General features: G+C 68.7%; 48 protein-coding genes, 1 rRNA gene and 1 pseudogene. 30 read left to right on the top strand and 20 right to left on the bottom strand.

Features of this window, described 5'->3' with window-relative positions; translation table 11 throughout:
• Nucleotides 1–692: 692 nt before the first annotated feature.
• The 3 genes from ACFLIM_RS46550 (at nucleotide 693) to ACFLIM_RS46540 (ending at nucleotide 5,852) form a co-directional block, all read left to right on the top strand.
• Nucleotides 693–2,222 (top strand): trypsin-like serine peptidase, encoded by a 1,530-nt coding sequence (locus tag ACFLIM_RS46550; protein ID WP_393176629.1) that lies wholly within the window; start codon nucleotides 693–695, stop codon nucleotides 2,220–2,222.
• Between the two features lie 431 nt (nucleotides 2,223–2,653).
• Nucleotides 2,654–4,183, top strand: coding sequence for a trypsin-like serine peptidase (locus tag ACFLIM_RS46545; RefSeq protein ID WP_393176627.1), 1,530 nt, complete (start codon nucleotides 2,654–2,656; stop codon nucleotides 4,181–4,183).
• A gap of 175 nt (nucleotides 4,184–4,358) precedes the next feature.
• On the top strand, nucleotides 4,359–5,852 hold the full coding sequence (locus ACFLIM_RS46540) for a hypothetical protein (RefSeq protein ID WP_393176625.1): 1,494 nt from the start codon (nucleotides 4,359–4,361) through the stop codon (nucleotides 5,850–5,852).
• 54 nt (nucleotides 5,853–5,906) lie between these two features.
• Here ACFLIM_RS46540 and ACFLIM_RS46535 read toward each other — a convergent pair whose 3' ends face one another.
• Nucleotides 5,907–7,259, bottom strand: coding sequence for a hypothetical protein (locus ACFLIM_RS46535; RefSeq protein ID WP_393176623.1), 1,353 nt, complete (start codon nucleotides 7,257–7,259; stop codon nucleotides 5,907–5,909).
• 265 nt (nucleotides 7,260–7,524) lie between these two features.
• Nucleotides 7,525–8,733 carry an NAD(P)-dependent malic enzyme gene (locus ACFLIM_RS46530; RefSeq protein ID WP_393176621.1) on the bottom strand — a complete coding sequence of 403 codons (1,209 nt, stop codon included), beginning with the start codon at nucleotides 8,731–8,733 and terminating at the stop codon, nucleotides 7,525–7,527.
• A 263-nt stretch (nucleotides 8,734–8,996) separates the two neighbouring features.
• Between ACFLIM_RS46530 and ACFLIM_RS46525 the strand changes: the two genes are divergently transcribed.
• The 4 genes from ACFLIM_RS46525 to ACFLIM_RS46510 are packed head-to-tail and all read left to right on the top strand — an operon-like array spanning nucleotide 8,997 to nucleotide 11,905.
• Entirely contained in the window at nucleotides 8,997–9,851 is an 855-nt protein-coding gene (locus ACFLIM_RS46525) for an ABC transporter substrate-binding protein (protein WP_393176619.1), read from the top strand.
• Between the two features lie 3 nt (nucleotides 9,852–9,854).
• Nucleotides 9,855–10,682, top strand: a complete 828-nt coding sequence (locus ACFLIM_RS46520) for an amino acid ABC transporter permease (protein ID WP_393176617.1) — start codon at nucleotides 9,855–9,857, stop codon at nucleotides 10,680–10,682.
• Nucleotides 10,679–11,422 (top strand): amino acid ABC transporter ATP-binding protein, encoded by a 744-nt coding sequence (locus ACFLIM_RS46515; RefSeq protein WP_393176615.1) that lies wholly within the window; start codon nucleotides 10,679–10,681, stop codon nucleotides 11,420–11,422. Before ACFLIM_RS46520 ends, ACFLIM_RS46515 begins: the two co-directional genes overlap by 4 nt.
• A gap of 57 nt (nucleotides 11,423–11,479) precedes the next feature.
• Complete coding sequence (locus ACFLIM_RS46510; protein ID WP_393176613.1) at nucleotides 11,480–11,905, top strand: CGNR zinc finger domain-containing protein; 426 nt, start codon at nucleotides 11,480–11,482, stop codon at nucleotides 11,903–11,905.
• On the opposite strand, the gene ACFLIM_RS46505 is transcribed toward ACFLIM_RS46510, so the two are convergent.
• Nucleotides 11,902–12,270 (bottom strand): S24 family peptidase, encoded by a 369-nt coding sequence (locus ACFLIM_RS46505; RefSeq protein WP_393176633.1) that lies wholly within the window; start codon nucleotides 12,268–12,270, stop codon nucleotides 11,902–11,904. The two genes, ACFLIM_RS46510 and ACFLIM_RS46505, sit on opposite strands and share 4 nt — an antisense overlap.
• 17 nt (nucleotides 12,271–12,287) lie before the next feature.
• On the opposite strand from ACFLIM_RS46505, the gene sodN reads away from it, so the two are divergent.
• The 3 genes from sodN to ACFLIM_RS46490 all read left to right on the top strand — a co-directional run bounded on the left by sodN (nucleotide 12,288) and on the right by ACFLIM_RS46490 (nucleotide 14,040).
• Nucleotides 12,288–12,689, top strand: coding sequence for a superoxide dismutase, Ni (gene sodN, locus ACFLIM_RS46500; RefSeq protein WP_393176611.1), 402 nt, complete (start codon nucleotides 12,288–12,290; stop codon nucleotides 12,687–12,689).
• Between the two features lie 128 nt (nucleotides 12,690–12,817).
• Nucleotides 12,818–13,243 carry an anti-sigma factor gene (locus ACFLIM_RS46495; protein WP_393176609.1) on the top strand — a complete coding sequence of 142 codons (426 nt, stop codon included), beginning with the start codon at nucleotides 12,818–12,820 and terminating at the stop codon, nucleotides 13,241–13,243.
• A gap of 17 nt (nucleotides 13,244–13,260) precedes the next feature.
• Entirely contained in the window at nucleotides 13,261–14,040 is a 780-nt protein-coding gene (locus ACFLIM_RS46490) for an RNA polymerase sigma factor SigF (protein WP_171074665.1), read from the top strand.
• On the opposite strand, the gene ACFLIM_RS46485 is transcribed toward ACFLIM_RS46490, so the two are convergent.
• Nucleotides 14,037–14,432, bottom strand: coding sequence for a hypothetical protein (locus tag ACFLIM_RS46485; RefSeq protein WP_393176607.1), 396 nt, complete (start codon nucleotides 14,430–14,432; stop codon nucleotides 14,037–14,039). The two genes, ACFLIM_RS46490 and ACFLIM_RS46485, sit on opposite strands and share 4 nt — an antisense overlap.
• Nucleotides 14,433–14,564: 132 nt before the next feature.
• Here ACFLIM_RS46485 and ACFLIM_RS46480 point away from each other — a divergent pair, with 132 nt between their 5' ends.
• Together ACFLIM_RS46480 and ACFLIM_RS46475 are read left to right on the top strand one after the other, a co-directional pair.
• Nucleotides 14,565–15,530 (top strand): diacylglycerol/lipid kinase family protein, encoded by a 966-nt coding sequence (locus ACFLIM_RS46480; protein WP_393176605.1) that lies wholly within the window; start codon nucleotides 14,565–14,567, stop codon nucleotides 15,528–15,530.
• A 274-nt stretch (nucleotides 15,531–15,804) separates the two neighbouring features.
• Nucleotides 15,805–16,059: a WhiB family transcriptional regulator gene (locus tag ACFLIM_RS46475; RefSeq protein WP_393176603.1), complete on the top strand. Its 255-nt coding sequence runs from the start codon at nucleotides 15,805–15,807 to the stop codon at nucleotides 16,057–16,059.
• Nucleotides 16,060–16,089: 30 nt separating this feature from the next.
• On the opposite strand, the gene ACFLIM_RS46470 is transcribed toward ACFLIM_RS46475, so the two are convergent.
• Nucleotides 16,090–17,559: a histidine kinase N-terminal domain-containing protein gene (locus tag ACFLIM_RS46470; protein WP_393176601.1), complete on the bottom strand. Its 1,470-nt coding sequence runs from the start codon at nucleotides 17,557–17,559 to the stop codon at nucleotides 16,090–16,092.
• A gap of 478 nt (nucleotides 17,560–18,037) precedes the next feature.
• Between ACFLIM_RS46470 and ACFLIM_RS46465 the strand changes: the two genes are divergently transcribed.
• The 6 genes from ACFLIM_RS46465 to ACFLIM_RS46440 all read left to right on the top strand — a co-directional run bounded on the left by ACFLIM_RS46465 (nucleotide 18,038) and on the right by ACFLIM_RS46440 (nucleotide 23,845).
• Nucleotides 18,038–18,757: a GntR family transcriptional regulator gene (locus tag ACFLIM_RS46465; RefSeq protein ID WP_393176599.1), complete on the top strand. Its 720-nt coding sequence runs from the start codon at nucleotides 18,038–18,040 to the stop codon at nucleotides 18,755–18,757.
• 25 nt (nucleotides 18,758–18,782) lie between these two features.
• Nucleotides 18,783–19,493: a dethiobiotin synthase gene (gene bioD, locus ACFLIM_RS46460; RefSeq protein ID WP_393176597.1), complete on the top strand. Its 711-nt coding sequence runs from the start codon at nucleotides 18,783–18,785 to the stop codon at nucleotides 19,491–19,493.
• Nucleotides 19,494–19,571: 78 nt separating this feature from the next.
• Nucleotides 19,572–20,732: a sensor histidine kinase gene (locus ACFLIM_RS46455; protein ID WP_393176595.1), complete on the top strand. Its 1,161-nt coding sequence runs from the start codon at nucleotides 19,572–19,574 to the stop codon at nucleotides 20,730–20,732.
• The gene (locus ACFLIM_RS46450) at nucleotides 20,723–21,379 is read left to right on the top strand and encodes a response regulator transcription factor (protein ID WP_393176593.1); all 657 of its coding nucleotides are present in this window, start codon (nucleotides 20,723–20,725) and stop codon (nucleotides 21,377–21,379) included. Before ACFLIM_RS46455 ends, ACFLIM_RS46450 begins: the two co-directional genes overlap by 10 nt.
• On the top strand, nucleotides 21,376–22,152 hold the full coding sequence (locus tag ACFLIM_RS46445) for a DUF4097 family beta strand repeat-containing protein (RefSeq protein WP_393176591.1): 777 nt from the start codon (nucleotides 21,376–21,378) through the stop codon (nucleotides 22,150–22,152). Before ACFLIM_RS46450 ends, ACFLIM_RS46445 begins: the two co-directional genes overlap by 4 nt.
• Before the next feature lie 46 nt (nucleotides 22,153–22,198).
• Nucleotides 22,199–23,845, top strand: coding sequence for an acetolactate synthase (locus tag ACFLIM_RS46440; protein WP_393176589.1), 1,647 nt, complete (start codon nucleotides 22,199–22,201; stop codon nucleotides 23,843–23,845).
• A gap of 5 nt (nucleotides 23,846–23,850) precedes the next feature.
• On the opposite strand, the gene ACFLIM_RS46435 is transcribed toward ACFLIM_RS46440, so the two are convergent.
• Nucleotides 23,851–25,407, bottom strand: a complete 1,557-nt coding sequence (locus tag ACFLIM_RS46435) for a protein kinase domain-containing protein (RefSeq protein WP_393176587.1) — start codon at nucleotides 25,405–25,407, stop codon at nucleotides 23,851–23,853.
• A gap of 257 nt (nucleotides 25,408–25,664) precedes the next feature.
• Between ACFLIM_RS46435 and ACFLIM_RS46430 the strand changes: the two genes are divergently transcribed.
• Nucleotides 25,665–26,045 (top strand): thioesterase family protein, encoded by a 381-nt coding sequence (locus ACFLIM_RS46430; RefSeq protein WP_393176585.1) that lies wholly within the window; start codon nucleotides 25,665–25,667, stop codon nucleotides 26,043–26,045.
• Here the strand turns inward: ACFLIM_RS46430 and ACFLIM_RS46425 are convergent.
• The 7 genes from ACFLIM_RS46425 to ACFLIM_RS46395 form a co-directional block, all read right to left on the bottom strand.
• Entirely contained in the window at nucleotides 26,035–26,247 is a 213-nt protein-coding gene (locus tag ACFLIM_RS46425) for a biotin/lipoyl-binding carrier protein (RefSeq protein ID WP_393176583.1), read from the bottom strand. The two genes, ACFLIM_RS46430 and ACFLIM_RS46425, sit on opposite strands and share 11 nt — an antisense overlap.
• Before the next feature lie 32 nt (nucleotides 26,248–26,279).
• The gene (locus tag ACFLIM_RS46420; RefSeq protein WP_393176581.1) at nucleotides 26,280–27,635 is read right to left on the bottom strand and encodes an acetyl-CoA carboxylase biotin carboxylase subunit; all 1,356 of its coding nucleotides are present in this window, start codon (nucleotides 27,633–27,635) and stop codon (nucleotides 26,280–26,282) included.
• A 123-nt stretch (nucleotides 27,636–27,758) separates the two neighbouring features.
• Complete coding sequence (locus ACFLIM_RS46415) at nucleotides 27,759–29,051, bottom strand: HD-GYP domain-containing protein (RefSeq protein WP_393176579.1); 1,293 nt, start codon at nucleotides 29,049–29,051, stop codon at nucleotides 27,759–27,761.
• On the bottom strand, nucleotides 29,048–30,403 hold the full coding sequence (locus ACFLIM_RS46410; protein WP_393176577.1) for an HD-GYP domain-containing protein: 1,356 nt from the start codon (nucleotides 30,401–30,403) through the stop codon (nucleotides 29,048–29,050). Before ACFLIM_RS46410 ends, ACFLIM_RS46415 begins: the two co-directional genes overlap by 4 nt.
• 221 nt (nucleotides 30,404–30,624) lie before the next feature.
• Complete coding sequence (locus tag ACFLIM_RS46405) at nucleotides 30,625–31,566, bottom strand: NAD-dependent epimerase/dehydratase family protein (RefSeq protein WP_393176575.1); 942 nt, start codon at nucleotides 31,564–31,566, stop codon at nucleotides 30,625–30,627.
• Nucleotides 31,567–31,576: 10 nt separating this feature from the next.
• Nucleotides 31,577–31,843, bottom strand: coding sequence for a mycothiol system anti-sigma-R factor (gene rsrA, locus ACFLIM_RS46400; RefSeq protein ID WP_393176573.1), 267 nt, complete (start codon nucleotides 31,841–31,843; stop codon nucleotides 31,577–31,579).
• Nucleotides 31,840–32,445, bottom strand: a complete 606-nt coding sequence (locus ACFLIM_RS46395; RefSeq protein WP_379522374.1) for a sigma-70 family RNA polymerase sigma factor — start codon at nucleotides 32,443–32,445, stop codon at nucleotides 31,840–31,842. Before ACFLIM_RS46395 ends, rsrA begins: the two co-directional genes overlap by 4 nt.
• Before the next feature lie 234 nt (nucleotides 32,446–32,679).
• On the opposite strand from ACFLIM_RS46395, the gene ACFLIM_RS46390 reads away from it, so the two are divergent.
• The gene (locus ACFLIM_RS46390; RefSeq protein WP_393176571.1) at nucleotides 32,680–33,420 is read left to right on the top strand and encodes a class I SAM-dependent methyltransferase; all 741 of its coding nucleotides are present in this window, start codon (nucleotides 32,680–32,682) and stop codon (nucleotides 33,418–33,420) included.
• Nucleotides 33,421–33,456: 36 nt separating this feature from the next.
• Here the strand turns inward: ACFLIM_RS46390 and ACFLIM_RS46385 are convergent, their stop codons facing one another.
• Nucleotides 33,457–33,789 (bottom strand): TraR/DksA family transcriptional regulator, encoded by a 333-nt coding sequence (locus tag ACFLIM_RS46385; protein WP_393176569.1) that lies wholly within the window; start codon nucleotides 33,787–33,789, stop codon nucleotides 33,457–33,459.
• A 153-nt stretch (nucleotides 33,790–33,942) separates the two neighbouring features.
• Nucleotides 33,943–34,689, bottom strand: coding sequence for an SOS response-associated peptidase (locus tag ACFLIM_RS46380; protein ID WP_393176567.1), 747 nt, complete (start codon nucleotides 34,687–34,689; stop codon nucleotides 33,943–33,945).
• Nucleotides 34,690–34,890: 201 nt separating this feature from the next.
• On the opposite strand from ACFLIM_RS46380, the gene aroA reads away from it, so the two are divergent.
• From aroA to ACFLIM_RS46360, 4 genes and pseudogenes are all read left to right on the top strand, one after another.
• Nucleotides 34,891–36,168 carry a 3-phosphoshikimate 1-carboxyvinyltransferase gene (gene aroA / locus ACFLIM_RS46375; protein WP_393176565.1) on the top strand — a complete coding sequence of 426 codons (1,278 nt, stop codon included), beginning with the start codon at nucleotides 34,891–34,893 and terminating at the stop codon, nucleotides 36,166–36,168.
• 364 nt (nucleotides 36,169–36,532) lie between these two features.
• Complete coding sequence (gene rsgA, locus ACFLIM_RS46370; protein WP_393176631.1) at nucleotides 36,533–37,606, top strand: ribosome small subunit-dependent GTPase A; 1,074 nt, start codon at nucleotides 36,533–36,535, stop codon at nucleotides 37,604–37,606.
• A gap of 322 nt (nucleotides 37,607–37,928) precedes the next feature.
• Nucleotides 37,929–38,723: a histidinol-phosphatase gene (gene hisN, locus ACFLIM_RS46365; RefSeq protein WP_393176563.1), complete on the top strand. Its 795-nt coding sequence runs from the start codon at nucleotides 37,929–37,931 to the stop codon at nucleotides 38,721–38,723.
• A 107-nt stretch (nucleotides 38,724–38,830) separates the two neighbouring features.
• Nucleotides 38,831–39,121, top strand: a pseudogene (locus ACFLIM_RS46360) (hypothetical protein); the annotation flags it as partial.
• A 196-nt stretch (nucleotides 39,122–39,317) separates the two neighbouring features.
• Here ACFLIM_RS46360 and ACFLIM_RS46355 read toward each other — a convergent pair.
• Nucleotides 39,318–40,106, bottom strand: a complete 789-nt coding sequence (locus tag ACFLIM_RS46355) for a fructosamine kinase family protein (protein WP_393176561.1) — start codon at nucleotides 40,104–40,106, stop codon at nucleotides 39,318–39,320.
• A complete protein-coding gene (locus ACFLIM_RS46350) occupies nucleotides 40,093–40,566 on the bottom strand; it encodes a low molecular weight protein-tyrosine-phosphatase (RefSeq protein ID WP_393176559.1) in 474 nt (157 codons plus the stop codon). The genes ACFLIM_RS46355 and ACFLIM_RS46350 overlap by 14 nt, the downstream gene beginning before the upstream one ends.
• A 120-nt stretch (nucleotides 40,567–40,686) precedes the next feature.
• On the opposite strand from ACFLIM_RS46350, the gene pstS reads away from it, so the two are divergent.
• From pstS to ACFLIM_RS46325, 5 genes are read left to right on the top strand one after another with little or no spacing between them, the layout of a single operon-like run.
• Entirely contained in the window at nucleotides 40,687–41,793 is a 1,107-nt protein-coding gene (gene pstS / locus ACFLIM_RS46345; RefSeq protein WP_393176557.1) for a phosphate ABC transporter substrate-binding protein PstS, read from the top strand.
• A 6-nt stretch (nucleotides 41,794–41,799) separates the two neighbouring features.
• Nucleotides 41,800–42,780 carry a phosphate ABC transporter permease subunit PstC gene (pstC, locus tag ACFLIM_RS46340; protein WP_393176555.1) on the top strand — a complete coding sequence of 327 codons (981 nt, stop codon included), beginning with the start codon at nucleotides 41,800–41,802 and terminating at the stop codon, nucleotides 42,778–42,780.
• Nucleotides 42,777–43,652: a phosphate ABC transporter permease PstA gene (gene pstA / locus ACFLIM_RS46335; protein ID WP_393176553.1), complete on the top strand. Its 876-nt coding sequence runs from the start codon at nucleotides 42,777–42,779 to the stop codon at nucleotides 43,650–43,652. Before pstC ends, pstA begins: the two co-directional genes overlap by 4 nt.
• Before the next feature lie 15 nt (nucleotides 43,653–43,667).
• Nucleotides 43,668–44,444 carry a phosphate ABC transporter ATP-binding protein PstB gene (gene pstB / locus ACFLIM_RS46330; protein ID WP_393176551.1) on the top strand — a complete coding sequence of 259 codons (777 nt, stop codon included), beginning with the start codon at nucleotides 43,668–43,670 and terminating at the stop codon, nucleotides 44,442–44,444.
• Nucleotides 44,444–45,169 carry a response regulator transcription factor gene (locus tag ACFLIM_RS46325; RefSeq protein ID WP_393176549.1) on the top strand — a complete coding sequence of 242 codons (726 nt, stop codon included), beginning with the start codon at nucleotides 44,444–44,446 and terminating at the stop codon, nucleotides 45,167–45,169. The genes pstB and ACFLIM_RS46325 overlap by 1 nt, the downstream gene beginning before the upstream one ends.
• On the opposite strand, the gene ACFLIM_RS46320 is transcribed toward ACFLIM_RS46325, so the two are convergent.
• A complete protein-coding gene (locus ACFLIM_RS46320; protein WP_393176547.1) occupies nucleotides 45,138–46,091 on the bottom strand; it encodes a serine hydrolase in 954 nt (317 codons plus the stop codon). The genes ACFLIM_RS46325 and ACFLIM_RS46320 overlap by 32 nt on opposite strands.
• A gap of 33 nt (nucleotides 46,092–46,124) precedes the next feature.
• On the bottom strand, nucleotides 46,125–47,012 hold the full coding sequence (locus ACFLIM_RS46315) for a phenylalanine 4-monooxygenase (protein WP_393176545.1): 888 nt from the start codon (nucleotides 47,010–47,012) through the stop codon (nucleotides 46,125–46,127).
• A 128-nt stretch (nucleotides 47,013–47,140) separates the two neighbouring features.
• Between ACFLIM_RS46315 and ACFLIM_RS46310 the strand changes: the two genes are divergently transcribed.
• Nucleotides 47,141–47,593 (top strand): Lrp/AsnC family transcriptional regulator, encoded by a 453-nt coding sequence (locus ACFLIM_RS46310; protein ID WP_393176543.1) that lies wholly within the window; start codon nucleotides 47,141–47,143, stop codon nucleotides 47,591–47,593.
• A 78-nt stretch (nucleotides 47,594–47,671) separates the two neighbouring features.
• Here ACFLIM_RS46310 and rrf read toward each other — a convergent pair.
• Nucleotides 47,672–47,738, bottom strand: a 5S ribosomal RNA gene (rrf, locus tag ACFLIM_RS50400); the annotation flags it as partial.

Below are 47,738 nucleotides of genomic sequence, written 5' to 3'. Positions count from 1 at the left end.
GCGAGTCCTTCCGGATGAAACAGGCACGAACCAGGACACCAGCACGCCTGATCAAGAAGTAGTCAACTACGAAGAGGCGGGGACTTCTACATGGCCACCAGCGGCGACACGCACTTGGCCGTTGACATGTTTGGTGCGCGATCCCGCCGCCATCAGGAGGGAACCGCACGCCTTATATATGCGGGACCACACGACGCTCATATGTAGCGCCCCCCGGCCTGCCGCTCCCGCAGCCACATCGCTCCTCAAGAATCCGCCCGATTCTCACCTTCCGACGGGACAAAGCGGGGCCCGATGGAGGTCTCAAACCGGGCCAAGCTGTGAAACCTGAACGTCACAGGCTCGAACCTGAAGATCTCCTGTGAGAAATGGACCGATTTAGACGCGACAGGTTCCAATCTGGTTCCTGTGATCTGAGTCACATTTCACCCACTACTGTACGTGTTGGTGCACTAACGGCACTTTCGCCCCATCAGCAACATCCCCCGCATACCCTGCGAAAACGTAACCTCCCGATCACTGGCCGCAAAGATCTCTGACTGGTAACAGCACGGTAACGGCGGTAAGGGCAACTACCAGATCCCTCGGAACGGCTTCCACCTGCGGAGATCACCGCGCTATGTTCCTTGCCATCCCTTTACTGACGCATGGGACGCACGATGCGACCCACGACAGAGCAAGGAGCAGTTCCCTTGAAGCGCATCCTCATCCCCGCCGGTGGCGCCATTCTGGCTACCGGCCTTCTGGCTGCCGGCCTGGTCGGCACCGCTCAGGCCGACAGCGACGTCGCCACCGACGCGATGGCGGCGAGCGCGGCCAACGCCAAGGCAGTCGCTGACTTCTGGGCGGAGAACAACGGTGCTGCCCTGAAGGCGGCCAAGGAGTCCAACGTCTGGGACAAGGCTGACGTCGCCAAGCTGCAGAGCAAGGGTGGCTACAGCGCGGACACCAAGCCGGGCTCCACCCAGCCGATCGGCGAGGAGAAGAAGACCACCTCGAAGACGCAGAACGTCAATATGCCGAAGACCATCGGCAAGGTGTTCTTCGTCAACAGCAAGGGCGAGAAGAAGTGGTGCTCCGCCACTTCGATCCAGTCGCAGTACCGCAACCTGGTCGCCACGGCCGGTCACTGCGTGTACGACACCGCGACCGACTCGGCCCTGCTGGGCAAGTGGGTCTTCGTCCCCGGTTACTACCAGGGCAAGGCTCCTTGGGGCGTCTACGTGGGTAAGCAGGCCTTCACCCACTACGACTTCGACGTCTACGAGGACTACGACCGCGACTACGCGTTCGTGACCGTGTACAACGGCGTCAGCCTCGGCGGTGGCACCGCCAAGCAGGTCTCCAAGGCCGACTTCGACAAGTACACGGGCATCAAGGACGCCAAGGACGTCGAGATCAGCAAGGAAGAGTTCGACAAGAGCGTTCTCGACCCGACCAAGACCGAGGCTTACTGGATCAAGGAGGGCACGGCGCCTGAGGCGACCGGTCCCGACTACCCGGGTGCCGAGGTTGGCAAGGTGGAAGTCACCAAGGCCGTCTACGACGCTGCGAAGGTCGGCAAGGGCAACGGTTTCAAGTTCGGTGGGCCCATCACCGAGATCGTGACCGACCCTCAGGCTGCGGCCTACCTCGAGAACCAGAAGAAGGACCCGGAGAAGTACCCGGCCACAGTCGTCAAGGATGACCGCGGCAACTGGACGATCACGCACTACTTCGTCCAGCAGTGGTACAAGCCCGGTTCGGACACCAAGTACTACAAGACCGTCTTCTTCATCATCGAGGGCTTCGCCAAGGACGCGGGTCGTCTCGGTGACAACGTCGGCGGTCAGGGCTTCGCGTGGAACCAGCCCACTGGCAAGTACGTCCGCGTGTTCGGCTACCCGGCCGCGCCGCACCCTGACGGCAACAAGAACTACACCGGGGTTACGCCGAAGTGGTGCTACGGCAAGACTTCGGGCAAGCTGGTCGGTTCTGCCGCCAAGAAGATCGAGGAGCACCTCGCCCTCAAGTGCGCGTTCACTGAGGGCGCCGACGGTGGCCCCTGGCTGTACAAGTACAGCAACACCAAGCGCCTCGGTTACCTGAACGGTGTCGTCAGCACGTTCAACGACCAGGACGCCAACGGTCGCGTGGACTACATCTCGTCGCCGTACTTCGACGGCGAGACGAACACCGTCTACAAGGCTGCTGCGGCTTCGTGGTCCGGCAAGATTGTCTAGTGACGGATAGCGACCGGCCCTAAACCGTTCGTATGACCGTTACAAGCGAAGGGCTCGGCATCCGCCGGGCCCTTCTGCTTTTCGCCCGAATGTGAGGGCGCTTGGACGCACACCGCGCCAAGACGGTGCCACGAACTTACTGTGATCTGCGTCACATCGTCCGATCGAGTCGGATCATGAGGAGGCTCCAGCCCCCAGAGTCACACTAACAACATCCTTATGCTGATCAGGGCAAACAGTCATAAGGCGAGCTTCGCTCAACTCCTGCGCATCAGCCACTTAAACATCACAGAACGATCACGTCCGGCTTGTCGCATCTTTTCCCATCAAAGCGGCTACCCGAGATCAAGATCGACACTGTATGTTCCTGGCTATCCCTTTACTGACGCATGGGACGCAAGAAGCGTTCCACGACAGCGCAAGGAGTTACCTTGAAGCGCATCCTCCTCCCCGTCAGTGGCGCCATTCTGGCCACTGGCCTGCTGGCTGCTGGTCTGGCCGGCACCGCTCAGGCCGACGACACCGTCGCGACCGACCCCCTGGCCGCGAGCGCGGCGAAGGCGGCCGAGACCCTGGAGTTCTGGACCAAGTCGAACAACGCGGCGCTGAAGGGCGCTGTGGCGTTCAGCCCGGACTCTCTTGAGGTCTCGAAGATCGCCAGCAGGGGCGGCTATACGCCGGACACCAAGCCTGGCTCCACCGCTCCGATCGGCGAAGAGAAGAAGACCACCGCCAAGGTTCAGAACGTGAACCTGCCGAAGACCATCGGTAAGGTTTTCTTCGAGGGCCGTGACGGCAAGCTCTACTGGTGCTCCGGCACCTCGATCCAGTCGTCGTACAAGAACCTGGTCGCCACGGCCGGTCACTGCGTCTACGACATCGCGGCCAACGACGAGGTCGTGTCCCGCTGGGTCTTCGTCCCCGGTTACTACCAGGGCAAGGCTCCTTGGGGCGTCTACGTGGGTAAGCAGGCCTTCACCCACTACGACTTCGACGTGTACGAGGACTTCGACCGCGACTACGCCTTCGTCACCGTCTACGACGGCATCGGCGGCACGCTGTACCAGCCGAAGAAGGTCACCAAGGCCGAGTTCGACGCCTACAAGGGCGAGAAGGAGGCCAAGGACGTAGAGGTCTCCCGGGACGAGTACCGGAAGGGCAAGCTCGACCCGAAGACCACCGACTACTACTGGCGCCAGAAGGGCACCCAGGCCGAGCTCGCCGGTCCGGACTTCCCTGGTGCCGAGGTGACCAAGGTAGAGGTCTCCGAGGGCGTCTACAAGGCGGCCCAGGTCGGCAAGGGCAACGGGTTCAAGTTCGGCGAGCCCATCGTCGAGAACGTGACCTACAAGGACGCCCTCGCGTACTTGGACGGACAGAAGGAAAACGCGGCCAAGTACCCCGGGACCGTCAAGCTGGACGAGCGGACCAACTCCACCATCACGCACTACTACGTGCAGGCGTGGTACAAGCCGGGCACCGAGCGCAAGTACTTCCGCACGGACTTCTACATCGTGGTTCACGAGCTGAAGAGCGTCGGTCGTCTTGGCGACAACGTCGGTGGCCAGGGCTTCGCGTGGAACCAGCCGACCGGCAAGTACGTCCGGACGTTCGGTTACCCGCAGGGCACGCACCCCGACGGCAACAAGCCCTACACGGGTGTCACGCCGAAGTGGTGCTATGGCAAGACCAGCACGAAGAGCACCCAGATCGCCAAGTACAAGGTCGAGGAGCAGGTCTCGTTGAAGTGCGCCGTGACCGGCGGCTACGACGGTGGCCCGTGGCTGTACAAGTACAGCAACACCAAGCGTCTCGGCTACGTCAACGGTGTCACCAGCCTCATCGCTGACACCAACGACAACAAGCGCTACGACACGATCACCTCGCCGTACTTCGACGGTGAGACCAAGACCGTTTACTCGGCCGCTGCGGCCGTGTGGTCGGGCAAGCTCATCCCGTAGTTCGCTGCGGACCCCGAACGACGACCTGGTCATCGTTCGAACGCACCATCCGAAGGGGCTCGGCATCCGCCGGGCCCCTTCGGCCTTTCTGGTGAAATTTGCTAATTCCCCTTACCAGAGTGACTAAAGGGTCGATAGGGTCCTTACACCCTTTTTGACAACTGTGGAGCCTTCCGTGAAGCGCCTGCTCATCCCCCTCGCCGTCGCCGGCCTGAGTGCCGCCGTACTTGTCCAGCCCGCCAGCGCCGAACCGCGATGGGCCACCGACAACCTCCAGCCCAAGCCCGCGGACGCGTACGGAGCCGCCTACTTCTGGCTCGACTCCAACGGTGCCGCCCTGCGCAAGGCCACTCAGTACCACCTGGACGCCCAGGACGTGCCCAAGCTCGTCACCTCGCAGAGCAAGGGTGCCCCTGACGGCAAGCCCGGCATGACCGGCCCGACCACCACCAGCAAGCCCAGCACCGCCAAGAACGTCAACCTGCCCAAGACCATCGGCAAGGTCTTCTTCCTCGACAAGTCGGGGCACTACCGCTGGTGCTCGGCCACCTCCATCCAGTCCAGGAACCGCAACCTGGTCGCCACCGCGGGCCACTGCGTCTTCGCGAACGGCAAGGACGACGTCTACGACAAGTGGGTGTTCGTCCCCGGCTACTACCAGGGCAAGGCCCCCTGGGGCGTCTACGCGGGCGCCTACGCCTTCACCGCCTATGACCTTGACACCTACGACGACTACGACGGCGACTTCGCCTTCGTGGCGGTCCACAACGGCTTCTCGCTGGCCGGCGAGAAGGAAGTGTCCCACAACCAGTTCAAGGCGTGGGCGGGCGACAAGTGGGTCAAGCCGCGCGAGATCAACGCCCAGGAATTCCTCAAGTGCCAGCTGAACCTCGGCGAATGCTGGTCGGAGGGCGAGGACAAGCCGGCGGACCTGGTCGGCCCCGACTACCCCGGCGCCGTCCTGGAGAAGGTGGAAGTCAACGCGACCACGTACAAGGACGCCAAGATCGGCAAGGGCCAGGGGTTCAAGTTCGGCGAGCCGGTGGTGGAGCAGGTCACCAAGCCGCAGTGGGATGCCTACCGGGGACCTGGCGACAAGGGCACCGGCCCCGACAAGCTTGGCAACTACACCATCACCCACTACTACACCCAGAAGTGGGTCAAGCCCGGCACCTCACGCAAGTACTACGAAGCTCACTACATCATCGGCTTCGCCAAGGACCTCGGCCGGCTCGGTGACGTTGTCGGCGGGCAGGGTGTCGCCTGGAACCAGCCCCTGGGCCAGACCGTGACCGCCTTCGGCTACCCGGCGGACCCGCACCCCGACGGTGACAAGGCGTTCACCGGCGTCACCCCCAAGTGGTGCGCGGGCAAGACCGGCACCAAGACCTACCAGGTCAACACCTTCAGGGTGGACACGCACCAGGTCCTCAAGTGCTCCATGACCGGCGGCGCCGACGGCGGTCCCTGGCTCATGAAGTACAACAACGGCAAGCGCACCGGCTACGTCAACGGCGTGACCAGCATGTTCCACGACAACGACGGCAACGGCCGGATCGACTTCATCAGCTCGGCGATCTTCGACAGCGAGGTGGCCGACGTCTACAACAAGGCCAACTACGCCGCCACCAAGTCCATCGTCGGACCCCACGGCGAGCTGCTCAAGTAAAGGGTAAGGACAACGAACGGCCCGGCCCAGAACAGGGCCGGGCCGTTTCGTGCTTCAGGCCGAAGTGAGCTCCCGCTCGCGCAGCGCCAGCACAACACGCTCGTCCTTGTACGGCTCCAGCCGCCGCCGCAGATCGGCCGCATACGACCGCGACCGAGCCGACTGCAGCTCACCGGCCAGCGTCAGGGCCTGGTCCGCCACCGAGCACGCCTCCTCCAGCTCCCCGCTCTGCAGCAGCCCGGCGGCCAGCAGCGACAGGTTGAACATCCGCCCCCGGACATACCGGGAGTCCATGTCGAGCGAGCGCCGCGCCATGCGTACGGCCCGCTCGCCCTCCCCCAGGTCCCGGAAGCAATGGGCGAACTTGGCCGACAGGTAGGCCTCGTCGAAGTAGCTGAGCCACTTGGGCTCCTCGGCGGGCTTGCGGTCGTCGAAGGCGCACTCCGACTCGTGCAGGGAGGCGCCGCAGGAGCGGGGGTCGCCCAGGCTCGCGTGCGCGTGGGCCTCCAGGACGTGCGCGGAGGCCAGCAGGGTGTGGACGCCGGCCCTGCGGGCCGCGAGCTGGGCGGCCCTGGCCAGGTCGAGGGCGTGGGCCGGTTGGCCCATGTAGATGGCCTGGTGTGCCATCCCCGCCAGGATCTCGCCGCCCAGGGTGTGGTCGTCGGCGCCCCTGGCCAGGCGGAGGGCCTGGATCAGGTAGCGCTGGGCGAGACCGTGCTGCTCCATGTCGTAGGCCATCCAGCCCGCCAGGCGGGTCAGCTCGGCGGCCGCGGCGGCCAGCTGCCTGCCGGTGGAGGCGCCGTACGAGCCGCCCTTGAGCAGGGGTGCGACGGCGGTGTCGAGGTATTTGATCACGGACAAGCGGACCCGGCCGCTGCCGAAGCGGTTGTCGAGCTCACCGAACGATCGGGTGACCTCATCGATAGCGGCGATGTCGGCGCGGCCCACCCGCCGCGCACCCCTGCCACTCGGGCGTCCCTCAGCCGGGGACGTCAACCAGCGTATGGCTCCCACGGAGCCTGCTCCAATCGCGAACGTCGAGTCGATCAGGAACCTCCTTCTCTCCACATCGGCCCGCCACAGCGCCGTCACAGTCGCGACCCCCTCCTGCCACGTGTGCGTGAACTCCTGTCCGAGATCGAGGGGTGTGATGTTGGCCGGCATTCCCAGGTTTGCCGAGGTCACCGGCCTGCCCAGCCGCAGCGCGAAAATCTCGGCGAGCAGGCAGGGCACCGGGTCACGCGGCCTCTGGCCTCCGATCCAGCGCAGGACTGAGCTGTGGTCGTATCTGAGGCCGGGAGTGCCGCGTGCGGCGCCCAGTTCGTTGAGGCGCCTGGCCAATCCCTTGTGGGAAAAACCCGCCTCCGCGATGAGCTGCTGCAGCAGTCGATTAGGCTCGCGTTCCATCGCTTTCCTCGTCACAGGAGTCGGCGCCCACATCCTTACAGAGAGCTACTGTTATAGCACCTTGCGTAAAGGATTTATGGCAGTTCCCAAAGGACACCCAAACTCCATCCCACTCCCACCGCCGACCGGCACGGCAGCCCTTTCTCCAGGACGGGGACTCGCCTGCCCAGGGCCTGGCCGAGTAAGCAGAAGGCCACCCCGACCAGGGGCAGGACGGTAAAAGCGAGGGCCTGAAAAGGCCCTCGCTCAAGAACTCCGGAACAGGTCAGACGCGGGCGACGCCGTCGGCGCGCGCCTGGCCGGCCACCGCGGCCGTCACGGCGGGCGCGACCCGGTCGTCGAACGGGCTCGGCAGGATGTACGTCGCCGCGAGGTCGTCCCCGACGACGCCCGCCAGCGCGTTCGCCGCGGCCACCTTCATGTTCTCGGTGATGGTGGTGGCCCGCACGTCCAGGGCGCCGCGGAACACCCCGGGGAACGCCAGCACGTTGTTGATCTGGTTGGGGAAGTCGGAGCGCCCGGTGGCCACGACCCTGGCGTGCCTGGCGGCCACCTCGGGGTGGACCTCCGGCGTCGGGTTGGACAGGGCGAACACGATGGCGTCGGGGGCCATGGCGGCGATGGCCCGCTCGGAGAGGGTGGATCCGGACAGCCCGACGAACAGGTCGGCGCCCGCCAGGGCCTCCTCCGTGGAGCCGGTGTGGCCGGCGCGGTTGGTGTCGCGGGCGAGCGCCTGCTTGACCGGGTTGAGGTCCTCCCTGCCCTCGTGGATCATGCCCTTGGAGTCGGAGACCGCGATGTCGCCGATGCCCGCCTCCAGCAGGATGCGGGTGACCGCGACGCCGGACGCGCCCGCACCGGCCACGACCGCGCGCAGGTCGCCGAGGGTGCGCCCGGTCAGGCGGGCGGCGTTCTGGAGGGCGGCGAGCACCACGATGGCGGTGCCGTGCTGGTCGTCGTGGAAGACCGGGATGTCGAGCAGCTCGCGCAGCCGGTCCTCGACCTCGAAGCAGCGAGGTGCGCTGATGTCCTCCAGGTTGATGCCGCCGAACGACGGCGCGAGGCGCACGACGGTCTCGACGATTGCGTCCACGTCGGTGCAGTCGAGGCAGAGGGGGACGGCGTCGACGTTCGCGAACTCCTTGAACAGCAGCGCCTTGCCCTCCATGACCGGCATGGCGGCCGAGGGGCCGATGTCGCCCAGGCCGAGCACGGCGGTGCCGTCGGTGACGACGGCGACCACGTTGGAGACCCAGGTGTAGTCCTGGGCCAGCGAGGGCGTTTCGGCGATGGCGGTGCAGACCCTGGCGACGCCGGGCGTGTAGGCGAGCGACAGGTCGTCCGCGTCGCGGACCGGAACGGTGGAGCGGACCTCGAGCTTGCCCCCGCGGTGCAACGCGAAGGCCGGGTCGAGATCGAGTTTTTCGACGGAAGCAGAAGCGGGCGTGGCAGCCACAGCGACCCCTGTAGTCATCGGAAGCGGAAGAAACCTTCGGCGGACGAACTCGAGCGGGCTGGCTTCGGTAGCTGCCAGGATCCCCTCGTCGGTCGCCTCAGAGGGGGTATCGGGGGTCACCCGTCTGCTCATCTTGCCACATGGTGAGATGGCGTTCGGCGGTAGGGCCGACGTCGTTCCGTTGACGCATCGTTAAATGTCCGATGACGGACCGCCGCAAAACCCCATCTAAACTGCACAGAACGCAAGTTTCGTGGCATTTCACATCGAGGAGGCCGTACATGGCCCTCAGCCCCAAGGGCCGCCGTGGCTACGCCGCCGGCGCGCTCGCCCTGACCGCTGCTCTCACGCTGACCGCGTGCGGCGGCGAGACCGGCTCGAGCTCCGGCACGACCAGCGCGAGCGCCTCCGCGGCGGGCGGCGTCAAGCTGGTCCAGCCCGGCAAGCTCACGGTCTGCACCAACATCCCGTACGAGCCGTTCCAGTTCAAGGACTCGAGCGGCAAGATCGTCGGGTTCGACGTGGACATCGTCGACCTCGCCGCGAAGAAGCTGGGCGTGACCCAGAACATCGTGGATATCGACTTCGCGGTGATCAAGAGCGGTGCCGCGATGGCCGCGAACAAGTGCGACGTGGCCGCCGCCGGCATGACCATCACCCCCGATCGCCAGAAGAACATCGACTTCTCCGACCCGTACTTCGACGCCACGCAGGCGCTGCTGGCCAAGAAGGGCACGGGCGCCGCGTCGCTGGCGGACGTCAAGGCCAAGAGCCTCAAGCTGGGCGCCCAGGCCAGCACCACCGGCCTCGACTACGTCAAGAAGCAGGGCTTCGACCCCACCGAGTACGCCGACTCCGCCAAGGAGCTGCTGGCTCTGCAGGCCGGGCAGGCCGACGTGATCGTCCAGGACCTGCCGGTCGTGCTCACCTGGCTGAAGAAGCCGGACATCGCCGCGAAGTTCGAGCTGATCGGCAGCCTGGACACCGGCGAGCAGTACGGCATCGGCCTGAAGAAGGGCGCCGACCCGGTCCTGCTCAAGACGATCAACGACGAGATCGCCAAGGCCAAGTCCGACGGCACGTACGAGAAGATCTTCGTGAAGTGGTTCGGCAAGAAGCCCGGCGAGCTGGGCTGATCCATGGCCGACCAGCCGAAGACGGCTGAGCCCGCCCGCGCGAAGCTCAGCCCTCGGAAGAAGCAGCAGGTCAGCCGGGGCATCCAGTACGTCGTCCTGGTCGCCGCGCTCGTCGCCCTGGCGTTCTACGCCGACTGGGGGAGCCTGGCGCAGAACTTCGCCAAGCTCGACGTGGCCCGCCAGGCGCTGCCCGACCTGTTCACGATCGCGCTGCGGAACACGATCATCTACACGGTCAGCGGATTCGTCTTCTCGTTCGTGGTGGGCCTGCTCCTCGCGCTCATGCGGCTGTCGCCGGTCCGGCCCTACCGCTGGATCGCGATCGTCTACATCGAGATCTTCCGAGGGCTGCCCGCGCTGCTGATCTTCATCATGATCACCTTCCTGCCGCTGGCGCTGCCGGGCTTCCAGGTGCCCTTCGGCACCTACGGCCAGGTCGCCCTCGGCCTCGGCGTGATCGGCGCGGCCTACCAGGCGGAGGTCTTCCGCGCGGGCCTGCAGGCCGTGCCCAAGGGGCAGACCGAGGCCGCCAGGTCGCTGGGCATGTCCGCCACCCGCGCCCAGTTCACGGTGGTGATCCCGCAGGCCATGCGCCTGGTCATCCCGCCGACCACCAACCAGTTCGTGGCGCTGCTCAAGGACTCCTCGCTGGTGCTGTTCCTGGGCGTGTCCAGCGAGTACGTGGAGCTGGCCAAGTTCGGCAACGACCTGGCCTCCCAGTACGCCAACGCCACCCCCATCATGGTCGCGGGCGTGACGTACCTGATCGTCACGATCCCGCTGGGATACCTCGCGTCCCGGCTGGAGGGACGTAAGGGGAGGAACCGATGACGCACGCCATCGAACTGCAAGATCTGCACAAATACTTCGGCAAGAACGAGGTGCTCACGGGCATCGACATGACGGTGGATCCCGGCCAGGTGGTCTGCGTCATCGGCCCGTCGGGCTCGGGCAAGTCCACCCTGCTGCGCTGCGTGAACATGCTGGAGCAGCCGACCGCGGGCAAGGTGTTCGTCAAGGGCGTCGAGCTCACCGACCGCGACGTGGACATCGACGCCGTACGCCGGCACATCGGCATGGTCTTCCAGCAGTTCAACCTGTTCCCGCACATGAGCGCGCTGCAGAACGTGATGATCGCGCAGCAGCGGGTGCTGCGGCGCAGCAGGAAGGAAGCCGAGGTCGTCGCCAGGGAGAACCTGGCCAAGGTCGGCGTCGGCGACAAGTGCGACGCCCTGCCGGGCCAGCTCTCGGGCGGGCAGCAGCAGCGGGTGGCGATCGCCAGGGCGCTGGCCATGAACCCGGACCTGATGTTGTTCGACGAGCCCACCTCGGCGCTCGACCCCGAACTGGTCGGGGACGTGCTCACCGTCATGCGCAAGCTGGCGGAGGAGGGCATGACCATGCTCGTGGTCACCCACGAGATGGGCTTCGCGCGTGAGGTGGCGGACCGGGTGGTGTTCATGGACGGCGGCGTGGTCGTCGAGGACGGGGACCCGGCCCAGGTGATCGGCGAACCCCGCCATGACCGCACCCGCGCATTCCTCCACCGCGTCCTCCACCCAGAGGGGTAGCCGGGGGGTGGCGGGGCACTCCACGAGGCGCCCCGCCCTCTGGTGTAATGGTCCTCAATGGACCTCACCTCTTACGCCGAGTGGGCGGTCCGGCTGGCCAACGATCCCGACCCGCCGCCCGAGCTCAGGGGGCTGCGCGACGAGCTGGCCGCCGTGTTCGACGCGGCCGACGACGAGCGAGCCGCGGTCGAACTGCTCAACGCCCTGCTCGTGCGCTACCCCGTACGCCCCCAGCTCACCGACCACGACGGCCGCGGCTGGCATCTCCACCTGGCCGAGGACTCGGCCGCCAGCGCCGTGATGGGCCTGGCCGCGGTCGTGGCCGAGCTGGGCGTGGACCGGCTCGGCCGGTGCCGGGACCCGCGCTGCGAGCGGGCCTTCCTGGACACCTCTACCAACCGCTCCCGCCGCTACTGCTCGGCCCGCTGCGCCAGCCGCGCGAACGTGGCCGCCTTCCGCGCCCGGCAACGAAACGCCTCCTAACGCCCCCGCCGCCGCAGCGGCCAGTAGCGCAGCACCACCCGTCCGACGATGTCGGGCACCGGCCCGAAGTCCCAGCTGTCGCGCCGCCCGCTGGCCCGCTGGTTGTCGCTCTCCAGCCACCATCCGTCCGCGCCGTGCCACTGTGCCCGTTTCACGATGAGCTGGTCGGGATCGCCCGGGAGCCTGGCCACCACGAGATCGCCCGGATGCACGACGGCTCCCCGGCGTACGAGAAGCCAGTCGCCGGGAACCAGTGCGGGGCGCATCGAATCGCCCTCGACACGCACTCTCATGGGCTGTGACCCCCTGCTCCGCAGGCGTTCGGACCCGAGTAAGGTCGGTTGTGGACCAAGCTGATTCAGCATCACGGAAGGACTTTCTGATGCTCGCACGACTGCTACGACCCAAGCATGTCGCTTCCGCACACTGCGACCTGCCCTGTGGCGTCTACGACCCCGCTCAGGCCCGCATCGAGGCCGAGTCGGTCAAGGCGATCATGGAGAAGTACGCCGGCAACGACGACCCGGTCTTCCGCGCCCGTGCGCTGTCCATCAAGGAGGATCGCGCCGAGCTCGTCAAGCACCACCTGTGGGTGCTGTGGACCGACTACTTCAAGCCGCCGCACCTCGAGCAGTACCCTCAGCTCCACCAGCTCTTCTGGGACGCCACAAAGCTCGCGGGCGCCGCCGGCGCCAAGGGCACCGTCGACGTCGGCAAGGCCGAGGACCTGCTGGGCAAGATCGACGAGATCTCCAAGATCTTCTGGGAGACCAAGGCCGCCTAAAACGGCACATAAGGCTCTGTGCGGTCGGGGACCGTGCAGAGCCTTTTCCCTTGATGGCGAGTCTGATTCGTCCAACCACCTCTCAGGGGCGGTAAGTTGCAGTTGGCGTCGGAAACGCGAGGAGGAACGTGACCGAGGAAACCGAGACGCGCGCGGAGGGCGAGGCAGGCATCCGCGACGTGGTGAGCATCAGGCTCCCCGCCGCGAGCGCCTACTTGTCCGTGCTGCGTACGGCCACCGCCGGGCTGGCGGCGCGGCTTGACTTCACGCTCGACGAGATCGAGGATCTGCGGATCGCGGTCGACGAGGCGTGCGCCATGCTGCTGAGCGAGGCGGTGCCCGGCACCGACCTGACCGCCGAGTTCGAGCTGACCGGGCATGAGATGCAGGTCAGGGTCGAGGTGGCGACGGTCGGCAGTGCCGCGCCCAAACGTGACGACTTCGCCTGGATGGTGCTGACCGCCCTGGCCGACGACGTCGACGCGGTGACCGACTCCCCCGATCGCATGGCGATCGTCCTGCGTAAGCGCCGAGGCGCAGCGAGGCCGGCGTGACGGAAAGGACTGGAGCCATGGCCACCAGCGAACACGCCGTGCCCGACAGGGTGCGCGCTCGCATGCTCTTCGCCGAGCTGGCCGAGCTGGGCCCCGAGGAGCCGCGCCGCCAGCGCATCAGGGATGAGCTGGTCGAGCTCCACCTTCCCCTGGTCGAATACCTGGCTCGCCGCTTCCGCAACCGGGGCGAGTGGCTCGACGACCTGACCCAGGTCGCCACCATCGGTCTGATCAAGTCCATCGACCGTTTCGACCTCAACCGCGGGGTGGAGTTCTCCACCTACGCCACGCCCACCATCGTGGGCGAGATCAAGCGCCACTTCCGTGACAAGGGCTGGGCGGTCCGCGTGCCGCGCCGCCTGCAGGAGCTCAAGCTCTCGCTGACCAAGGCGATCAGCGATCTGTCGCAGCGCGAGGGCCGGGCCCCGACCGTGGCCGAGCTGGCCTCCTACCTGAAGATGACCGAGGAGGAGGTGCTCGAGGGCCTCGAGTCGGCCAACGCCTACTCGACCGTGTCGCTCGACGCGCCCGACTCCGGCGACGACGACGCGCCCGCGGTGTCCGACTCGCTCGGCATCGTGGACGAATCGCTCGAGGGCGTCGAATACCGCGAGTCGCTCAAACCGCTGCTCGAACGCCTGCCGCCGCGTGAGAAGCGCATCCTGCTGCTGCGCTTCTTCGGCAACATGACGCAGTCGCAGATCGCCACCGAGCTGGGCATTTCGCAGATGCACGTCTCGCGCCTGCTCGCCCGCACGCTCGCCCAGCTGCGAGAAGGCCTGACGGCCGACGACTAGCCGTCGCCGTAGAGGGCGTGTGTGGTGGGGGGCGCCAGCAGCGTGCCGAGCCCGGCCAGGGCGACCACGATCAGCGGGATCCCGAGCTGCGGCTGGTCCGACTGGATGAGCGTGACGGCGACCGGCAGCATGAAGATCTGGGCGACGACGCCCGGCGACCTCCCCCACCGCTCGATCTTGAACAGCCCGCCCCACGCCACCCAGAGCAGCCCCGCTCCGACCAGCGCGCCGAACCCCGCCTCCGCGAGGGCGGTGGTGAGGTTGTCCGAGGTGCCGGCCAGGGCCTCAACCCCCACGTAGACCCCGAGGCCGAGCGCCACGAGACCCTCCAGGGCGACGATGGCGGCCGCGATGACGAGGGAGACCGGGCGGGGCCGTCGCGGGTGTGCCACCCGAATGCTCGCGACCGTAGGTGGATCCTGGCGATGGTTCACGCCCTGTAGCCTAATGCGCTTCTCGCAGGATGCGGGAAATAGGACGTTCGGCCGATAAGGCGGACAACGATCAGCGACTACGCTGGCGTTATGCGCGCGATGCTGCTGGTCAATCCCAAGGCCACCACGACGAACGCCCGTACGCGTAACGTGCTGATCCGCGCGCTCGGCGCGGCCGTGGAGCTCTCCGTCGAGGAGACCCGCTACCGGGGCCACGCGGCGGCGCTGGCCGCCACCGCGCGCTCCAAGGGATACGACGTGGTGGCGGTGCTCGGCGGCGACGGGACGATCAACGAGACCGTCAACGGCCTGCTCAACCCGGTCAACGGCGACGAGGTCCCGCCGGGCGGCGACCCGAGCGCCGGGCGGCCCGCGCTCATCGTCATCCCCGGCGGCAGCGCGAACGTGTTCGCCCGCGCGCTGGGGCTGCCGAACGATCCGGTGGAGTCCACGGGGGCCGTGCTGGAGGCGCTCAGGGAGGACCGGCGCAGGACCGTGGGTTTGGGGCAAGCCCTTTGGGAGGGGCAAAGCCGATATTTCACGTTCTGTTCGGGCATGGGATACGACGCCGAGGTTGTACGGGCCGTAGAGGGCCTGCGGGGCACCGGCCGCAAAGCTACCCCTACGCGGTATGTGAACACGGCTCTAAGGCACTATCTGGCCACGGACAAGCGGCATCCAGCGATGACGCTGACCGGCCCCGGGATCCCTGCCGTCGAGGGGCTGTTCATGGCGATCATCTCCAACACCTCGCCGTGGACGTACGTCGGCAACAAGCCCGTGACCCCCACCCCGTGGGCCAGCTTCGAGACCGGGCTAGACCTGCTGGGGCTGCGGCGCATGGGCCCGCTCTCCATCGCCGCAGTGCTCCGGAACATTCTCACGCAGAGTGAGGCACTTCCGTCCGGCCGGCACCTCGTCCAGCTCCACGACGAGGCCGAGTTCACGCTCACCGCGCGCCGCCCGGTGGCCTTCCAACTGGACGGCGACTACCTGGGCGAACGCGAATCCGTAACATTCCGGGCTACACCGAACGCGTTACAAGTTCTGGTCTAGATAGTTACATTCGGTCATTGTGTGACGCATCCGACATTCATAACGGCCAAAACTTACCGCCAACCCTCTTGCGTGCACTCAGCGTGGCTGACAGGCTCAACACTGACGTCGGAACGTAGGACCTTTAACAACCCCAAGGTTCTCCGGCCGTCATGCGGGGCAACCCCGGGTCCTGACAGGGTCCGGGTCTTGTTCGCGCAAGTTAGTGAAACTCTTCACAAAGTAGTAGCCGCACGGAGCCGACCAAAGGCTCCATCTACTAAGGAGTGGACGCATGGACTGGCGCCACCGAGCTGCCTGCCGTGACGTGGACCCCGAGCTTTTCTTCCCGATCGGCAACTCCGGCCCGGCACTCATGCAGATCGAGGAGGCCAAGCAGGTCTGCCGGTCGTGCTCGGCCGTGGAAGCCTGCCTGAAGTGGGCGCTGGAGTCCGGCCAGGACGCCGGCGTCTGGGGCGGTCTGAGCGAGGACGAACGCCGCGCTCTCAAGCGCCGCTCGGCTCGCGCCCGCGCCCGCGCCACCGCCTGACCTTCCCTCTATGGGCCCTCTAGGGGCCGGTCAGGCCGCCGGGAGCGGGATCGACAGCGTGGCCTCCGTGCCGCCCTCCAGGCGCGGTTCGACCGAGAGCCTGCCGGACAGCTCCCCTTCCACCAGCGTACGGACGATCTGCAGCCCCAGACTGGTGGAGCTGTCGAGGTCGAACCCACGGGGAAGGCCGCGGCCGTCGTCCCGCACGATGACGTTGAGCCGGTCGAGGGCGGGCTCGACCAGCACTTCCAGCTTCTTGGGCCGCCCATGTTGCAACGCGTTCTGCAGCAGCTCCGTCAGCGCCATGGCCAGCGGCGTGGCGATGAGCGAGGGCAGCACCCCGAACCCCCCGACCCGCCGGGGCGTGACGGCGGCCTCCGCCGCCGACACCTCTCCGGCCATCGCGATCACCCGGTCGGCGATCTCGTCGAAGTCCACGAACTCCTCGGGCGTATGAGACAGCGTCTCGTGGACGATCGCGATCGACCCGACCCTGCGTACCGCCTCCTCCAGCGCCTCCCGGCCCTCGGGCACCTGCAGCCGCCTGGCCTGCAGCCTGAGCAGGGCGGCCACGGTCTGCAGGTTGTTCTTCACCCGGTGGTGGATCTCGCGGATCGTGGCGTCCTTGGTCATCAGCTCGCGCTCGCGCCGCCGCAGCTCGGTCACGTCCCTGATGAGCACCAGCGCGCCGATCCGCCCGCCGCCGACGATCAGCGGGATGGCTCTGAGCTGCACGATCGTGCCGCCGGACTCGACCTCGGTCTCCTTCGCCGCCCGCCCGCTGGCCACGATCATCAGGTCTTCGTTGATCGGCTCGTCGGCGTAGCACAGCGTGGCAGTGACCCGGCCGAGCTCGGCCCCGACCAGGTCGGCGTGCAGGCCGAGCCGGCGGTAGGCGGACAGGGCGTTCGGCGACGCGTACGTGACGCGCCCGGCCCGGTCGAGCCTGAGCAAGCCGTCGCCGACGCGCGGCGAGCGGACCAGGATCGGCTCCTCGCCGGAGAACGGGAAGCGCCCCTCGGCCACCATCTGGGCCAGGTCGGAGGCGCTCTGGAGGTAGGTCAGCTCCAGGCGGGAGGGTGTGCGGGCCGAGGACAGGTTCGTGGAGCGCTGGATCACGGCGAGAAAGCGCCCCTCGCCGCCCTCGACGGCCCTGCGCACCGGGATGGTCTCCTCGCGGACGGGCACGCCGGTCGACCAGTCGGGGTCGCCCTCGCGGCAGATGCGGCGCTCGTTCCAGGCGGTGTCGATGAGGTAGCGCTCGCCCTTGGCGGCGACGGTGCCGACGATGTCGTCGTGGTAGACGGTGGGCCCGGTCGTGGGGCGCATCTGCGCGATCGCGATCCAGCCGTTCTCTCCCAGCAGCGGCGCCCACAGGATGAGGTCGGCGAAGGACAGGTCGGCCAGCAGCTGCCAGTCGGAGACGAGCGAGTGCAGCCAGTCGAGGTCCGCCGCGTCGAGCGCGGTGTGGCGGGCGACGAGGTCGCTGAGAGTCGGCACGTCTGCATCATGCGTGCTTTCCCCCGCAAGAACCAAACCGACCCCCGGATGAACGCACGCCCGCTCACTCGCACAGTGAAGACGGATACGGCATGGTGCACCCAACTGGACTTCTTGTGAAATCTCATATTGTGAGAACCATCACACGTACCACTGCGCGGGGCTTGCCGGAGGTGATCTACACGGGCAGGTGGTTCCTCCGCGACACGGCTGCTCGCGTAGGTGAAGTGACCGCTACCTGCGGTGGGCCGCTGGACGCGGCCACCGCAGCGGCCTCGGTTGTGATCATGCACGCGGCTGTCGATATCCTGCACATTCAACCTGAGCTGCCCGGATCCGCGCGTGCTAGGGGCCGCACGCGCTGGGCGCCGAACGGCCGCTCGCGCCCGCGGTTGACCGCTCGGGCCAAAGTGAGTTCCGATGATCTCGCGGTGATCAGACACGCCCTCACCGCCGTGGCAGAAGTGAAGGTGAGAGCGTGACGGACGACAGCCCCCGCGTACCGAAGTACTACGACGTGAAACGCAGCCTGCTCGAGCTCACCAAGACCCTCCCGCCGGGCACCGCGCTGCCGCCCGAGCGCACGCTGGCCGTCCGCTTCGAGACCTCGCGCACCACGGTCAGGCAGGCGCTGACGGAGCTGGTGGTGGAGGGGCGGCTGCTGCGTATCCAGGGCAAGGGCACGTTCGTGGCCCAGCCGAAGGTGGCGCAGGTTCTGCAGCTGACCTCGTACATCGGCGATCTGCGCACGGCGGGCCTGGAGCCGGACACCAAGATCCTGGAGATCGGCTACGTCACCGCGGACGAGGCGCTGGCGCGCCGCCTGGCCATCAACCCGGGCGGGCGCGTGTTGCGCATCCACCGGCTGCGGCTGGCCAACGGCGAGCCGGTCTCGATCGACACCACCCACCTGTCCGCGCGCCGCTTCCCGCGGTTGCGGCGGGAGCTGGAGGTGCACGCGTCGCTGTACGAGACGCTGCACAACGCCTACAACGTGCGCCTCACGGACGCCGAGGAGATCATCGAGACCGTCCTGGCCACCCCGTACGACGCCAAGGCCCTCGGCGTCGACGTCGGCCTGCCGATGCTGCTGCTCACCCGCCACGCCTTCGACGCCGACGGGAACCCCGTCGAATGGGCGCAGTCCCTCTACCGGGGCGACCGCTACAAGTTCGTCACGCGCCTGCGCCGTCCGTGAGGGGCCGCCTCCTAGGCTGAGGTGCATGAGCGTTCTCGTCGTGACCGGCACCGACCTCGGCGTGGGCAAGACCGTCGTGGTGGCGGCCGTCGCGGCGCTGGCCAGGGAGCGCGGGGCCGCCGTCGCCGTGGTCAAACCGGCGCAGACCGGGGTGGGGCCCGGCGAGGCGGGTGATCTCGATCACGTGATCCGGCTGTCCGGGGTCACGACCACGTTCGAGCTCAGCCGGTTCCCCGATCCGCTGTCCCCGGCCGCCGCCGCCAGGGCCGCGGGGCTGCCGCCGGTGTCGCTGGCGGGAGCCGCCCTGACGGTGCGGGAGCTGGCCGAGAGCAACCGGCTGGTGGTCGTGGAGGGGACCGGGGGGCTGCTGGTGCGGTTCGACGAGGACGGCGCGACGATCGCCGATCTGGCCAGGCTGCTGGATGCGCAGGTCCTCGTCGTCGCGGGGGTCGGGGGCGGGGCGGTCAACCACGCCGCGCTCACCCTGGAGGCGCTCGCCCATCGCGGGCTCGACCTGGCCGGGCTCGTCATCGGGCGGTGGCCGTACGAGCCTGGAGTGGCGGAGCGGAGCGACGTGGCCGATCTGGAGATGCTGGCCGCGCGCCCGCTGGCCGGGGCGCTGCCTGAGGGGGCGGGGAGTCTCGGCGGGGAGGCGTTCACGCGGGTGGCTCGTCACGGGCTGGGCGCCACGCTGGGGGGCACGTTCGATCCCTCGGAGTTCAGGGCGTCCCTGTGAAGGGTGGGGCTAGCCCTACCATCCATCAGCACACCAAACCCATTTCGCGTCCTACGCGCCAGTCAATACCGTTGAGGAATGAAAGTCCCCCGTCCGTGGTCGGCACGGGCCTGGCTCGACACGGCCCACGTGATGATCGGGCTACCGGTCGCCGTGGTGCTCGGCGGGCTGACGCTCGTACTGGTCGTGTCGCCTCCCCTGTTGCGGCGCGGCATGCCGTGGTGCACGAGGGTGCAGCGCTCCAGGTTCGCGGCCTTCCTCGGCGCGCACATCCCGCCCGTGCGTACGCCGAGCAACTGGCGCAGCCCGGCCACGTGGCGGCAGATCGGCTACCACCTGCTGTCCCCGTTCGTGAGCTTCGCGGCCGCGTTCCTGGTGGCGGCGGTGTGGGGCGGGGCGATCGTGGGGTTGTCGTCGTTCCTCGCGCCGAAGCTGCAGCAGCCGCCGCTGGAGTTCGTCTTCGATCTGCGCAACAACAGAGTGCTGGCCGTCTTCATGGTGGTCGGGTTCGTGCTGCTGCTGCTCGCGCCCGTCCTGGCCCGGGGCATGGCGGCGCTGGACCTGTCGGTGGCGCGGACTCTGCTCGGGCCGAGCCGTTCGGAGCTGGGGCAGCGGATCGAGACGCTGACCGAGAGCCGGGCGGGCGTGATCGACGCGGCCGACGCCGAGCGCCGCAGGATCGAGCGGGACCTGCACGACGGCGCCCAGCAGCGGCTCGTCTCGCTCGCCATGAACCTGGGCCTGGCCCGGGCCACCCTGACCGACCTGCCGGAGCCGGCCCGCGAGGCCATCGAGCGGGCGCACGAGGAGGCCAAGCAGGCGCTCAAGGAGCTGCGCGACTTCGTCCGCGGGCTGCATCCCGCCGTGCTCAACGACCAGGGCCTGGACGCGGCGCTGTCTGGGGTCGCCGCCCGCGCCCCCTTCCCCGTCAGGCTGCACGTCGACATCGAGCGGCGTACCTCTCCGACCATCGAGGCGGTGGCGTTCTTCACCGTGTCCGAAGCACTGACCAACATCGCCAAGCACGCCGCGGCCACCAAGGCCGAGGTGAAGGTGCGGCGCGCGGGCGACCGCCTGCACGTGCTCGTGTACGACGACGGCTGCGGCGGTGCCAGGCTGGACGGCGGCACCGGGCTGCGCGGCCTGGCCCAGCGGATCGACTCGGTCGACGGGTCGCTGCGGCTGTCCAGCCCGCTCGGCGGGCCTACGACGATCGAGGTGGAGCTGCCGTGCGAGTAGTGCTCGCGGAGGATTCCGTGCTGCTGCGCGAGGGCCTGATCCGGCTCTTGGACGCCGCGGGCATGGAGGTGGTGGCGGCCGTGGACGAGGCCGAGGGGCTGCTGCGGGCGGCCGAGGAGCACCGTCCCGAGCTGGTGATCACGGACGTCAGGATGCCGCCCACGCACACCGACGAGGGGCTGCGGGCCGCGCTCGTGCTGCGCCGCCAGCAGCCGGGCCTGGCGGTCCTGGTGCTCTCGCAGTACGTCGAGGAGCGCTACGCCGCCCAGCTCCTGGCCTCCGCCGCGACCGGTGGCGTCGGCTACCTGCTCAAGGACCGGGTGGCGGACGTGACCGACTTCTTCGACGCGCTGCGCAGGGTGGCCTCGGGCGGCACCGCGCTCGACCCGGAGGTGGTCGCCCAGCTCCTGCTGCGGGGCAACAGCGACCCGCTGGAACGGCTGACGCCCAGGGAGCACGAGGTGCTCAAGCTGATGGCGGAAGGCCGCTCCAACGCGGGCATCGGCCAGGCGCTGGTGCTCAGCGAAGGGGCGGTGGGCAAGCACATCGGCAACATCTTCACCAAGCTCGACCTGTCCCCCGCGGAGGGCGATCACCGGCGCGTGCTCGCGGTCCTGCGGTTCCTCAAGATCAGGAGCCTGCCGTGAGGGCGGCGTGGCTGGTGGCGGGCGCTGTGGTGACGGTGTTCGCGCTGCTGGTGTCCACGGCGCTGCTCTGGCGCGAGTTCGCCAGGGCCAGGACGCCGTCCGACACCACCCTGAGGTCGATCCCGTTCGACCAGCAGGAGGTGCGCGTCAAGGCGGGCAAGGGGCAGGTGAACCTGTTCATCATGCCGGGCAGGGCCGGTGAGCTGCTCATCCAGAGGTCGTTGCGGTGGTCGAGGGACCGGCCGACCGTCACCGAGGACTGGGACATTCGCTCCAGGACCCTGCGGCTCGACGCGGTCTGCCCCGGCTACGACCAGCCGGACGGCCCCGTCTGCCAGGCCGACTACCTGGTGTCCGTGCCGCCGGAGACCGACATCGAGGCCAGCACGACCGGCGGCGAGCTCAACGTCAACCGCGTCTTCGGCAGCGTGCGCCTGAGCTCGGTGTCCGGCAACGTCCACGTACGCGACCTCTCCGGCCCCCTCTGGGCCAGGACCGGCACGGGCAAGGTCGACGCGGAGGGGCTCGACGGCGAGCAGGCCGACGTGGAGGTGGGCTTCGGCGACGTCGAGCTGTCGTTCGTCAACGCCCCGACGAGCGTCAAGGCGGTCGTCAGGACGTCGGGCGACGTCAGGGTGGCGGTGCCCCCGGTGCCCTACCAGGTGACGGCGGACGCGGCCGAGACCTTCCTCGACGTCAGGAAGGACGCCGCGGCACCACGGAAGATCATTGCAAAGGCGCCGAGCGGCGTGGTGACCCTGTGCTGTAGATGATCCTTGAGGTCTGTTTACTCCGGTGACCGGTTGGTAAGTTCCCGGCATGGAGTCTGCGAAGCACGCCGGTGACGCCGCCGTCGCCGTGTCCAAGGCCTATGGCGTCGAGACCATGTTCACCCTCTCAGGAGGGCACGTCTTCCCGCTCTACGACGGCGCGGTGCACGAGAACATGCGCATCCTCGACGTACGCCACGAGCAGAGCGCGGTCTTCGCCGCCGAGGCGACGGCCAGGCTGACCAGGAGGCCGGGGCTGGCCGTGCTGACCGCGGGCCCCGGCATCACCAACGGCGTCAGCGGCGTCGCGACGGCCCACTTCAACGGCTCGCCGGTGGTCGTCATGGGCGGCCGGGCACCCCAGTCGCGCTGGGGCAGCGGCGCCCTGCAGGAGATGGACCACCCGCCGCTGCTCGCCCCGATCACCAAGTTGTCGTTCACCGCGTCCGGCGCCGAGTCGGTCGGGCAGGACGTCGAGTCGGCCTTCCGCACGGCCATCGCGCCCCACCGCGGCCCGGTCTTCGTCGACTTCTACATGGACCACCTGTTCGCCCCCTCGCCGCCGCACGAGGCGCGCACGCAGACGCCGTCCCCGTACGAGCCCGACCCCGACGACCTGGCCGGCATCGCGCGGCTGCTGGCCGAGGCCGAGCGGCCGGTGCTGGTGTACGGCTCCGACGTGTGGATGGACCGGGCCGAGGAGGCCGCCCGGGACTTCGCGGAGACGTGGCGGCTGCCGGTCATCCCCAATGGCCAGGGCCGCGGCATCCTGCCGTCGGGGCACGAGCTGCTCGTCACCCGCGCCCGCGGCCTCGCCTTCGCCCAGGCCGACCTGGTGATCGTGGTCGGCACCCCGCTCGACTTCCGGCTCGGCTACGGGTGGTTCGGCGGGAAGGACGGCGCGGCGCTGGCCCGCGTGGTGCACATCGCCGACGCGCCGTCGCAGCTCGCCACGCACATGCAGCCGGCCGCGTCGGCCGCGGGCGACCTGTCGGTGGTGTTCTGGAGCCTGGGCACGGCCTGCGGGGACGCGGGGGTCAAGCCCGGCACGTACGCCTCGTGGGTGTCGAAGCTCTCCGATACGGCCGCGGCGGCCATCGCGGGCGACGCCGAGCTGCTGGCCGCCGGCTCCGACCCGATCCACCCCATGCGCGTGTACGGCGAGCTGGGCAAGGTGCTGGCCGACGACGCCGTGGTGATCGGCGACGGCGGCGACTTCGTCTCCTACGCGGGCAAATACGTCGAGCCGAAGCAGCCGGGCAACTGGCTCGACCCGGGCCCGTACGGCTGCCTCGGCACCGGCCTGGGCTACTCCATCGCCGCCCGCCTGGCCAGGCCCTCCTCGCAAGTGGTGCTGCTGCTCGGCGACGGCGCCGCCGGCTTCTCGCTGATGGACGTCGACACCCTCGTACGCCACCGGCTCCCCGTCGTCATGATCTGCGGCAACAACGGCATCTGGGGCCTGGAGAAGCACCCCATGCAACTCCTGTACGGCTACGACGTGGCCGCCGAGCTGCAGCCGCAGTGCCGCTATGACCAGGTCGTGACCGCGCTGGGCGGCGGCGGCGAGCTGGTCACCAAGCCGTCGGAGATCGGCCCCGCCCTGCGCCGGGCCTTCGACTCCGGCATCCCCTACATGGTGAACATCGCGACCGACCCGCAGGTCGCCTACCCCCGCCACACGACGGGGGTGTGACGCTCCTACTTGGTCGTGGCGGTGGCGCTGGGACTCGGGTTGTTCTCCGGGCAGACGCCGTCGACCACGACCAGCTTGACCGTCTTGCCCACCTCCAGCGACACCCCCGCACCCGGCACCGTCTGCTGGATCTTGCCGCAGCGCGGGCCGTTGGAGGTGGTGGTCCTGTCGTCGAGCTCCGACACGAAGCCGGCCGCCTCGACCCGCTCCTGACCCACCAGGAACGACAGCCCGACCACCTTCGGCACGAGCACCTTCTTGACCGTCGACGAGGGCGTGCTCGTCGGCGTCTTGGTCGGCGTCTTCGTGGTCGTCGGCGTCGAGGTGGGGGTCTTGGTCGGCTCTTCCTCCTCGGTCGCCGTGGGCCGCGGCCTCGTGAACGTCGGCTTGGGCTCCGACGTTGTCGGCGTGGGCGGCCTGGTGGTCCTCCTGATTGGGGGCTTGGTCGTCTTGAAGTCGCTCGACGAGTCGCCCACGGGCACGCCCGTGGCCGTGGGCGTCGGGTCGCCGGGGGTCATGCCCGTCAGCGCGATCGCCCCTGCCCCCACGCCGAGCACCACCGCGACGGCGATGCCCGCGATCAGCCCGGTCCTGCGCGGGGTCTTGGCGGCGCGACGACCGCCCCCGCGCCGCTCGACCACCGCCGTGGTCTCATCGGAGGGACGGGCCTGGTGCGCCCCCGTCTGGTACGCCTCCACCGGCGGCGCCATCGTGGCCCCGGTGGACACCATCGGCTCGGCGGGCGCCTGGCCGCTGGCGATGGCCTTGGCCGCCTCACTCATGGCCTTGGCCGTCGGGTAACGCCTGGTCGGATCCTTCGCCAGTGCGATCTCCACCAGCGTGCGCACCGGCGGCGGGATCTCGGCGGGCAGCGGCGGCGGCGCCTCCCGGATGTGCTTGAGCGCGATCGTGACCGCGCTGTCGCCGTTGAACGGCCGCTGCCCCACCAGGCACTCGTACGCGACCACGCCGAGCGCGTAGATGTCCACAGCGGGCGTCACGGGAGCACCCTCGGCCTGCTCCGGCGCGCAGTAGGCGGCCGTGCCGAGCACCATGCCGGCGTCGGTGAGCCGGTTGGCCAGGTCGGAGCGCGCGATGCCGAAGTCGGTCAGCACCAGCGTGCCGTCACGCTGCACGAGCAGGTTGCCCGGCTTGACGTCGCGGTGCACGATCCCCTGGTCGTGTACGGCCTGCAACGCCGAGGCGGCCTGCGCGATCAGCTCCATGGCCGCCTGCGGCGGGATCCTGCCCAGCCGGGCCAGCAGCCGGTCGAGCGGCTCGCCGTCCACGAACTTCATCACCAGGTAGACGGTGTCGCCGCTCACTCCGTAGTCGTAGACGTCGACGACGCCGGAGTGGTTGATCGTGGCCATCGCCCTGGCTTCCCCCTGAAAGCGAGCGACGAACCCCGGGTCCTCCATGCGGCCTGGAAGCAGCACTTTGACGGCGACGGTGCGCGCCAGCACGATGTCCTCGCCGCGCCACACCTCGCCCATGCCACCGGCGCCGATGCGGGTATCCAGCCGATACCGCCCCGCCAGCGTCGTCCCTTGGGCCACCATGACTCCCCCGCTACCCCCCTACCTCTGTAACCTCTTCCACCCCGCAGTTCTCCAACAAAGCGAACTTTTATCGCGGTGAGGTAACACAGTGGTCACGGAACTCAGAGAGTGTACGACTCACCTGTCCCACATGCCACTCAAATGCCTCAAGCCGTACACACCCTATCCTGCGGCCTTATGCCAGCACTTGTCCGCGTTTCCAGGAAGTCAGCGGGCCCCATTAATGGGCGCGGACTCCGCCGCCATAGGCTGATCACATGACGCTCGTTCCGGGTCTCCGCGCCCAGTTGCTCCTCGTGGTCGAGATGGACGACACCGCGAAGAAGATCGGCAGCGGAGACGTGCCCGTGCTCGCCACGCCCCGGCTGCTCGCGCTGGCCGAGACGGCGACCGTGCGAGCGATCGAGCGGCACCTCGCGCCCGGCGAGACGTCCGTCGGCACCCGGGTCGAGCTCGAACACCTGGCCGCCAGCCCGCTGGGCGCGCACGTCCAGGTGGGCGTCGAGCTGACCGAAGTGGACGGCCGGCGGCTGGTCTTCGCCTTCGAAGCCCACGACAAGCACGCCGTCGTGGGCAGGGGCAGCATCGAACGCGTGGTGGTCGACCGCGCCAAGTTCATTTCCCGCACTACTCGATGACCGCGATCAGGTCGCCTTCCTGGATCACGTCGCCCTCGGCCACCTTGAGCTGCGCCACCATGCCGTCGTCCTCGGCGAGCACCGGGATCTCCATCTTCATCGACTCGAGGATGACCAGCGTGTCGCCCTCGGAGACGGTGTCGCCCTCGCTGACGACGACCTTCCACACGTTCGCCACCATCTCCGCGCGTACCTCAGCCACCGGGACTCCCCTCTTTCACCAATATGTTCCCACTAGGCGCGCATGCGCGCGACCAGGCCCGTGTCGTAGTCGCCGGTGACGAACTCCGCGTTCTCCAACAGCTCCGCACAGAATGGCAGGTTGTTCTTGGGGCCCTCGATGACGAACGCGTCCACCGCCTTGCGCCCCTTCTCCAGCGCGTCGGCCCGGCTCGCGCCGTGGACGCAGAGCTTGGCCACCAGCGGGTCGTAGAACGGGGTGACCGTGTTGCCCGCGGCGTAGCCCGAGTCCACGCGTACGCCGTCGCCGACCGGCTCCTCCCATGCCGTGATCTTGCCAGGCCCGGGGAAGAACCGCTTGGGATCCTCCGCGTAGACCCTGAACTCGATCGCGTGCCCGGTGGGCTGGGCGTCTATTACGGGGCTCTCCCCGGCCGCGACGCGCAGCTGCAGCTCGACCAGGTCGAGCCCGGTGACCAGCTCGGTGACCGGGTGCTCCACCTGCAGCCTGGTGTTCATCTCCAGGAACACGAAGTCCTGCTTGCCGGCGTCGACCAGGCACTCGACGGTGCCCGCGCCCAGGTAGCCGACGGCCTCACCGGCCCGCACGGCGCCGGCCAGCATGCGCTCGCGCAGCTCGGGGGTGATGCCGGGGGACGGCGACTCCTCGACGACCTTCTGGTGGCGCCGCTGCACCGAGCAGTCGCGCTCGCCCAGCGCCACGACCCGGCCGTCGGGCAGGCCGAGGATCTGCACCTCGACGTGGCGGGCCCGCTCGATATAGCGCTCCAGCAGCACGGCGGGGCCGTCCAGCGCGTCCCCGGAGAACCTGGAGGCCGCCCTGGCCGCCTGCTCGTACGCCTTGGCCAGGCCCTCGTCGTCGTGGGCCACGCTCATGCCGATGCCACCGCCGCCGCCCGCGGTCTTGACCATGACCGGGTAGCCGATGGACTCGGCGGCCTTCAGCGCCAGTGACAGGTCGGTGACCGGCTCGCGGGTGCCCGCGGCGACCGGCACGCCGGCGGCCTCCATGAGGTTCCTGGCGTTGATCTTGTCGCCCATCCGGTCGATGGCCTCGGGCGCGGGGCCGATCCACACCATCCCGGCGTCGATGACGGCCCTGGCGAACGCGGCGTTCTCGGCGAGGAAGCCGTAACCCGGGTGAACCGCCCGCGCTCCGGTCGCGCGGGCCGCCTCCAGCACCTTGGCCGCGTCCAGGTAGCTCTGCGCGGGGTTGGCGGGGCCGATCAGCACCGCCTCGTCGGCCTCGCGGACGAACGGCAGGTCGGCGTCGGCCTCCGAGTGCACGGCGATGGCGCGCAGGCCCAGGCGCTTGACCGTGCGGATGATCCGCCGCGCGATCTCCCCTCGGTTGGCGATCAGAACGGGTCCGAGCGTCTCAGTAAGCACGCCGCCCACCCTATGGCCGCCACCGGCTTGTTCCCTTTCCCCCTAAACCACCGATCCGGCGATCACGATCTGTAGGAACCCCACAATTGTGAGCGGGTGGTAACCCGGCAGGACTTGTAAGACTTAGACGCGTCCGCGGTCGATCACCCGGGTGAGCGCGTCGATCGCGTGGAGGTCGTACGCGCCGCCGGAGGACAGCCGGATGCGCTCCAGCGCGGCGCCCGCCCGGTCGCGGTCGGTCGACGGCCCGACCAGGTCGTCGTAGGCGTTGGCGACCTTGATGATCCGGCTCGACAGCGGCGGGTCGTCGCCGATCGGGTCGCACTGCCGCCTGACCACCTCGGCCACCCGGTCGAGCACGCCCGTCTGCCTGATCACCTCCGCGCCCAGCTCGGCGATGCGCCGGGCCTGCTCGGGCTCGGTGAGCACGGTGGCGCCGCCGGGGATCGGGTCGCGCAGCGAGAGCTGGCCGATGTCGTGCATCAGCGCGGCGTATTCGAGCTCCAGCAGCTCGGGCTCGGCCATGCCCAGCTCCCTGCCGATGGCCACGGCCAGGCGGCTCACCCTGCGCGAGTGGCCGGGCTCGACGTAGCCGCCGACCTCGGTGACCCGCGACAACGCGCGTACGGTCTGCAGGTAGGTCGCGCGGATCCCCGCGTACTTCCTGAAGGCCACCTGCGTGACCAGCAGCGGCGCGGCGAACACCAGCAGGGCGACCAGGTCCATGCTGTGCGTGGCCAGCGCGAGCAGCACCCCGGACGAGGCCACGGCGGCGCCCAGCGGGAACGCCATGTTGATCTCGTCGCGCACCGCCACCCGGAACGCGGTGCGCACCTGCTCGGCCCTGAGCAGCGCCGCGATCAGCACGTCGATCAGCAATGTGATCGCGATGAGCGCCACCATCACCGCGAGCGCCGGCCACCAGGTGCTGGTCGGCGGCTTGGTGAGCGCGTAGAGCGGATCGGCCAGCGGCCGGAACGCGAACGCCAGCAGCGCGCCGGTGAGCAGCCGCCGGGCCATCGCGTCCAGCCGCGGCGGGCGGCCGACCGCCAGGTGCGGAAGCGCTCCCGCGACCATCCCGACCGCGATCACGGCCACGACCTGCAACGCGGAGTGGCGCAGCGGGTTTTGACTCAGGTCGAGCAGCAGGGTGTAGCCGAGCGCGGCGGCGGCGCCGATGGGCGCGACCTCCCTGTTGCCCGGCATGGTGAGCCTGGCCAGCTCGCCGACCGCGATCAGCGCCCCGAACCCGACCGCGATCTCCGTGCGGTCGAGCCCGACGGCGGCCGTGTGGGCGACGCCCGCGACCGCGACCAGCCCGGCCGCGCAGATGAGCAGCAGCTGGCCCGAGTCGAGCCGGCGCAGGACCGTGTTCAGCGACCGTTCGGTACGCCTGGCGCGCTCTGTGGTGATCATGGCCCGGTCACGACCTCGATGGGCATGGTCGGATCGTCGTGGTCCTTGATCGGCGTCTCGGCGGCGTCGGGCGGCGGCGGATCGACGCGGCGCGGCGGCTGCCACGGCTCGCGATCCAGGGCCCGGATGAAGGCCGCGACCATGACGGGGTCGAAGTGGGTGCCCGCGGTCTTGCGCAGCTCGTCGACGGCCTCCCCGACGGGCCTGGCGCCCCGGTAGGAGCGGTCGGAGGTCATCGAGTCGAACGCGTCGGCCACCGCGATGACCTTGGCGAACTCGGGGATCTCGTCACCGGCGAGCCCCATCGGGTAGCCGGTGCCGTCGTGGCGTTCGTGGTGGTGCATGATCCCGGCGTACGCCTCGTCGAGGAAGCCGATGCCGCGCACGATCTCCAGGCCGCGCATCGGGTGCAGCTGGATCGCGGCGAACTCCTCCTCGGTGAGCGGCCCGTCCTTCTGCAGCACCTTGGTGGGCACGCCGAGCTTGCCCACGTCGTGCAGCATGCCCGCGTAGCGGATCGCCCGCACCCGTTCGAGGCCCATGCCGATCTCCTGGGCGATCATGGAGGAGGCGAGCGAGACGCGCGTGCAGTGGCCCCGGGTGTAGTAGTCCTTGGTCTCCACGGCCTGGCAGAGCGCGGCGATGGTGGCGTCGTAGGAGCGCTGCTGGGCGTGGTACTGGCCGAACGCCCACCGGGCCACGAACAACGGCAGCAGCACCAGCACCGCCGAGATCGACTGCACGGTCGCCCAGAGCCCGGCCACCAGCAGCCCGAACGTCCCGTATCCCAGGTAGGACAGCAGGAACTGGGCCATGCCGCGCATCGGCACCTCGGTCGCCCGCACCTGCGTGGCCAGCGCGATCATGGTCAGCGTGAGCACGATGTTGAGCGGCACGAAGACGCCGGTGGCCGCGGCGTAGGGGCCGATGAGGTCGTCGAACGCGTTGACCTGCGGCACGCCGACCTTGCCGTCGAGCGCCTGGTAGACCCAGCCGGCGGCGTAGCCGCAGATGGCGAACTGCGCGCCGTTGAACAACCGTTTGATCAGCGGCAGCCCCGGACGCACGCTCAGGATCGCGGTGAGCCCCACCAGCGCCGCGCCCTCGGGGCCGATCAGCACCACGGCCGCCAGCGAGGCGGAGAAGCTGACCGACACCGCGAACTGCTCCACGTTGAGCAGCGTCGGCATCGACTCGCACACCAGGAACAGCAGCGCGAGCACCAGCAGCACGTCCAGGTCCTCCGGCGCCACCGGCGCGCCGGAGGTGATCACACTACGTGCGATGAGAGCGGTCGCCACCCCGATCACGGCGACCAGATAGACCCTTGCGGGCCACGGCAGTTCACGCATTGCGGCCCCCTACGGCGTTCAGGTCCAGGACACCCCGGGCGGCATCGCTCGGCCGATCATCACAACCACCGGAGTGATCAACACGATGGCCGTGAGCAGCCGGGCGACCGTAACCTTCATCATCCACATGCCTCCACGTCGACTTCTGGGGTTCACGCTACAGAAGACGACGTGGCCGTATGGGCGGAGTGGGAAATCGCAAGCAAAGCGTAATCAAGCAACTACTTGCCGCGACGGCTTCGGGCCCATTCGACGGCTTTCTTCACCCCGCTCGGCAGGTCCGTACGAGGCTGCCAGCCGAGCCCTTCGTGGGCGGGCACCGGATCGACCGCCATCGCCGGCAGGTCGCCCAGGCGCGGCGGCGCGAACCCGGGCTTGTCGTGGGCGCCCGCCGCGTCGGCGATCAGCGAGTGCAGCCGCCGGTCGGTGGTCTGGATGCCGGTGCCGAGGTTGAACCGGCGGCCGTTGCCCTCCTGCCCGCAGGCCCGCACGAGGCCGTCGACCACGTCGTCGACGTAGATGTAGTCGCGGGTCTGGGTGCCGTCGCCGTACAGGACCGTGGGCGTGCCGCTGAGCAGGGCGTCGGTGAAGATCGCCACCACCCCGGCCTCGCCCTCCGGCGACTGGCGCGGGCCGTAGACGTTGGAGAGCACCAGCGTGGTGTATTCGATGCCGTAGAGGGCGCGGAACGTGGCGAGGTAGGTCTCGCCGCTCAGCTTCGAGGCGGCGTACGGCGAGCGCGGGTCGACGGCCGCGTCACCCGGCACGGGGATCGTCGTCGGCCGGCCGTAGATGGCCACGGACGAGGCGAACACCACCTTGCGCGTGTGCCCTTCGTGGGCCGCGGTGAGCACGGACGCGGTGCCCTCGACGTTGACACTGGCGTCGTGCACCGGGTCGGCGACGCTCTTGCGCACGCTGATCTGGGCGGCCAGATGGCAGACGACCTCCGGTTGCAACCCGGCGACCAAGCCGACCAGCGCGGGATCGCGTACGTCCAGCTCGTGCAGCCGGAAGTGGTCACTGGCGAGGGCGCCCGCCAGGTTGTCCCTGCTCCCGGTGGACAGGTCGTCGACCACGTCGACCTCGTGCCCGTCGGCGAGCAGGCGATCGACGAGAGTGGACCCGATGAACCCGGCGCCTCCGGTGACCAACACGCGCATGCGCTGAATCCTAGTCGGCCAGCTCCGACCTCACCTGAGCGATGCGGGCCAGCACCTTGGAACGCAGGTCCGCCGGAACGGGATCGCAGCCGCAGTGCTTGTGCACGAGCGCCTTGATCGCCTTGTCCAGGTCGTATTCCTTCAGACACGGGTCGCACTCGTCCAGGTGGACGCGGATCTCCACGACGTCGCCATCGGTCAGCTCCCCGTCGAGGTAGGCGTAGACCTTGTCGAGCACCTCGCGACAGTCGGTGTCATGGGGCTTGCCACAGCTCATTTCGATCCCTCCGCCGGGACCAGGCCGCGCTCACGGGCATAGTCCTCAAGGAGGCCCCGCAGCTGCCTGCGTCCCCTGTGCAGCCTCGACATCACAGTGCCTATCGGAGTGCCCATGATGTCGGCGATCTCCTTGTAGGGGAAGCCTTCGACGTCGGCCAGATAGACCGCGATCCTGAACTCCTCGGGCAGCGCGGCGAGCGCCTGCTTGATGTCCCCGTCGGGCAGGTGGTCGAGCGCCTCCACCTCGGCCGACTTCAGGCCGCTGGAGGTGTGGGACTCGGCCCGGGCGAGCTGCCAGTCCTCGATCTCCTCGGTGCCGGACTGCTTCGGCTCGCGCTGCTTCTTGCGGTAGCTGTTGATGAACGTGTTGGTCAGGATCCGGTAGAGCCACGCCTTGAGGTTGGTGCCCTGCTGGAACTGGTGGAACGATGCGAACGCCTTGGCGAAGGTCTCCTGCAGCAGGTCCTCCGCGTCCGCGGGATTCCGGGTCATCCGGAGCGCGGCGGAGTAGAGCTGCTCGAGATACGGCATGACGTCGCGCTCGAATCGCTCGCTTCGCTGCTCCAGCGTCTCCGCGCCTGTCGCGGGCACCGGACCCACCCCCCTAAGATCACCGGTGGCCGGCTGTGGCGGAACACCGTACTCAGGGGAGGATACCCGCTGGCCGCTGACCTGTTGGTCGGCGGGCCGGGGTTCTACCAATGTGAGCATGCTCGTCGCAACACGCCCGCGCTCTTGTCTGTTCCCGCAAGATAGAAGGTACGAAGGACCCGGTGCGGGGAACGTCCATACGTACCGGCTGGTAGCCCTTTTTCCGGAACCCAGGAGTCGCGTGTGCTGCCCATTCCGGCCGAGGAACTGAACGGCTCAGGGACGCTCGGGCCGTACTGGACCTTCTACCGCGCCGTCGCCGCCGAACAACTGAACCGATGGCTCCCAGGCGAACCCTCGGTGATCCTCGATCTCTCCGGCGGCCGCGGGCGATGGTCCGGCCAGGCGGCCAGGGCGGGGCACCGGGTGATCGAGGTGCTCGACTTCCGCAGGACCCTGGACGGGCAGTCGCGATTGCGGGACGCCGACCTGGTGCGTCATGTACGCGCCGACGATCTGGCGTTCCTGCCCGACGCGAGCGTGGACGCGGTGCTCGCGGAGGAGCGGGTGATGTCGATCGAGCTGATGGCGGAGTCGGCGATGAACGACGTGGCCAGGGTGTTGCGGCCGGGCGGGCGGGCGCTGGTGTGCGTCGACTCGCTGGTGCTGGGCATGGCGATCCTGGCCGAGCAGGAGCAGTGGCAGCATCTGCGGCAGACCGGCGAGGTCATGCTCGTGCCGTGGCCGGACGGCAGCATCACACGGTGCTTCAGCAGCGGGCAGTTGCGCGAGCTGCTGATGGGCGCCGGGCTCGAGGTGGAGTGGATGCGTCCGCGCACGGTGCTGTCGCCGTCCACGGTGGACCACGTGCTGGGGTCCGACACGCGTTCCCTGACCTGGCTGGTACGCACGGAGCTCGAGGCCCACCCCGACGACGACGACACGGTCGGCATCCATCTGGTGGCCAGCGCCCGCAAGAGCTGAGCCGCCGTTCTTCGTGGCCGGCGGCGTGCATGCTCTCTAGCGGCGGCGCTCTCGCTTGCCCTGGCACTGCACGCATCGCGCCGCCTCGGGCCGCGCTTCGAGCCGGCCCTCGGGGACCGGCCTGCCGCAGTCGACGCAGTGGCCGTACACGCCTTCCTCGACGCGTTTGATCGCCTCGATCACCGCGCGCCGCTGTGCGGTGGCCACGGTCAGCATGGCCTGCGCGCCGTCGGCGTCGGTCAGATCGGAGCCCGCGTCGGCCGCCGAGTGCTCGCGTACGGCGACGGGGTCGCCCTGCAGGACCCCAATCGAGCGGTCCAGTTCCACGAGCATGTCTTCCAGCCGCTCACGAGCGGTCGTGACGTCCACGAATCCGCACCTCCGGGTAAAGAGGGCAGCCCGCGGCGAGAACTCCCCGGTTGTCCCGCCCGGTGCAATTAGGGGGTTTTATGGCGGTGACACCGAGTGAACGGTTGCATCGCTTTCCTCACCGGATGCCCACTTACCGCGCTTCTTACACCTTTAGAAAAGCGCGGTTTCCTCTTCGTCAGGTAGGGGTTTGATGAGGTCCGGGCCATTGTTTCTGACGTTGTTGACATCAGTGGAGACCGGATACGCGGTGAGCCGTCCCTGCTCGGCGGGCACCAGCAGCCCGGAGGCCTGCTCGATGTCGGTGACCTTGGGGTCGAGCCACTCGGCCCAGCGCTCCCGCTCGATCATCATCGGCATCCTGTCGTGGATTCGGCCGAGCTGATCCTCCGCGTCGGTGGTGATGACGGTGCAGGTCACCAGCCACTTGAGCGGGTCGTCGTCGGCCCGCGACGGGTCCTTCCAGAACTCGTACAGGCCCGCCATGGCCAGCACCCCGCCGTCCTCGGGATGGATGAAGTACGGCTGCTTCTTCTTCTTTTCGCCTTCGACGGGCATCCATTCGAAGTAGCCGTCGGCCGGGAGCAGGCACCGGCGCTTGGCGAACGCCTGGCGGAACGACGGCTTCTCGGCCACCGTCTCGATCCTGGCGTTGATCAGCCGAGATCCGATCGACGGGTCCTTGGCCCAGGCGGGCACCAGGCCCCATTTCACGATCCTGAGCTGCCGTACCGCGCGTTCGGCCTCTTTGGGTACGCGGCTCAGCACGGCGTAGACGTTCTTGGTCGGCGCGACGTTGTAGTCGGCGCCGAGCTCCTTGTCGGGGTCGCCGTCGAGCTCGACCTGGAACTCTTCCAGCAGCTCGTGCTTCTTGCGCGCCGAGGCGTATCTACCGCACATGTCCCCACATTGCCACGTACGGCTTTCGCCCGCATGCTTGCCTGGGCCCCGCGCGTCCCGACACGGCGTGATCCCCGCGCGTCCGCGCACGCCGTTATCCTTGCGTATCGGGGGCGCGCCGTTATCCACAGCCCCCCACCACCACGGAGTCGTTATCCACAGGCTGCGAGCCGCCCCCACCACGCCCAGTAGTCTTTGACCATGCCCGCTCCGCACTGGCCCGCACCCACGGCGACCGCCCCGGTCACCGCCACCGTCTCACTGCCCGGCTCCAAGTCGGTGACCAACCGCGCGCTCCTCCTCGCCGCCCTCGCCGACGGCCCGGGGACCGTGCGCCGGGCGCTGCGCAGCCGCGACGCGGACCTGATGGTGTCGGCGCTGCGGGCGCTGGGCACCACGCTGGTGGCGTCGAACGAGACGGCCGAGGGGGTCGACTGGCACGTGACGCCGGGTCCGATCCGCGGTGGCGCCGGCATCGACGCCGGGCTGGCGGGCACGGTCATGCGTTTCGTCCCGCCGATGGCCGCCCTGGCCGACGGCCCGGTCTACTTCGACGGCGACCCGCACGCCCGCAAGCGCCCGATGGGCCCCATCCTGGACGCCCTGCGGATGCTGGGGGCGCGGGTCGACAACGACGCGCTGCCGTTCACGATCAGCGGGCCTCTGGCGGGCGGCGAGGTCACGCTCGACGCGTCGGGTTCGTCGCAGTTCGTCTCGGGCCTGCTGCTGACGGCGGCGCGGTTCGAGAAGGGCGTCACGATCCGCCACGTGGGCCCGCCGGTGCCCTCGCAGCCGCACATCGAGATGACCGTGCAGATGCTCAGGGCGGCGGGCGTCACGGTGGACGACAGGGAGCGCGACGTGTGGCGCGTCGAGCCGGGTCCGATCGCGGCCAGGGACATGACGGTGGAGCCCGACCTGTCCAACGCGGCCCCGTTCCTGGCCGCGGCACTGGTCACGGGCGGCACGGTCACGATCCCGGCCTGGCCCGTGAGCACCACCCAGCCAGGCGACGCGCTGCGCGGCCTCCTGACCACCATGGGCGCCACGGTCACCCGCCAGACCGACACCGACCTGGTCCTCACCGGCACGGGCGAAATTTCCGGCATCGACGCCGACCTCCGCGACGTAGGCGAGTTGACCCCGACGATCGCCGCCCTGGCCGCGCTCGCCACCACGCCGAGCCGCATCCGGGGCGTGGGTCACCTGCGCGGCCACGAGACCGACCGCCTGGCCGCGCTCGCCACCGAGATCAACCGCCTCGGCGGCGACGCGGAGGAGACCGACGACGGCCTCATCATCCGCCCCCGCCCGCTGCACGGCGGCACCTTCCACAGCTACGACGACCACCGCATGGCCACGGCCGGAGCCGTGATCGGCCTCGCGGTGCCCGGCGTGGAGGTGGAAAATATCGCGACGACCGCCAAGACCCTTCCAGAGTTCGTGCAGATGTGGACGGCGATGCTGGAAGCCCGATGACCGGAGTTCGTCCAGGCGGGGGCGGCGAGGTTCCCGGCCCGGCGATCGCGCACCGACACCCGGTGGCACCGGCTGGTTTCATGGGGGAAGCGCCGGGAACGTCGGAAATGGGCGGCGTGTGCTGACACGCTGCTCGCATGGCGACGAAGAGGCTCAACCGCACGTCGTCGGCCGAAGCATGAGTAACACCAGCAATGCCGGACAAGCCCGGTCACCCATAGCACCGAACAAGCCTGGCCGTCTATCGCCAGGCGCCGCACCCCGTAGCCCAGGCGAGCCCGGACGGTTCGTGTCATCACCGATGTCACCCAACGCCCACCGATAAGCACCCACGAGAGGAAAGCAAGCGCATGGGAGCAGACCGCTGAGGAAGCGGGAATACGACGAGGACGACGTACGGGTCAGGCCGGGCAAGGGTTCCAGGCCGCGGACCCGGATCCGTCCTGCGCATGAGGACGCCGTCGAAGGCTTCGTGGTGGCCGTGGACCGGGGCCGCTACACGACGCTGGTCGAGCCGGAGCATCCCAAGGGCTCGGCCCAGAAGCGCAAGCAGCCGCAGCGCCGCCTGGTGGTGGCCATGAAGGCCCGTGAGCTGGGCCGTAAGGGCATCGTGGTGGGTGACAGGGTGGCCCTGGTCGGGGACGTCTCCGGCCGGCCCGACACGCTGGCCAGAGTCGTACGCGTGGAGCCCCGCACCTCCATGCTGCGCCGCTCGGCCGACGACACCGAAGACACCGACGGCATCGAACGCCCGGTCGTGGCCAACGCCGACCAGCTCGTCATCGTGACCGCCCTGGCCGATCCGCCGCCCCGCCCCCGCATGATCGACAGAATCCTGGTGGCGGCGTTCGACGCCGAGATCGACACCCTGCTCTGCCTCACCAAGTCCGACCTCGCCCCACCGGACGACCTGGTGGCCCTGTACGAGCCCCTGGGGGTCGCGCATGTCGTCGTACACAAGGGCGGCTCGCTGGAGGAGCTCCGCGACCACCTGACCGGCCGCCTCAGCGTCCTGGTGGGCCACTCGGGCGTCGGCAAGTCCACCCTGGTCAACGCCCTGGTCCCCGATGCCAACCGCGCCGTCGCCCAGGTCAACGCGGTGACCGGCCGCGGCCGCCACACCTCCACCTCGGCCGTCGCCCTGGAGCTGCCGGACAGCGGCTGGATCATCGACACGCCCGGGGTCCGCAGCTTCGGCCTGGCGCACGTGTCGGTGGAGACGGTCCTGGCCGCGTTCCCGGACCTGGTGGAAGGCACGGTCAACTGCCCGAAGGGCTGCGCCCACCTGGACGAGAGCTGCGCGCTGGACGCCTGGGTGGCCGCAGGCAACGCCGACCCGGCCCGCCTCGAATCCCTCCGCCGCCTCCTGTCCAGCCGCGAGGGCACCATCGACGACTCGGCGGCGGTCAGGGACGATTCGGGCGGAGGGTCCACGTGACGGTCGCCGTGGTGGGCAGCGGCACCGCCCGGCCGAAGGCGGACAACACCGCGGCCCCGGACTCGGCCAGCGTGAAAAGCGCACCCGCAACATGATTGTGCAAATCATCCCGATGGGGCAGGCGACAGATGGCAGGCCCGTCATCAACCGAGTCAAACGGAATACCCAAAGTGCGGGCAAAAGGGACAAACCGAAGAAGTAGGCCGCCGACATCTGGCGACATGAGGGACATGCTACTGGTGAGTAGCAGAAACAGGAGTTACCAGAAAAGGGCCGTTGGTGACTGATATTCGGTATACCCGACAAGGTAGCGTGGGCGATCGTGCAGGGATATAACGATGATCTTCGCCTCGCGCATGTCATGGCGGACGCCGCCGATGACATGACCATGCGGCGGTTCAAGGCGGTCGACCTCAAGGTCGACACCAAGCCCGATCTGACCCCGGTCAGTGACGCCGACCGCGCGGTGGAGGAGGCCATCCGGGGCACGCTGCGCCGCGCCCGGCCGCGCGACGCGGTCGTGGGGGAGGAGTTCGGCAAGACCGGGTGGGGCGCCCGGTCGTGGATCATCGACCCCATCGACGGCACCAAGAACTACGTACGCGGCGTACCCGTGTGGGCGACGCTGATCGCCCTCATGGAATACGGCAAGGTCGTCGTTGGCCTGGTCTCGGCCCCCGCGCTCGGCCGCAGGTGGTGGGCGGCGACCGAGGGCGGCGCGTGGACGGGCAAGAGCCTGACCAAGGCGTCCAGGATGCGCGTGTCCTCCGTGTCCACCCTGGAGGACGCGTCGTTCTCCTACTCCAGCTTCGGTGGGTGGGAGAAGACGGGCCGGCTCGACAACTTCCTCGACCTCAGCCGCGCCTGCTGGCGCACCAGGGCGTACGGGGATTTCTGGTCGCACATGATGGTCGCGGACGGATCGGTGGATCTGTCCGCCGAGCCCGAGTTGTCGCCGTGGGACATGGCCGCGCTCACCGTGATCGTCGAGGAGGCCGGAGGCGTCTGGACCGACGTCGCCGGGGTGCAGAGCCTGGAGGGCGGCAGCCTGGTCTGCACCAACGGCATCCTGCACGACCAGGTGCTCGACCGCCTCAACGGCACAGCTCAACGCTGACGCCGCAGCCCGGCCTCGGCCTGGATGGCGGAGGTGGCGGCGTTCAGCTCCCGTTCATCTTTGTACGTGCCATTCCCCTCCTACGTCACTCCGCCCGGCGGATTCTCGTGCCCGACCGGATCGGCGTCCCAGAAGTTCCCCCGATAGACGACGTTCTCCAGCGGCGGCCCGACCTCGAGGATGGAGGTGTTGTCGGCCCGCAGTCCGAGGTGATCGCCGTCGTGGGCCTGGTCGGCCGCTTCGTCGACGCGGAGGCCCTGCTGCTGGTCGAGACCCGGCGCGAGGAGCGCCGCAGCGGCGTGTCCGAGGAGGAGTGGTGGGGCGCCCGCGACTCCCTGTACGAGCGCCTCGACCGCTATCCCACGATCTCCCACCTGTGGACCGCGGGCGGCTGGGACCACCCGGAGGACTCCTTCGAGTTCGGCCTGCGCCGCCTCCTGGACGGCATCGAAGCCCTCATCTGCGAGCGTGACGAAACTCGTGATGAAACCTGCGAGGAATGCGCACCACGCTGGAGCCCACGACCACGGGCCGCCCTCGCGTCTACTGCTCCCGAGCCTGCCAGCAACGCGCCTACCGGAAACGCAAATCGAGCTAGAGCGCCAGCACCCGCCGCACCGCGTTCATCAAGCTGTCACGATAGCCACCCCCGAACAACACCACATGAACGAGCAGCGGATGCAACTGGTGCAACGGCACCCGCTCCCGCCACCCCTCCGCCGGCGGCCACTCCTCCCGATAGGCCCCCAGGACCCGATCGAGGTACGGCAACCCGAACAGCTCCAGCATGGCCAGATCCGTCTCCCGATGCCCGCCATGGGCCGCAGGATCGATCAGCACCCCGGATTCGCCGGACCACAACACGTTCCCGCTCCACAGATCCCCATGGATCCGCGCGGGCGGCTCGGGCGGCCCCGCGACCTCGGCGAACCGCTCCACGGCCCGCTCGACGGCGGCCACGTCCGGCGCGGGCAGCCGCGCCATCCGCAGGAACGGCAGCACCCGCCGCGAGCCGTAGAAGGAAGGCCAGTCGGCGGCGGCCGAATTGTCCATGGGCAACTCGGCGATGAACCCCGGCCACGGCGCCCCGAAGGCCGCCGCCCCGGCCCGATGCATGGTGGCCAGCGAACGCCCGAACCGCTCGGCGGCCGCGGCGGTCGGCGGCTCCTGGCGTACCCATGACAGGACGAGCCGGTCCGCACCGACCTCGACCACCTCGGGCACCGCGATCGCCTCGCCGAGCCACCGCAGCCCGGCCGCCTCCGACGCGAAGACGCCGGAGGCGGCGGCGCCGGTCTTCGCGAACACCTCGCGCCCGTCGTCCAGCACGCCCCGCTGCAGCCGCCACCCGTGCGACGAGCCCAGGTCCCTAATCGATCTCATCGGCGACGTGCTTGGCCACGCCCTCGGAGGCCGCCTCGACCATCGCGAGCACCTCCTCGAACCCCTCGCGCCCCCCGTAGTACGGATCGGGCACCTCCGCGTCGTCCGGCGCCGCCGGGTCGAACGAGCGGAACAACCGCACCTCCACCCCGAACGGCGCCAGCCGCCGCAGGTTGACCAGATTGTCGCGGTCCATGGCGAGCACCAGGTCGTAGCGGTGGAACCAGTCTCCGGTGAACTGCCTGGCCCGGTGCGCGGAGCCGTCGTAGCCGTTCTGGGTGAGGATGGCCAGCGCCCGCTCGTCCATGGGATCGCCCACGTGCCACCCGCCCGTTCCCGCGCTTTCGACGGTGACCCGGTCGCCCAGACCGCGGTCGTCGAGCGTCTGACGGAGGACGGCCTCCGCCATCGGCGATCGGCAGATGTTCCCCATGCACACCAGGCAAACGCGATAAGTCATACCACCCATCATGAGGGTGACCAGGCGCGTTCACCGAACGTTCACCCTCGGTAGGGGGTCTGAGTCACCTTTGCTGCATAGCTTCATGGCGACTAAGGACCAAGTGGGAGGAACCCAACCGTGAAGTATGCAAGCCGGCTCGCCGCCGTAGCCGTCGTCGGCGCGCTCTCGCTCGCTGCGTGCGGCACAGACAACAACAACGCCCCCGCAGGTGGCAGCACGAGCTCCGCCTCCGCCCCCGCGGGCAATGATGCTGGTCTGAGTGGCACGATCAACGCCGCGGGCTCCTCTGCCCAGGCAAACGCGATCACCGAGTGGACGAAGAACTTCACGGCCACTAACCCCGGTGTCACCCTGAACTACCAGCCCAGCGGCTCCGGCGCCGGTGTGCAGGCGTTCATTCAGGGCACGGTGGCCTTCGCCGGCTCCGACTCGGCGCTGAAGGAAGACGAGCCGGCCCAGGCCGACGCCCGCTGCAAGACCGGCAAGGCCATCAACATCCCGATGGTCACCGGCCCGGTCGCGGTCGTCTACAACCTGCCCGGGGTCGAGGGCCTGCAGCTGTCGCCCAAGACGATCGGCGGCATCTTCAACAGCAAGATCACCAAGTGGGACGACGCCGCCATCAAGGCCGACAACCCCGACGCCAAGCTGCCGTCCACGCCGATCCAGGCCTTCCACCGCTCGGACGAGTCGGGCACCAGCGACAACTTCACCAAGTTCATGGTGGCCACCGCCGGCTGGCCCTACGAGGCCGCCAAGGCGTGGCCCGCCGAGGCCAAGGGCCAGGGCTCCAAGGGCTCCGACGGCATCGCCTCCTCGGTCAAGGACACCGAGGGCGCGATCAGCTATGTCGAGCTCTCGTTCGCCGAGAACTCCCAGCTCCAGAAGGCCAAGGTGGCCAACGGCGCCGGCGAGTTCGTCGAGCTGAACGCCGACAGCGCGGCCAAGACGGTCGAGACCGCCGAGGTCAAGGGCGCCGGCAACGACCTCGCCCTGTCGATCGACTACGCCACCAAGACCGCGGGTGCCTACCCCATCGTGCTGGTGACGTACGAGATCACCTGTGAGAAGGGCCTGTCGGCCGAGGAGTCGAAGCTGGTCAAGGGCTTCCTCACCTACACCGCCAGCGACGAGGGCCAGGCCGCGCTGAAGGAGCTGGGCTACGCGCCGCTGGCCGGCACCCTGCTCACCAAGGTTCGCTCCGCTGTCGAGGCGATCTCCTAACTGCCCATGACGACAAACCTGCGTACCCGTGATGGCGGGCCGGCCACGGGCCGGTCCGCCTCGCGGCGCACCCATGGTGAAGGGCTCTTCCGCTTCGTCTCCACCGCGGCGGGCGTCGTGCTGCTGGCGATCATGGCGGCCATCGCCGTGTTCCTCATCAGCGAGGCCATACCCGCCCTCCAGGCGAACAAGGGCTCCTTCTTCGGGGATCTGATCTGGGAGCCCAACAGCAGCCAGGTGTTCGGGATCGGCGCCCTGGCGTTCGGCACCGTGCTCAGCTCCGCGCTCGCGCTGGTCATCGCCACCCCGATCGCGGTCGGCGTGGCGCTGTTCATCTCCCATTACGCGCCCCGCCGCCTGGCCGCGCCGCTCGGCTACCTGATCGACCTGCTGGCCGCCGTGCCCAGCGTGGTCTACGGCCTGTGGGGCATCACGTTCCTGGTGCCGCTGCTCAGGACGCCGTCGCAGTGGCTGAACGAGAACCTCGGCTGGTTCCCGTTGTTCGGGGGCGAGGGCGCCATCGGCGGCAAGACCATGATCGCGGGCTCGATCGTACTGGCGATCATGATCCTGCCGATCATCGCGGCCATCTCGCGCGAGGTCTTCCTGCAGGCCCCGAAGATGAACGAGGAGGCCGCGCTCGCGCTCGGCGCCACCCGCTGGGAAATGATCAGGATGGCGGTGCTGCCGTTCGGCCGCCCCGGCGTCATCAGCGCCGCGATGCTCGGCCTCGGCCGGGCCATGGGCGAGACCATCGCGGTCGCGCTGATCTTCCCCGCGACTTTCGACATCAGCTTCCAGATCCTGACCCCCCACGCCAACAGCATCGCCGCCAACATCGCCAACGGCTTCGGCGAGGCCACCCAGATCGGCCGCGGCGCGCTGATCGCCTCCGGCCTGGTGCTGTTCGTCATCACGTTGCTGGTCAACACGGGCGCCCGCCTGATCATCAACCGCCGCAAGGAATACGCGAGGGCCGGCGCATGACAGGAATCCAGCACATCTCGTCCGGGCGCCGGATCAAGGACCGGTTCGTCCAGGGCCTGGTCTACCTGGCGTTCGCGCTGGCCGTGGTGCCGCTCATCTCGGTGCTCTGGCTGGTCATCTCCAACGGCCTGGCCCGCTTCGACCTGGAGTTCCTCACGCACTCGATGCGCGGCATCGGCGCCAGGGACGTGGGCGGCGGCGCGTACCACGCGATCATCGGAACGCTGGAGCAGGTCCTGCTCGCCTCGGTCATCTCGGTCCCGATCGGCCTGTTCACCGCGATCTACCTGGTCGAATACGGCAACGGCGGCCGCCTGAGCCGCGCCATCAGCTTCTTCGTGGACGTCATGACCGGCGTCCCTTCCGTCGTTGCCGGCCTGTTCGTCTTCGCGTTCTGGATCCTGTTCCTCGGCTTCAAGTTCTCCGGCTGGGCGGGCGCGGTCGCCCTGTCGATCCTGATGATGCCGACCGTGGTCAGATCGGCCGAGGAAATGCTTCGGCTAGTGCCCAACGACCTGCGCGAAGCCTCGTACGCGCTGGGTGTGGCCAAGTGGCGCACGATCATGAAGGTCGTGTTGCCGACGGCGTTCACCGGCATCGTCACCGGCGTCATGCTGGCCGTCGCCAGGGTCGCCGGCGAGACCGCACCGCTGCTGATGACGGTGTTCTTCACCGACTCCATCAACAGCGACCCGTTCACCGGACCGCAGATGGGTCTCCCGCTCTTCGTCTTCGACCAGGCGGCCCGGCCCAACGACACGGCCATCGACCGCGCGTGGACCGGAGCCCTCACGCTCATCCTGATCGTCATGCTGCTCAACCTGGTGGCGCGCCTGATCGCCTGGTGGCGCTCGCCCGCCAGGGGCCGATAGGGGGTAAACGCCACAATGTCCAAGCAGATCCAAGTTTCGGGTCTCGACGCGTACTACGGGTCGCACAAGGCGATCGAGGACGTGTCGATGACCATCGAGCCCCGTTCGATCACCGCGTTCATCGGCCCGTCCGGGTGCGGCAAGTCGACGTTCCTGCGCACGCTCAACCGCATGCACGAGGTGATCCCCGGCGCACGCGTGGAAGGCAAGGTGCTGCTCGACGGCGACGACCTGTACGCCCCCACCGTCGAGCCCGTCTCCGTACGCCGCATGATCGGCATGGTCTTCCAGCGCCCCAACCCGTTCCCCACGATGTCGATCTACGAGAACGTGGCCGCCGGGCTCAAGCTCAACGGCCGCATCGGCAAGTCGCAGCTCGACGGCGTGGTCGAGGAGTCGCTGAAGGGCGCCAACCTCTGGAACGAGGTCAAGGACCGCCTCAGCAAGCCCGGCGCGGGCCTGTCCGGCGGTCAGCAGCAGCGGCTCTGCATCGCCCGGGCCATCGCGGTCAGGCCGCAGGTGCTGCTGATGGACGAGCCGTGCTCGGCGCTCGACCCGATCTCCACGCTGGCCATCGAGGACCTGATGGCCAAGCTGAAGGACGAATACACGATCGTCATCGTCACCCACAACATGCAGCAGGCCGCCCGCGTGAGTGACAGGACCGCGTTCTTCAACCTCGCCGAACAGGGCAAGCCCGGCAAGGTCGTCGAGATGGACGAGACGTCCCGCATGTTCACCAACCCAACCCAGAAGGCGACGGAGGACTACATCACTGGGCGCTTCGGCTGATGACGCGACAGCAGGCGGCATCCACGATGAACGGGGACACGAGGACCAAGCCCGTACTGCTCATCGCCGACCCCGACGACACTGTGGTGGAGGAGCTGGCCGCAGCCCTCGAACGCGAGGGCGTGGCCGTCACAGGAGTCCCTGACGGCGCTCAGGGGCTCCTGCAGGCGGGGGCCCTGCAGCCGGACGTGGTGCTGGTCTCGGCCACGCTCCCGGTCATCGACGCGGTCGACTTCGTCCGCGCGGTACGCCTCGCGCGGGCCGTACCCGTGCTGCTCGGCGTCGGCGAGGGCCACGCCGAGCAGGCGGTACGCGCGCTCGCCGCGGGCGCGGCGGCCTGCGTGGCCCGGCCCTACCGGGTGCCCGAGTTGTTGCCGTTCATCCAGGCGGCCTCGCCCGAGTCACGCAAGGTGCTGGCCGTGGGCGGGGTCGAGCTGGACGTACAGGCGTACCAGGTGCGCGTGGGCGGCCGGGCCGTCCACCTGCCGCTGCGGGAGTTCGAGCTGCTGCAGTATCTGATGCGCAACGCCGACCGCACGGTCACCCGCGAGCAGATCATGCGCCACGTGTGGCACGCCGCGGCGACCACCTCGACGAACACGATCGCGGTGCACGTCAAACGCCTGCGCGCGCGGCTGGGCGACGAGGACGACCAGCTCATCCAGACGGTACGCGGGGTGGGCTACCGGCTCGTCACGCCGAGCATTTCCGGAACGACTGCATAATCCTCTTGATCATCCCTTCGACGGTCGCTATGCCGTACCCCACCTCGGGACTCCCCTCGGTGAGTACGGCAATGGCGTAGTCGTGGCCGTCGCCCCGGACCAGGCCCACGCTGATCGTGGCCCAGCGCTTGGTCGAGACCCGCTTGAGCCAGCCGTTCTTCAGCGCCACGCGGTCACCTTCGCACGCGGCGGCGCTGACGCCCCAGTCCTGGCCGTCGACGACCTCGCCCATGAGCTTGAGCACCTGCTCGCGTTCCTTCTTCTTGAGCGGGCTCTTCCCGGACACGAGCGCCTTCATGAGGCGGATCTGGTCTTCCGCGGACGTTCGGGTGATGCCCCAGCAATACAGGTCCACACAGTCGCCTGGAACGCCCTGAGTGTGCTTCAGGCCGAACCTCTGCCCCGCCTTGGTGAAACCTGTCGCGCCCCCGATCCGGAGCCAGAGGCGGTCCGCGGCGTGATTGTCGCTGTAGCGGATCATCAGCTCGGCATCGTGCTTGACGTTCGCGGGGAGCTTCTTCCAGGGAGTCGTGAGCAGCAGCGCCATGAGAATCTGCACCTTTGCGGAGCTGGCCGTGATCATGTGCTCGCCGGGGTGATAACGGTAGAGCCGCCCGGTCGTCAGATCCTTGACCATGGCGGTGACCGGCCCGGGACGGCTCGCCAGATAACGATCGAGCCGCTTACCGATCTCCTTGTCCGGGATCTTCGGAAGGGCCTCCACACCCGCGCTCTCCTCGATCCTCCCCCACGGCACCTGCCCGACCTCTGATGCGGTCGCCAGCTGCCGCGCGACAGGGACCGGCACAGGCACGGCGGTCTGAAGCCGACCGGGAACGGTCCGAGGCGCCGAGACCAGCGGCAGGACCAGGGCGAGCGCGATGACCACCCGTGGTATCGCCTTCCCCGAGCCCGCGATCACCCAAGCATTATCACGAAAAATCCAGACACGCCGCTAGACGCTGGTGGCGACCAGTTTCGCGATCGAATCGTCGTCACACGTGTCCCAGAAGCCCCCCACGACGTCTTCCAGGTGCTGGAGCGACTCGGCCCGGAACAACACATCCTGATATTTCGTGATGTCGTAGTGCGTCGTGCCCATAGCGGTCAGCTCCAGCGACCGGATGTCCATCCCGCGAAACTCCTCGATCTCCCCGTACGACGACAGGATCCCCGCCCCGTACGCCTTGAGCTCGCCGCCTTCCGCCATCACCCCGAACTCCATGGTGAACCAGAACACCTTCGACACGAACTCCAACGCCGCCTCCCCCTCGACCCGCCGCGCGGCCTGCCCGGCCAGGCGGTAAAGGGCGGCGTACCGGGGGTTCGCCAGCGCGTTGGCATGCCCGATCACCTCGTGGATGACATCGGGCTCCGGCGTGTAGAAGGGCATGGAATGGTGCCGGATGTACTGCGTCGAGTGGAACAGCCCGTCCGCGAGCACCCCGTAGAACTCCCGCAGCGGCACCAGCCCGGCCGCAGGCAGATACCGGAACCCGGTCAGCGGCTCAAGCAGGGTGGAAACCTCTTCGAGCTGCGGAATCCGCTCCCGCGGCAACCCCAGCCGAGCCGCGCCGTCAAGATATTCGCGCGTGGCGTACTGGAGATGCTTGACCCCCAGCTCCCTGGTGACCACGGCCCACACCTCGTGCTCCCGCTCGCTGTACTCAGCAGCGGGAATGGGCGTCCCGGGCCGGTAGCCGAGCGCCAGGCGGGCGATCGCGTTGCGCCGCGCCCGATACACCGGATCCGCGAACCCCGGATGGGACGCGGACAGCTCGACCACCACCGACCCATCCTCCTGGGCCGCGACCGGGGCGAAGTACTGCGCTTCCTCAAACATGCGCTAAATGACAGCAAGTCCCGCTTTTCCTGGCAAGAGCGCGCAGCTTCCCTGCGCGATACGCTAGCTTCCGTACGGCCAAAGCATGGTTTTCTGGTCGAATCGCACAGTCTTCGGAGGGTCGTCACGTGGACGAGCTGGACGCCAGGTTGCTCGTGACCATGCGAGCCCATCCCCGCATCGGCCTGACCGAGTTGGCCCGGCTGCTGGGCGTGGCCAGGGGCACGGTGCAGGCACGGGTGGAGAAGCTGACGGCCCGAGGCGTGATCGAGGACTTCGGCCCGACCGTCTCGCCGGCGCGGGCCGGGCACCCGATCCTGGCGTTCGTCTGGTTGCAGATCGCCCAGGGCCGGCTGGGGGAGGCGGTGGAGGCGCTGCGGGCGGTACCGCAGATCCTGGAGGTCCACGGCACGAGCGGCCAGCACGACCTGCTGTGCCGGGTGGTGGCCCGGACCACCGAGCACCTCCAGGAGATCATCGCCCACATCCTGACTTCCCCGGCGGTGCAACGCACGGACAGCACGATCGCCCTGTCCACCCAGATCCCGTACCGGATCGAGCCCCTCCTGCAAAACCCGTAGAACCCCGCACGCAGGCCAGGCCCCGAAAACAGAAAAGGGGCCCGACGCGTAAGCGTCGAGCCCCTTCCCCAAACGATTGTCCGGCGGCGACCTACTCTCCCACACCCTCCCGAGTGCAGTACCATCGGCGCAGAGAAGCTTAACT

Origin of the sequence: Nonomuraea marmarensis (genome assembly GCF_043197025.1) — a bacterium.
Taxonomy (GTDB): domain Bacteria; phylum Actinomycetota; class Actinomycetes; order Streptosporangiales; family Streptosporangiaceae; genus Nonomuraea; species Nonomuraea marmarensis.
Note: the sequence above shows the minus strand (reverse complement) of the source record. Positions and strands in the feature narration are given on the sequence as shown.

Excerpts from the sequence above, each read along its gene's own strand:
- ACFLIM_RS46535 (WP_393176623.1), bottom strand. The coding sequence starts at position 7,259 with ATGGAACGCGAGCCTAATCGACTGCTGCAGCAGCTCATCGCGGAGGCG.
- ACFLIM_RS46530 (WP_393176621.1), bottom strand. The coding sequence starts at position 8,733 with ATGACTACAGGGGTCGCTGTGGCTGCCACGCCCGCTTCTGCTTCCGTC.
- ACFLIM_RS46525 (WP_393176619.1), top strand. The coding sequence starts at position 8,997 with ATGGCCCTCAGCCCCAAGGGCCGCCGTGGCTACGCCGCCGGCGCGCTC.
- ACFLIM_RS46520 (WP_393176617.1), top strand. The coding sequence starts at position 9,855 with ATGGCCGACCAGCCGAAGACGGCTGAGCCCGCCCGCGCGAAGCTCAGC.
- ACFLIM_RS46515 (WP_393176615.1), top strand. The coding sequence starts at position 10,679 with ATGACGCACGCCATCGAACTGCAAGATCTGCACAAATACTTCGGCAAG.
- ACFLIM_RS46510 (WP_393176613.1), top strand. The coding sequence starts at position 11,480 with ATGGACCTCACCTCTTACGCCGAGTGGGCGGTCCGGCTGGCCAACGAT.
- ACFLIM_RS46505 (WP_393176633.1), bottom strand. The coding sequence starts at position 12,270 with ATGCTGAATCAGCTTGGTCCACAACCGACCTTACTCGGGTCCGAACGC.
- sodN (WP_393176611.1), top strand. The coding sequence starts at position 12,288 with ATGCTCGCACGACTGCTACGACCCAAGCATGTCGCTTCCGCACACTGC.
- ACFLIM_RS46490 (WP_171074665.1), top strand. The coding sequence starts at position 13,261 with ATGGCCACCAGCGAACACGCCGTGCCCGACAGGGTGCGCGCTCGCATG.
- ACFLIM_RS46480 (WP_393176605.1), top strand. The coding sequence starts at position 14,565 with ATGCGCGCGATGCTGCTGGTCAATCCCAAGGCCACCACGACGAACGCC.
- ACFLIM_RS46475 (WP_393176603.1), top strand. The coding sequence starts at position 15,805 with ATGGACTGGCGCCACCGAGCTGCCTGCCGTGACGTGGACCCCGAGCTT.
- bioD (WP_393176597.1), top strand. The coding sequence starts at position 18,783 with ATGAGCGTTCTCGTCGTGACCGGCACCGACCTCGGCGTGGGCAAGACC.
- ACFLIM_RS46455 (WP_393176595.1), top strand. The coding sequence starts at position 19,572 with ATGAAAGTCCCCCGTCCGTGGTCGGCACGGGCCTGGCTCGACACGGCC.
- ACFLIM_RS46440 (WP_393176589.1), top strand. The coding sequence starts at position 22,199 with ATGGAGTCTGCGAAGCACGCCGGTGACGCCGCCGTCGCCGTGTCCAAG.
- ACFLIM_RS46435 (WP_393176587.1), bottom strand. The coding sequence starts at position 25,407 with ATGGTGGCCCAAGGGACGACGCTGGCGGGGCGGTATCGGCTGGATACC.
- ACFLIM_RS46430 (WP_393176585.1), top strand. The coding sequence starts at position 25,665 with ATGACGCTCGTTCCGGGTCTCCGCGCCCAGTTGCTCCTCGTGGTCGAG.
- ACFLIM_RS46415 (WP_393176579.1), bottom strand. The coding sequence starts at position 29,051 with ATGATCACCACAGAGCGCGCCAGGCGTACCGAACGGTCGCTGAACACG.
- ACFLIM_RS46410 (WP_393176577.1), bottom strand. The coding sequence starts at position 30,403 with ATGCGTGAACTGCCGTGGCCCGCAAGGGTCTATCTGGTCGCCGTGATC.
- ACFLIM_RS46405 (WP_393176575.1), bottom strand. The coding sequence starts at position 31,566 with ATGCGCGTGTTGGTCACCGGAGGCGCCGGGTTCATCGGGTCCACTCTC.
- rsrA (WP_393176573.1), bottom strand. The coding sequence starts at position 31,843 with ATGAGCTGTGGCAAGCCCCATGACACCGACTGTCGCGAGGTGCTCGAC.
- ACFLIM_RS46380 (WP_393176567.1), bottom strand. The coding sequence starts at position 34,689 with ATGTGCGGTAGATACGCCTCGGCGCGCAAGAAGCACGAGCTGCTGGAA.
- aroA (WP_393176565.1), top strand. The coding sequence starts at position 34,891 with ATGCCCGCTCCGCACTGGCCCGCACCCACGGCGACCGCCCCGGTCACC.
- ACFLIM_RS46355 (WP_393176561.1), bottom strand. The coding sequence starts at position 40,106 with ATGAGATCGATTAGGGACCTGGGCTCGTCGCACGGGTGGCGGCTGCAG.
- ACFLIM_RS46350 (WP_393176559.1), bottom strand. The coding sequence starts at position 40,566 with ATGACTTATCGCGTTTGCCTGGTGTGCATGGGGAACATCTGCCGATCG.
- pstC (WP_393176555.1), top strand. The coding sequence starts at position 41,800 with ATGACGACAAACCTGCGTACCCGTGATGGCGGGCCGGCCACGGGCCGG.
- pstA (WP_393176553.1), top strand. The coding sequence starts at position 42,777 with ATGACAGGAATCCAGCACATCTCGTCCGGGCGCCGGATCAAGGACCGG.
- pstB (WP_393176551.1), top strand. The coding sequence starts at position 43,668 with ATGTCCAAGCAGATCCAAGTTTCGGGTCTCGACGCGTACTACGGGTCG.
- ACFLIM_RS46325 (WP_393176549.1), top strand. The coding sequence starts at position 44,444 with ATGACGCGACAGCAGGCGGCATCCACGATGAACGGGGACACGAGGACC.
- ACFLIM_RS46315 (WP_393176545.1), bottom strand. The coding sequence starts at position 47,012 with ATGTTTGAGGAAGCGCAGTACTTCGCCCCGGTCGCGGCCCAGGAGGAT.